The sequence below is a fragment of the Paraburkholderia ginsengisoli NBRC 100965 genome (assembly GCF_000739735.1).
In the GTDB taxonomy this organism is placed as follows: Bacteria; Pseudomonadota; Gammaproteobacteria; order Burkholderiales; family Burkholderiaceae; genus Paraburkholderia; species Paraburkholderia ginsengisoli.
This window is the reverse complement of sequence record NZ_BBJF01000004.1, coordinates 115,344-173,014: the sequence shown is the minus strand read 5'-3', so window position 1 is coordinate 173,014 and position 57,671 is coordinate 115,344. Positions and strand designations below refer to the sequence as shown.

The window sequence follows — 57,671 nt, the reverse complement described above, 5'->3', positions numbered from 1 at the left end:
CGGTACGTCGATCGCAGTCGGCACTTCGAGCGCCATCGACGGCTGAGACGGTTCGTTGACGACAACCGGCAACATCGCCTCTGGAACCGCATCATGCGTTAGCAGGCCTTGCGCATAGAGGCGGCGCCATGCCCACACCTGATTAGCATTGATGCCGTTCTCGCGAGCAACACGGGCGACCGACGCGCCGGGCTCGAATGTCAGCGCGACGATGGTCCGCTTCCATTCCGTGGGATGTCGGCGAGTTTGCCGTTTCGGCGGAATTTCAACTGTCTGAGTCACTCTGTCCACAACTCCTATCGTGGACACTACCGGTCATTCGTGTCCTTCGCCTGACATCATGGCACTCGTCATCGAGCGTTCACAGACGGTATTGGTCTCGTGCTTACAGGCAAGCAGTGTGACCGCGTGCTGAAAACCACCGGCCCCAGTGATGGGCCGAGCCACAGGCCTCCATTGCAATGCGACAGGGGGAAAGTCGTTCAGCCCACTTTATAAACGCATCGCGTCGCAACACGCGTCGCTCGATGACCGCACCCGTCACATCTAGAACACAGACCGCAAAGACATCCTTTGCCATGTCGATACCAACGGTAGTAAGCTGGTTCATGACTTCCCCTCCTGTTCAGATTGACGGCTGACATCTCAATCCTGGCACTCGATGCCGCGCGACTCAACGTCGCCTCGGGATGGGGACGTCCGTCACATTTGGAAAAGTCGCGTTTTGGTTTGGGTCCCTGGCTTTGGCAGTAAGTTTCGAGTTGGAGAGTTCCGCGAGGCGGCGGTCTTGCAACATGCGACACCCCCCGTTTCTCGTCATGTAGCTGCCTGGTTTGCCTGCTTACCTTCAGGCGTGAGCCACTTGGCCATTCTTCGCAGATTTTGCGCAGTTGCTGCCATCAGAAATTCATCATGAGCACCGCTTGGACCACGCAGTCGCAAGCGACCAAGTTTGAGGATGCGCTTGAGGTGAGCGAAGAGCGTTTCCACCTTCTTTCGCTGTCGGCGCGACTGTTTGTATCCGGAGGTTGCCGCGATGCGTCGAGCCTCATCGCGGGCGGCTTCATGGATGCTGCGCGTGATTTTGCGAAACGACATATTCGGGCAGCATTGATTCTTCATCGAACATCGACAGGTATGCATTGACGCCGCTCACAGCACGCCGCAGACGTGCCGGAGAGCACATAACCTACCATGAAGCGGACGGCATGATTCTCACCGTACTTGCCACTGGCGAATCTATCGACGCCTTCGACAATCTACTCACGACACAAATGCGTATCCGATCCGGCGATCCACTTGCATTCGATGATTGCATGGGAGTCATTCCTATTGATATTTATCGGATCTGAAATGGATGCCGGAGTATGTCCAGCGGATTGGTTAGTCCGTATTGGTAAATATAAAATCCCACAGCCAAAATAATTACCAGAACACCCAATAATTTCGATATCTTTTTGCTACGTCGATCTTTTCCAAAGGGATCGGATGAATAGCATTGAGGATTACCGCACGTTTTTGCAGTTGAGCTCAACGAATTTCCGCAATCTACACATTTCGGCATACCCATACTCCTTAGAATAAATTCGTCTAATAAACGCACGCCAGAATAGCGTGCCGTGTTTGGCAAAGCAAGAACCGTCAAAACCGGCCAAACCTACAAAGAATGGTCAGCGGGCGGGTCTCAGTTTTTAGCACTGCGGCTGCGCCGACTCCAATTGCCCAAAGTTGCCACGGGGACTCCGAGCCTACGCGCGGCTTCGTGCTGCCCAACTGATTCGGCAAGACTAATGGCCTCGACCTTAAACTCGTCCGTGTATTGCCGCTTGGGCACTAGCTTCTCTGACATTCAAACCTCCGTACAATCAGGAAATTAACAAATTCCTGCTGTACGTGAAATCTCAGATGTACGCGCAACTCGCGCAGCGGCCGATCTTCGTCCCTGCGATAGGTGCGTTTCGTCAGGGCATTCTGGTGACGGTGCCGCTGGAGTTGCGGCTGCTCGCACCCGATGTCAACGGCACTACGTTACACGCCTGCCTCGCGCGCCACTATGCTGAGGCGAGCCACGTACGGGTCTTGCCGCACAAAGAACCGAGCATCCTGACCTACCTGGATCCGCAAGTACTAAACGGTACCAATGACATGCATCTCAATGTTTTCCACAACGAGGAAAGCGGGCAAGTCCTGCTGTCCGCCGTTTTCGACAATCTTGGCAAAGGTGCATCCGGCGCTGCGATCCAGAACCTGGATCTGATGCTCACGCGGCAGTAGCGACTGATGGCTAGGTAACGTTAGGCGGGACGTGCGGCTAACGCAAGATCCTTACCCATCATTTTCCGCCGAGATACATAGAACGAGCTCAGAACGCTAGAGACCCGTTTGGCAACGGATCACTGCCGCCGCTCAAGAACGACTTCCCAAGCGGCCTTGGGTTTCTGGTATTTGTCGGTCTTGATGTGCTCTAAGGCGATCGTGTTCCAGCCATCCGCAAAGAGCAGGCGTACCGCGCTTTCGTCAAAGAATCGCCTCGCCTGTCCATTCACCAGAAAATAGTTCGGCTCGATTTCCTCGCATCCGGCCGCACCAAAACTTCAAATGACATGGTGGCCAAGTGTGAGGCATTTCGCGAAATGGCAGTTTCGATGAAAAATTCGTCCCCAGCGATAATAAGCGTTAGCGATGGGGACGCGCCGGAAATCGCACGCGAAATATGCTTCCCCTTCCGACAACCGATTCCAATTCGATTACGCCTCCGTTTAGCTCCACCGCCCACCGGACAATCGCGAGCCCCAAGCCTGCGCCACCGGTTTCCCGCGAGCGGTCTGCGTCAATGCGATAGAAACGATCAAAAATGCGTTGGTGGTGTTCAGCAGCAATGCCCGGGCCGTTGTCACGAACTTCGATCACAGCGTCATCGACAACCATATCAGTCCAGACTTCGATGTGTCCATCGCATTGGGTATAGCGAATCGCATTGGCGATGAGGTTGAATAGCGCCTGCCTGATCGTTGTTGGGTCTACCATCGCATCGACTCTCGCGATGTTCCTGCAGACCAAAGTTTGCCGTTTTTCCTCAGCCAGCACTTGCAGGTGCCCGGCAACACTAGTAGCCACTTCCGAGAGGTCGCATTCGGTGCGTTGCAAGGACAGTGCACCGGCCTCTGCACGGGCGAGCGTCATCAAGCCGTCGAGCAGTTGAACCAAGCGTTCGGTCTCCTCGAGAATGCTGCCTATCGCATCGCTCTGCTTAGCAGCGTCCAGCGGGTACTGCAATGCGTTTTCTCCGACGCTGCGAATGACCGTGAGCGGTGTGCGCAATTCGTGCGAGGCGTCGGATGTGAACCGTCGCATGCGGGCAAACGCATCTTCAAGCCGCTGCAGGGTGTCATTGAAAGCTGCCGCCAGGTGTCCGAATTCGTCGTTCGGGTCGCAGACAGGCAAACGCTGTGAAAGGTTGTCGGCGGTAATCTCACGGGCCATGCGCGCCATGGTGCCAACCGGCACGATGGCGCGACCAGCAAGCACGTAGCCCCCCGCCAGGCTGATCAGCAGGGCGAACGGAAACCCAACCCCCAGCATCAGAAGCAGCTTGCGTCCAATGGCGTAGGTCTGCTCGATGTCTTCCGCCACAGTCACCTTGTAGGTGACACCCGCCTGCTGGACAGTTGCGGTATGCAGATAGTAGTGCCGGCCGTTGGATGCTCGTTCGATCCAGTACGCACTCTTCGAGTCCGGGGGGACGTCCAGGGTACTCGCCTGCCAAGCCCGCGAGGCTTCTGTCGACTGTCCCTGCAGGGCAATACGCACGAGAATTGCGCTCTCGCGCAATCCAGCTATCGTGGGGGCCCCATTTTCGCGCACCACCTGCTCGACCTGCGCAATGTCACGGTCCATCTGTGCGCGCAACAGCAGCAGGCTGTTGGCACGCGTGAGTAGGAATACACAGCCCGAAAACACCAGGCAGATCAGCGTCAGCGAGATGGCGTACCACAGTGTGAGTCGTCGCCGGACACGCCCGGGCGAGCGTCGCCTCACCGGACGCTCCGCAAGATAAAACCCACGCCACGGATGGTGTGGACAAGCGGTTGCTCGAAACCTGCATCAACTTTCTTGCGCAACCGCGCCATATGCACGTCGATCACGTTGTCCAGTGGCGCTGCACGCGCTACCTCCTGCCAAATGTCGCTCACGATCATGGCGCGGGTGACCGTACTGCCACAATGGCGCAGCAGATATTCCAGTATCTCAAACTCCTTGAACGTCAAATCAATCGAGCAGCCGTCGCGTGTCACCTCGCGTGTTACCAGGTTCATTTCGAGGCCCGCGTATTCGAGCTTGAGCTTGGTCTCTGAAATACCACGCCGCAGCAGCGCACGTATCCGCGCAAGCAGTTCCGGCAATGCAAACGGCTTGACCAGATAATCATCGGCACCGGTGTCCAAACCATGTACGCGGTCTTCCACGGCATCTCGCGCCGTAATGATGATCACGGGCGTGGTCGCATTACGCGCACGCAGCGTGGAAAGGATCTCGATGCCATCACGCCCCGGCAGCATCAGATCGAGCACAACAAGATCGAAGGGCGTGGTGCTCATCAGGAAGAAGCCATCCTCGCCTGTCCCGGCTACACGCACCTCGTATCCTGCGCTCTCCAGGTGCTCCTGGATTGCATGGGCAAGCTTCTTTTCGTCTTCAACAAGAAGGATTCGCATATTCCTCTTCGTTCCTTTTCCGGCGTACCCCGCAACGAATCTATCGTGCCACGCAAGTGGTACTCCCTGAACTCTTCGTCAGGAAAGCTTCAGTTGCGTTCAACTGAAGCTGTCCTTACGATGCCTAGCAGAGTCGACTGGCGTACATGACTGATCGATCTAACTACAAGCTCTATTCTAGTTGCATCAAGCGGTTCGAGGACTCACTGCCATGTCGCTGAGCCTCCAGAGAACCGGCACCACAGTTTAGTGTGTCCCTGAAGTCAGTAGCAAACAATCACCCTAGGAGATCATATGAAGCTCACAAGAATGATGCCCTCTGCATTAGCAGCGCTGCTTTTCTCGATGACGGCCTTCGCGGGGACCACCGCTCCCTTTGATCAAAAAATGTTTGATGATCTTGCGCACACTGGTAAGCCTGTCATTATTTCGGTTCGGGCGCCGTGGTGTCCAATTTGTAAGGTGCAGGTTCCCGTAGAAGACTCAGTAATGAAAAGCGATGCATTTAAAGACGTGACGCTGATGACTGTTGATTTCGACAGTCAAAAGGACATCCTGAAAGAACTCAACGTATCCAAGCAAAGCGCCATTCTTGTCTACAAGAGCGGCCGGGAAGTGGGACGCTCAATCGGAGACAAAAACAAGGACAGCATCGAAACCCTCATGAAAAAGGCTATCTAAATCAGGCACTCGTACAGCCGAAAGGCTTTTCGTTGATAGATCCCGAAAATTTTTCATGGAGTGCGGCGTGCAATTTGGTGTGCTTACCTATTTCTTCGGCCTTCTGGCAGGCATGCTTTCCGTCTTGTCGCCTTGCGTTCTGCCCTTGGTTCCGATCCTGCTCACTACGGCGGTCGGCACTCACCGGTTCGGCCCGCTGGCTTTGGCCGGCGGTTTGATGATTTCGTTTGGGACTATCGGCACGACGCTGGCTGCGGCAGGCGCCCGAGTGCCGCTCGATCAAGAGGCAATACGCGTATTTGGAGCGATCCTGCTTGGCCTTTTCGGTGGTATTCAGTTGTCCAGGCCGCTGCAAGTGAAATTTGCGTTGGCCGTATCCGGAGTTTCTTCACTCGGGGAGAATCTCCTGTCCAGAGTGAACGGCGGCGGAATGTCCGGGCAATTCGTATTGGGACTGGTGCTCGGCTTGGTTTGGAGTCCATGCGTCGGTCCGACGCTAGGTGGCGCCATAGCGCTGGCAAGCCATGGCCATAGCTTGGCGCAGACCGCTATTTTGATGAGCCTGTTTGGGATCGGAGCCGGTATTCCCTTGATCGCCATCGGATTTCTGTCGCGCGAGTATTTTCAAAAACGACGCGGCGCAGCGCTCATTGTCGGAAATTACGGTAAAACACTAATGGGAGTCGGACTGCTAACTGTGTCCACACTCATACTGACAAAGACGGATACAGTCATTGAAACCATTTTAACAAACAATCTGCCGAACTGGTTGATCAATATAAGCTCACAGTATTAAAAAATTCACTTGGACTGGGACTGCCATCCTTCTTTTATCGTCGCACGAACCGTTGCGATGGGTATTTTTATCGAAATTCGATTCGTTAAAAATCCAGATCTTAAAGAAGTGAGTTCGGCGTTAGCTATACAAACGAAAGTGCTCTGCAAGCCGGTCTCGCGCGTGAAATATCTGCGCGAGGGACAGGATTGGACAAACGACAATCATTAATCAGACCCTTTGACAATGAACTCTCCCAGCATTACTCGCAATAGAACAAATGGGATGGAAAACCAGGCAAAGCTGAAAACGGCGGATAATCGGGATGACATCATTTTTCCGCTGTCAGAGCTTCAGCAGGCCTATTGGATCGGCGAAGAGGGCGGCCTCAAGCTGAGCACTCCGGCATTTGTATATCGGAGTTATTTCGCCCCGGAGCTAGACCTCGCGCGCCTGACGTATTCATTACGCGTCATTCTTGAGCGACATCCGATGTTGCGCAGCCAGATTACGCACGATGGCAGGCAGGTCATTGCCGAGAGCATGTCAGTCGTCGAATCCGAGACGTTTGTCACCTGTAACGACTGGGCGGAAGCCGGTGCGTTTGATCCAGGCCGAATGGCTACACTTGATCAGCTCGCTATTCCCCAATTGAGTGACCCGGTCAAGCTAATGTGCCGCGTGCACCGCGTGAACGGCGGATTTTATATCAATCTGATTTTTCGCTTGTTTTCCGTCGATGGTCTTTCCATCCGAATTGTGCTCTCCGAGCTGCTCAGTCTATATGCCGGCAAATCCCTGCCCAATCCGCCTCAGAGCAGCTATCGGGCGTATCTCGCGTTAAAAGAGACCGGGACAAGGTCACGCGACGCGCAAGCCTCTGTGGAATATTGGACCCGCCGCGGCGCCGAAATGCCGGCCGCACCTCAGTTGCCAACCATCAATCCATCTCGGTTTCCGCAACAAGCCGTGTTCACCAGGCGGCGCTTCGCCCTTTCCGTGGAGCAGTCGCAAGATCTCGCCCTCCAGGCAAGAAGATGCGGTGTCAGTCTCACGCAGTTCATCTGCGTGGCGTACATCGACATTCTGCGGATGTGGTCGGAAAACAAGACCTTCGTGCTCAATGTACTGACCTCGAAACGCCCTCTTGACGACAACTCGTTCCGGTACAGCGTCGGGAATTTCAGCGATACGCTACTGCTGGAGGCCGCGCCCTGTGACGGATCGTTTCGCAGCAGAGCCGGTGCCGTCCGCTCGCAGTTTCTCACCGCGATGGAGCATTCGGACATCGGCGGCGTTGCTATCCTGCGCCATCTGGGTATGACAAGCGGTGATTATCCCGTTTTACCCGTCGTGTTCGCGAGCACGCTGGGCAGCGAGTCACTACTACAGGAGTGCAGTCTGCCCGATCTAGGCTGGACAGATCAACTGGGCGCCTTGAACACCCCTCAGGTCTATCTCGACCATCAGGTGTCGATGGCCGACGGGCGTATCGTTCTGAACTGGGATTCCGTCGACGCTGTGTTCCACGCAGGCGTCATCGAGCAAATGTTCAGCGCGTACAAGTCTCATGTGTTTGCGTTGACGAGCACAAGCGACCTCGCCGAACAATCCTGCCTGCCGGCGTTGGACGAACAGCACGTCGAGCCAAGAACGCGGGCCAATGCGACCGAATGCATTTTTCCGAATGATCGGTTGGACGCGCTGTTCGATTCGGCTGCAACGAAATTTCCACACAATGCCGCAGTCGTGTGCGAAGAGCGCACGATTGACTACGCCACGCTCCATCGCGCGACGACCCGTGCCGCGCATCGACTGGTTCGGCACGGCGTTGCGCCAGGCACGCTGGTCGCCATTGTCTCGGAAAAGAGCTGGCAACAGGTGGCAGCCGCTGTTTCGATCGTTAAGTCGGGCGGCGCCTATCTGCCCCTCTCTGCCAACCTCCCGCGGCCTCGCCTAGCGCATTTGCTGGCGACCGAAGGGTTGAAAATCATTCTTGCGGACCGCGCGAGCATCGACAAAATCGAGGCTCCCGCAGGGGTGACCGTCTTTTCGATTGAAGAGTTCTTCGACTCACGCGAAAGCGAGCGCGTCGACACCGACAACGTACCGCGTGAGAAGCGGACCGACGATCTTGCCTACGTCATCTTCACCTCCGGATCGACCGGGCTCCCGAAGGGGGTAGCGATCACCCATAGGGCCGCTGCGAACACGATTCACGATTGCATCCGAAGGTTTCGGCTGACTGCTGACGATCGAGTCATCGGCGTATCAGCTTTGAATTTTGATCTGTCGGTGTTTGACATCTTCGCGACCCTCGCCAGCGGAGCCGCACTGGTTTTGCCGAGTCACGGCGAGCACCCATCGCCCGAGGCATGGGTGCGCTGCTTCAGGGACCATAAGGTTACGGTATGGAACACCGTTCCCGCCCTCTTCGCAATGTTGCTCGAATTCACCCAAGCCGGACATCGAGCGCTGTTAAATAGCCTCCGTCTGGTCATGTTGAGCGGCGACTGGATCCCGCTGCCACTTGTCAACGCAATCCAGTCGCTGGAACACACGCCGACGTTGATCGGCCTCGGCGGCGCCACAGAAGCGGCGATATGGTCGAACTTCTTCCCGATCCAAAATCTCGATCCGGCTTGGACTAGCGTTCCCTATGGATGGCCGCTGAGCAATCAGCAATACCATGTGCTGGACGAGAACCTGAACGATGTCCCCACCTGGGTTTCCGGTCAACTCCACATTAGCGGACTGGGGCTAGCGCGCGAGTACTATGGCGACATCGATCGAACCCATGCCAGTTTCATCACGCATCCGTCTGGTCTGCGCATGTACCGAACGGGCGACTACGGGCGGTATCTGCCGGACGGCAGCCTCGAATTTCTCGGCAGGCGCGACGCGCAGGTAAAAATTCGCGGCCACCGAATCGGGTTGGGCGAAATCGATGCTGTCTTGTCGAGTATTCCGGGTATCCAGCAGAGTCTGACGCTCGTTCAAGATCTGGCGAACTCGGACAGCCGGTTGGTATCTTTCTGCCAAGGCGCCTCGGAGTCGGAGCATCTGAATATCGACGGCCTGCGTGCTGAACTGGGTGATCGCCTGCCGCATTACATGGTTCCCAACCTGCTGCTGGAGATCCGGCAATTTCCGGTGACAGTCAACGGAAAAATCGACAAGCAGGCACTGCTCGCGTTAGCTCACAGCAGCCCCGCAGACATGGCAGCGAAGCTTCTGCCGTCCGATGAAACTGAACAGGAATTGCTTGATCTGTGGGAATCCGTTCTTCAGGTCGAAGTGACATACGTCAACCGCGATTTCTTCGATCTTGGTGGCAACTCCCTTTCTGCAGTGCGATTGCTTACGAAGATAAACGTTCACTTCAATGTGAACATGCAACTGTCCTCGCTGCTCCGGCTCGGCACTATTGCGGAGCAAGCCAAGGCCATACAGACGCTCCCGCTTGAACATAGCTCCGTCAACGATATCCCGGCGGTGATCAGGATGGCCCGGGGAGACGGACCGGTACTGCTTGCGATCCATCCTGTAGGGGGCAATGTTCTCTGCTACAGACCGCTGACGGCATTGCTTCCCGACGGCGTCGCGATGTTCGCATTTCAGTCTCCGGGCGACGGCCGGCCTCGTTCTGTCGAAAGCCTGGCGCGTACCTACGCGCGCGAGTTTTCGCGAACCCAGCTTGGCGCGCGCCCGGTGTACGTGATTGGCTGGTCGATGGGGGGGATCGTCGCGCTGGAAGTAGCGCGCGTCCTCGAAGAGGAAGGAACGGACGTCACCTCGGTCACACTTCTCGACTCATGGTCCGGCGGCAAACCGGGAGTGGACGCCACCGAGCTAAACGCACCGCAGTTCCTTCACGGCTTTTTCCGCGATCTTCTTGGTGGAGCAGATCCGGGCATCGATATGGAACTGATCGCGTCGCTTCCCGCATCGTTGCGGGTGCGTGAAATCAGCGATCTCGCTTCCCGAAAGCACCCAGCGCTGCACGGCATGTCGGCAGAAGACCTCGCGGACCTATTCGCGGAATACACCGCCAATTACGACGCACTGCTGCTGCACCGGCCACTGTTGCCGAGCGCGCCGATCATCAACTACGTCGCAACGCGCACCAGCGATTTCAAGATCCTGAAGCGCTGCGATCTGAACGATCTAGCGTCGCTACGAAACCTCCGCCTGCGCGCTACGACAATCCACGTCGATGAAGATCATCACTCGATCGTAGGCCCAGGTTCCATGCGGCACGTACTCGACACCATATTTAATCAATAGACCTTTCGCTGGATTGCGTTGTTGGTAGCTATAGCCGCCAGACAGCACCGGCCGAGAGCTCTTTCGCCACCATTCTGGATTTCACATGATCGAATCAACCCTGCTTCCGTGGAGTGACACGGAAATCGACGGTAGCATTCAATCCCGCTTTGAGAAAGTGGCGGAATCATTCGGTGACAAGCCGGCAATTTGCACGAGCAGCGGCCGCATCAGCTATCGCGAACTCAATATGCACGCGAATGCCGTCTCAGCATTCGTTGCGAACCGGATCGGGCACGTGGCACCGGGTAGTCCTGTACCCATCCTGATTCCGCAGGGGATCGATTTCATCGCCAGCATGCTGGGGATTCTCAAGGCAGGATTCGCTTTCGTTCCGCTTGATCCGAGCGCACCTGCCACGCGCAACGCGAAAATCATTCGGGATATAGGGTGCCCGATTGTCCTCACCGACTCCACATCGCTGGGCGGTATCGGCGACGAGTTTCCCGACGTCCGCGCGCTGGATGTTGCCGACATCGAACGAGATGCGGGATGGATCAAATCCAAGCCCCTTGCAGTGGGAAGCGACCTCGCCTACGTGCTTTACACGTCCGGCTCGACGGGAACCCCGAAGGGTGTTATGCAGACGCACGGGCATCTTCTGCATAACACGCGGACCCATGGCGCATCGTTCGGCATCACCGCTGCGGACCGGCAGTCCCTCCTCTACCCGTGCAACGTATACGGTGGCATTCGTGACACGTTCAATGCACTTCTCACGGGCGCTTCCCTACATGTGCTGTCGGTCAAGACAGAGGAGCTTTCGTTCTTGCCGGAATGGATTGAAGCGGAAGGCATTACGCTTTATTGCTCGATCGCGACGATTTTCCGCCGTTTGCTGGAGTGGGTCGACGCCGCTCACATCTTTAAAAGCATACGCATCGTCAAGCTCGGCGGCGAAGCGGTGTATGACAAGGACGTCGAGGGTTTCAGGCGACATTTCGCTGAGGAGTGCAAGCTTTCGTGCGGGCTGGCTTCGACCGAAACCGGTGCGATTACGCAGCATTTCATTGGCAAGCACAGCAACGGTTCTGTCGGCCTAGGATACCCGGTACCTGGCAAGAACATCTTGCTTCAAACAGAGGACGGAGCAACCGTTGGAGATGGCGAAATGGGTGAAATCGTCGTCCACAGCCGATATGTGACTCGCGGTTACTGGAATGCTCCCGACATGAGCGCTGCCAAAGTGCGCCGGGATCCGGAAGACACCTCATTCTATTTTTACCATACAGGCGATCTGGCTCGCCGTCAGCCTGATGGTTCATTGGTGCACGTGGGGCGCAAGGACCAACTCGTCAAGATTCGCGGCAATCGGATCGAAATCAGGGATGTCGAGCAGGCCATCTTGCGAATCGACTTGATCAAGGACGTTGTTGTGAGCGTAGCGCCCGGCAACCAGGGCGAGGACGCGCTGATCGCCTATGTCGAGACCGCTTCAGAGACTGCAAGCGTCGACCCGGTAGCGATCCGCGAGAGGCTTTCGGAAATCATTCCGAGCCAGATGATTCCAACCTATTTCGTCCATGTTCCGCGCATTCCGTTGTTGCCAAACGGGAAAAAGGACCGTAAAGCGCTGCCGGCCCTGCCTGCAGCAATGCCGTCAAACGATACTCCCAGGTACGCGCACGGCAACTGCTTGTCCGACGTATCGAGGATTTGCGGCGAGGCGCTGCGCATCGAACGCCCCGATCCCAGCAGGAATTTCTTCGAACTTGGTGCCGACTCTCTGAAGCTCGCGGCGATACATCGCAAGATATCGCTTAAGTTCGGCTTGAAGTTTCCTTTGATCGATCTATTCCGCCATCCTAGCATCGAGTCGTTGTCGCGCCACCTCGACGCCATGATCGTCGGCCGCCCTTCGGGCGACAGGGCCATGATTCACAGTGATGCGCCGGCCGGACGTGAGCCGACCGACACCGGCAAGCAAGTGAAGGTGGCCATCATCGGAATCGCGTGCAGATTCCCTCAGTGCGAGACGGTGAACGAATTCTGGTCCCATCTTATGGCAGGGGACTCCCTGTTGAGCGAAGTGCCTCACGCCGTGCTGAAGGATCGCGGCGTTCCCGAGCATCTGTTGGCGCACCCGGCGTACGTTCGCACTACCGCTGAGCTGAGCGGCATCGAGACGTTCGACTACGATTTCTTCGGTTTTACTAAAGGGGAAGCCGAGTTACTGGATCCACAGTTCCGCCTCCTGCTCGAATGTGCGCATGAAGCGCTCGAGGATGCAGGAGAAACCGCTCTGGACCCGGACGACACCGTGGGCGTTTTCACGTCAGTGGGCAAAACGAACTACCTGCATGACTATTCCCGCAAGGACCCTGGGTTTCTGGAAATGTTCGGCGAACGGCGGGCGCTGCTGTTCAACGACAGAACCTATTCCGCCGCGATGGTGGCCTACAAGCTCAATCTTGACGGCCCGGCGTTCAACATCGACTCGGCTTGTTCATCGTCGCTGGTGGCCATCCACAATGCGGTTCGCAATCTTCAGGCTGGGGATTGCACGCTTGCATTAACGGGGGGCTGCCGGGTTATCACGCCCCACGGAGTCGGTTATCTGCACGGCGAAGCCGGTATCGAATCCGCGGACGGCAAGGTCCGCCCCTTTGACCGTGACGCTAGCGGCACCATTTTCGGCAACGGCGCCGGGGTCATTCTGCTCAAACGACTTGACGACGCGATCCGGGATGGTAACCATATCTACGCCGTCATCGAGGGGTCGGCGGTAACCAACGATGGCTCGCACCGCGCCGGATTCAGTGCGCCATCGATTTTCGGACAGAGCCGCGCGATTCACCGTGCTCACCGTGACGCAGGAATTCGCGCTGCCGACATCGTCTATGTGGAGGCACATGGCACCGGCACCGCGATCGGAGACCCGATCGAAGTCGCCGCCCTGAACGAAGCATTCGCCGACGCCATCGCCGACGGGCATAACTGTCTGTTGGGCGCGCTCAAGAGCAACATCGGCCACGTCAGCACCGCTGCAGGGGTCGCCGGGCTCATCAAAACCGCTTTGGTCATGAAGACGGGGTTCGCGCCCCCTACACTGAATTTTAATGCTGCGAATCCCGATGTCCCGTTCTCGTCGGGCCCATTCCGGGTTAGCAATCGGGCCGAGCAATTGCCTTCTACCGCCGGCAGGCGCCTATACGCAGGCGTCAGCTCATTCGGCTTCGGCGGGACGAACGCGCACGTCGTGTTGTCCGCCCCCCCTGCGCCAATGCAGCGGCGTGGCCTTGCGGCAAACGAATCCGGACATGTCTACATCGTCCCGCTATCGGCGAAAACCCCGGATGCCCTGCGCGCCACCATTGCGCGCCTGCGAAGTTTCATCACACTCAATCGCGATGCCAACCTGGCAAGCATCAGCCGGACCTTGAGCGTCGGCCGTCGGCATTGGGCCTACCGTACGGCCATTGTCTGCAACTCGCTTGCGGAACTCGATGAAGAACTGTCGAAGCTCGCTTCGCAACACGATTACGGTACGGGGACGACGTCCCGCGTGACCTTCCTGTTCCCCGGGCTCGGCCCCCAGCACCTGAACATGATGGCGGGTCTCTATGCACGATTTGGCGTTTTCAGGGCAGCGCTCGACGAATGTTTCGCGATACTCCAACGATGGCTTGATGTGGATCTGAAGGCGCTCGTGTATTCATCCGACGTTGCCAATCCAGAAGCGACCTCGATCATACGAAGCTCGAAGTATGGGCAGCCGTGCATGTATGCGTTCGAATATGCGCTGGCAAAACTGTGGCTGTCCTTCGGGGTGACCCCGGACTCATATCTGGGCCACAGTCTTGGCGAGTATGTTGCGGCTACGCTAAGCGGCGTATTCAGCCTGGAAGACGCGTTGAAGGTCATCGTAGCGCGCGGCACGTTGATGCAGGAGGCGCCGGGCGGCTGCATGTACGCGGTGTCATCCTGCGATGAGCGGATCGAAGCGATCGTGAAAGCGTCTGGGGCAGCCGTCGCGGCAAAGAACAGTCCGAACCAGACCATCATTGCCGGAACGAGTCTCTCGGTCGCAGAGGCGGTCGAAGAACTGTCGCGGCTCGGCATGCCGACGCGCCTGTTCCAACCCTCGCACGCGTTCCATTCCTATCAGATGCGGCACGCAGCACCGCGATTGCTGCAAGTTCTGCTCAGTTCGCAATTCCATCGTCCGGAAACGCCCTTCACGTCCAACGTGACGGGTACCTGGATCAGCGCCGACGACGCGGTCGATTCGAACTATTGGGTCAGCCATATGTGCGAGACCGTCATGTTTGACAAGGGGCTGAGAACGATTGCGGCGGATCGGCAGCGCGTTTTTCTCGAGGTTGGCCCAGGACAAACGCTTACCACGCTCATCGAGACCGACAGTTCCGAGCCTATCACGGTGGTCCCATCGTGCAAGCATCACCGGAACACGGCGAACGATGTGCGCGTCCTCTACGAGGCAATGGCCGCCTGCTGGAGCCACGGTTGCGATATTGACTGGAATGCGGTGAACGCTGAGACAGATGCGCCGCTGATCCCGTTACCAACCTATCCGTTCGAACGAAAACGCGCATGGCTCGACGATGACCGGAAGGCGAGCCTCGATGCTGGCATGCCCGAAAACCTCGGAGTGCCACATCACGCGATACAGGGGGAAATCACGCTTCCCGAGGTAGTCGCGGTTATCAAGGGAATTTGGGAACGCTTGCTCGGATGCGGGGATATCGCCAACGATAGCAACTTCTTTGAACTGGGCGGCGACTCGATGCTAGCGGTTCAGGTTCAGCGCAACATCGTCAAAGCAATAGGGGTGAAGGTCGAGCTGAAGAAGCTTTACAGGCTGATTGAACTTCAAGCCCTGAGCGCGCACGTCCACGCGCTCGCCAGCTGCCGCATGGAAGCTGTCAAAGCGCCAGAGTTTCCGCTCTGACTAGTCTTCAGCCAAGGAGCAAGCATGTCATCGAGGCCGTTTCGAGTTCTCGGAATTCATCACATTGCGATAGGCGGGAATTCGAAAGACCGATTGCTGAATCTGTGGGCAGGCCTGCTCGGCTTGCACATGGTCGGTAGTTATCAGAGTTCTTCTGAAAATGTCGACGAAGACATATTGGTTGCGGGATCCGGCGCAGGTGCGGTCGAAATAGACCTGATGCAGCCGCTCGATTCGGCCCGGAAGCCGAGTGTGGCAACACCGGCGCTGAACCACATCGGGCTGTCGGTCGACGATCTTGAGGCCGCTGTTGCCTGGCTGAGCGCTCGAGGTGTGAGATTCACGCCCGGCGGCATCAGACGCGGCGCCAGCGGCACTGATATCGCATTCATCCATCCCTCCTCCAATGACACCTTTCCACTATCGGGCGAAGGCGTGCTCATAGAGTTGGTCCAAGCCGGGCAAAGCGACGGGGATATGTGAGGGAAAACGGCAACATGACGTTGGAGAAATGATTCCAGCAACCCTCTGCACTCTGGAACATTTATTCAACATGTCCGGCGTGCCGGTCACGGCTGGACGTGATCTCTATAGGAAAGTGACATGACTGATTGCTCTAAAACCGGCAACCCGGCGTTGTCCACAAAAAAAATTCTCGAGCGGGAAATAGACGAGGTCCCGCTCAAGCCGTTATACACGGCGGCCGACACAGCCGGACTCCCATTTCAAGACTCGCTGCCAGGCGCCGAGCCTTACCTCCGGGGTCCCTACGAGACGATGTACACCTCGCGCCCGTGGACCATACGTCAATATGCCGGTTTCTCGACGGCGAAGGAATCCAACGCATTTTACCGGGATGCACTGAGAGGTGGGGTCGACGGAATTTCTGTCGCATTCGATTTACCGACGCACCGCGGCTACGACTCCGATCATTCGCGTGCCGCTGCCGACGTTGGATTGGCCGGTGTCGCGATAGATTCCGTCGAGGACATGAAGACCCTGTTCGACGACATCCCGCTCGATAAGATATCCGTGTCGATGACGATGAACGGTGCCGTGCTGCCGATCATGGCGTGTTTCATCGTCGCCGCCGAGGAGCAAGGAGTCAGTCAAGACGCGTTGACGGGAACCATTCAGAACGACATTCTGAAGGAATTCATCGTTCGCAATACCTATATCTATCCGGTACAGCCTTCAATTCGCATCACGACAGATACGATGCGTTATTGCACCGAAAATCTACCGAAATTCAACACAATCTCGATCTCGGGCTATCACATGCAAGAGGCCGGCGCCTCTCCGCAACTGGAGCTTGCGTTGACGTTGGCGAACGCCAGGGAGTACGTTCGCGCCGCGGTAGGTTGCGGCCTGAACGTCGACGATTTTGCCGGCCGGCTGAGTTTTTTCTTTGCGATCGGTATGAACTTCTACCACGAGATCGCCAAGCTGCGGGCTGCCCGGCAGCTCTGGTTTGGATTGCTCGGTGAATTCAATCCGAAGAGCGAGCGCTCGCGGATCCTTCGAACTCATTGCCAGACCTCCGGCTGGTCGTTGACCGAGCAGGACCCATACAACAACGTCGTTCGCACAACGATCGAGGCGATGGCGGCCGTATTCGGTGGAACGCAATCCCTGCATACGAATTCCCTGGATGAAGCGATCGCGCTTCCCAGTGAATTTTCGGCGCGCATCGCACGCAATACGCAGTTGATCATCCGGGAGGAAACCCGCATCCCCGAGGTTGTGGATCCTTGGGCCGGTTCGTACATGATGGAATCCCTCACGCAACAGATGGCGTCGCAGGCATTGCAGATCATCGAAGAGATCGATCAACTGGGAGGCGTGATCGAAGCAATCAATTCTGGATGGGTGAAGCGAAAAATTTCCCACGACGCGGCAAAAAAACAGTCCCGCATCGACTCTGGTGCCGATATGATCGTTGGTGTAAATAAATACAAGCATGTCGGAAATGAAATCAAGAACGAAATACGTAAGATCGACAACAGCGAAGTATTGAACGAGCAACTGCAGAAACTGAGCCGACTGAAAAGGACACGCGATCAACGCGCGGTCGACAATGCGTTAAGCGCATTGGCGCACGCCGCACAATGCCAACACGATGCCGTTGGCCGGCCTAACCTTCTGTGGCTCGCGATTCGCGCAGCCCGCGTGCGCGCCACCGTCGGCGAGATTTCCTCGGCGCTCGAAGGGGCGTGGGGCCGGCACAACGTCAAAATGGAAGTCCTGCCTGGTGTCTACGAGCTTGAATTCCAGAACGATCAGCAATGGCTGGAGCTGAAACAGAACATAGCCGAGTTCAGCGACATAACTAGACACCCCCCTCGAATTCTGCTGTCCAAGCTTGGGCAGGACGGGCACGACCGGGGAATCGGCGTCGTCGCCGGCGCATTGTCCGACCTCGGTTTCGAGGTGATCACCGGGGCGTTGTTTGCAACGGTCGAGGACGTCACCCGCCTCGCTTTGTCGAGAGACGTTCATGCGGTGGGTATCTCGTCGCTTACGGCGGCCCACAGGGTATTGATTCCCGATCTGGTAGCCAATCTGAAGCAGCACTGTTCGCACTCCATTCCGGTGTTTGTCGGCGGCGTGATTCCGGTGGCCGACTACGACACACTGTATCGAAACGGGGTGTCCGGAATCTTTGGTCCTGGCACGCCAATCGTCGAATCGGCAACCGCGATTTTTAAAGCGATCAGGACTTCACTGGGCGTCCGCTCCAGCGACCCTGCACCGGTAACCAACGACATCGCCCAAGCATCCTTATAGAAAGCTTCAGCGCCGGCTCTGCCGACGGGGGCCTCCATGCTCGGAGCAACAGTTGCCAGGCGTTGACATGGTCAGCCTGACGCTCGCCTACGCAGACGAAATTATTGTTTCAAGAACCGAATTCAGATGTCTCAATAGGAACCAACGATGCAAAGAACGATTCTGTGCACGCTTTTTCTCCTGGTGCAAGCAGTGCACGTCTATGCGGACGAAACTGACGCAGCAATTGCGAATCTTCCAGAAGGTCCCGAGCGCAGTTCGATTGAGCTGGGCCGCCATATCGTGCTCGACACGCCGCGCTATGCACCGGGCCATGTGCCTGGTGGCATGTCCTGCGCAAGCTGCCATATCGACGGAGGAACTCGGCCAAACGCGTCACCGTGGTATGGCATTACCGGCGTGCTGCCGGCGTACAGCGCACGCAGCGGCACGGCCGTTACGCTGGAGCAGCGGATAAACGATTGCTTCAGACGATCCGAAAATGGCGTGCCACTTGCGCTTGATTCGATGGAGATGAAGGCGTTGGTCGCCTACATGTCGTTCTTGTCGCGCGGTATAGCGCCCCGTCAGTTCGGACCGGGTCGCGGCATGGGCCACCTTGCCTCGGCTCGCGACCCCGACACGGCTCATGGCCAGGCCATCTATATACAGAAGTGCGCAGCATGCCATAGTGCAAGTGGCAGCGGGATGCGAAGCGGCGCGACGTACGCGGTGCCGCCGTTGTGGGGCGATGCGTCGTACAACATCGGAGCAAGCATGGCGCGCGTAGGGCCGGCCGCCGCTTTCATCGCACACAATATGCCGCTTGGCCAAGGTGGCAGTTTGTCGGATCAGGATGCGATCGACATCGCGTCCTATGTGAATAGTCACCCGCGGCCCGACTATGCAGACAAAGCAGCTGATTGGCCCAATGGCGACAAACCCGAGGACGCCCGCTATTGAGCCTATCATCGGGCTGCTCTTAGGCGATCGCCCAGCGGATTGTCGACGGTGAGCGTGTTTCGCCAATTGACTGGCAAACGATGGCTTGCCACTGTCGCATTCCCGTGCTTGCTTCACTTTCCTCGGCGCGATCACCTGGTCGAACGCTTCGTTTGCTTCAGCGAGGACTTTCGTCGGGCTCCGCTCGTTACCACAGATCCGCTGATATCTACCAGGTGTCCGTGTCTCTGGCCTGTACGTTCAGGCCAGTAGAAAAAAGTTATGGACAGAGCCTAACATGGCCTACGCATTTGCTACTCGACCTACGATCAACCATTGTGTCGATGTTCCGCGCGCGCGTGCTGCGGGCGTGGAGCTGATGCGTGTCGATATCGATTTGGAAGCGCCAACGAATCACCCAGCGTTCTCCGTGCTTTCAGCCGAAGAGCGAGCGCATGCCAGCCGCTACATACGGAAAGACGACGCGCTACGTTTTGCGGCGACACGGCTAGCGCTTCGGGAGACGCTTGGCGAACGACTTGGCGTTCCCCCGCGCGCACTACGATTTGAGCGAGACAAAAATGGCAGGCCGAGGCTCACGAGTCAGGAAGGGACCGGTCTGAGCAAAACCCTTGATTTCAATATCGCGCATTCTGGACACTACGCGCTGCTCGTTCTGTCCGATAGACGCCGCGTGGGGGTAGATATTGAAGTCGTCAATCGAGTCGGCCACTGGCTCTCGCTCTCTCCAACTGTTTTTTCGCCGCACGAGCACGCGTATGTTATGTCGCTTCCGGAGCGATTTCGTGATGACGTCTTTTATAACGTCTGGACTGCCAAGGAAGCGTTTCTTAAAGCTCTCGGTACTGGCATTGCCACAGGAATGGCGCATTTTTCGGTACTCAGCGGAAACGACGATATACCAGTAGCGTCGCTTGCATCTCCGCTGTGGACCAGCGACCGTGAGGATTCGATATGTGTTACAGCGTTCGACGCCGCCAGGTGCCCTGCACCTTTGGATTACGCGGCATGCGTTGTATGGTCTCGAGAAATCACTACGTAGACGTTGCTAGCCAATATGACGTCGTCGACGCAAACGTTGGCCCTACGCTGGGAAACCAGCGTGGCTTAAGGGCTGCGGCAGGGCGGGGGCAGAAGCCAAGTCTGCAAATATGCCTGGAGCAAGCGTATATAGTCACCTCAGTGGGGTAGTCCCGGGCGACTATCTACTGACTCTGCCGCGATCCATACGTCCGCTTGATTGACCATAGGTGCTCACGCAGGCGGGACCAGACAACCAGCCCTACTCGTCACACACCACCTGAGCCAGCGGCAACCACTACACTGTCACCAGCGATCCGAATCGGAGATTCAACAAACGAAATCATTTCAGCAATCAAGGCGACTGAATCCAGCATCGCATTGGCATCAGCATTGTTGCCAATGCGAGAAGTCCGGCTGCACGGGATCGGGCGTTGCAGTTACTTGCCAAGCTTGCCGCCCAAAAAGGTAGATTTGAATAGCAGTTGCGACGAGCGAAGGAGCGCCAGGGTGGCACAAGATTGACGTTGTGACTTGTTACTTGCGAGCGCTGAACGCCCTGAAGCCTGTTCATCGCCTGCTATCATCATAGCGTGGAGCACCTCGCTTATGCGAAACGCATCATTCCACGACTTTCTTCATTGACCAAACGGCTCCGAGGGCTAAGTGGCAGAGACCGCAAACATCGGCGAGATCGCCGCAAAAATATCGAAGGATGTCTTCAGGCATTTCCTATGGGAGACGCATCAGAAACGCGACGACAATTTCGCGTGCACTAACGAGAAACATCTCGGGGAAGGTGGCAAGCCGAAGGACACGCATCCAGGAGATGTCGTATTTTTTTACGATGACCCATACCTTGGTAAACGCGTCTATTTGCACACTGACTTAAAAAGCTATGCCGCGGACTCGATTACGTCAACGAAACTCCGAGGCGCATTCAAATCATTGTGTATGACCATCGAATGCGCGAAGGAGTCGAGCGAATGGCGTAAGAAATATTCGGTCGATTTGTCGGAGCCGCACGAGGTGCGTGGGATGTTGTTCATTCACAACCATGACAACGGTTATGAAAAGCCGTTCTACGAGGCTGTTGACAAGATGGACTTGCAGGCGTTGCCGGTAGCGCCCGGGACATTGCTGCATTTTCTTGGTCCTCACGACATCCAACGGCTTTACAGCATTGGCAACGACATCATTCGCCTGCGAGCTGGCGACGAGCTGCCAAAGGATTATACTTTTTTCTATCCCGATCTGGTGATGTCTCGTCGTCAAGGGGATGTCTGGGGGCAAGCTGCCACCATTGAGTCACTCACCGGCCCCTACATCATCATCAAACACGGACCAGCGGATCAGCACGACGCGGGCTATGTTATCTACTATAACAGCCCCGGCGAGTCACCAGAAGAATTCGAGTACTTCCTAGATAGTCTTTCGAGGTATCAGATGTTGGAATCGAGCGAAAAAATTCGCATTAGGGTGACCAGCGGTGACGTTATCGATGACCTGAAGAGCGTCTTTCAGACGGCGAAGAAAAAGTATGCGAAGGCGTGGGGCTTTGACCCAGCACGTGAGGCCATCTTGGATCAGATAGAAATTGATAGGGTTACAAGCGTAACGAGCACTTACAACCCTGGCGACATGGGGTGGCGAGAATGAAAAAGCGGATTCACGGACCGTCGCTCTATTACGCAACCGACAAAAATATTTTTGACGCGCTGACTCAGCACAAGGTGGATACAGCGACCGTCATGAAGTTGTTTCAGCGTCGCAACATCATTGTTGGCAAGAAAACACCGCGCGAGGATTTGGCAAAATACTTTTCCAGACTGACCCATGACTACTACGACCACAAGGACGTTGCCGCGAGACTGGGAATCGCACCTCGCAGAGAGCGAATCACATCGATGGACGTGACAGGTCTTGGCGATATTGCCGAACTACAATCGGCCGTGGAGCAATTAAAGCAAGAACTCGAAGCGGCTGGCGACGTGATCCAAGTATCGCGGGATGGTAACAGTCTGACCATGCACGTCCAATACTCTACGGTCGACTACAAACGAAGCGAGTTCACTCAAGTTCAGGTGCGTGACGGCACAGTGGAGTTTTTGAAGGCGGCTGATGGCTATATCATTCGGAATACTCAGAATGAGTATTTGAATGACGTCCGGGAAACACTACTCGGAAAAATTGAGAAAGCTGCTGAGGCACCCCTGACCAAAGTGGTTGTATCTCTGTTCGATGTTCCGTCTCCCAAGCTACGCTCGAAGTTCTTTCACGAATTAATGACGAATCTGCCTGGTTACGTGCGCCGCGACGTAACGGACGTCTACGTCTACAAAGCCAAACCTGAGCCTAGTGACGAGGAATCGGACGACAACTCACCAAGCGACCCGGACACACATGTGGAACGTGTTTTCTTGCGCGGAAATGGCGTGACCCGGTCCCAACTCCTGAATGAGCTTCTCGACGAAGAAGATTACTACATTATCAAAATCGGCTGGACCGCAACTGAAACGATGGGCCTGGGAAATGTCTATGACATTGAGGCCGTGTTCGCTGACCACAAGGATTGCATCGGATTTTCCTTCATTCTGAATGGAGTATTCCCGGTCGAAGACGGGAAGGTTTCCTCCCGTCGTCGCCCTCCCTTCAAGAGCGAAATTGATACAGTCTCTCGTGTCATCGAAGCGAAGTCGCGAGAGCTTGTGTTAAAGCTTCGCGCAGAGTTCGCCAGCCCATCAGCCGGAGCTGCGTGATGTTTACTAGATACCGCTGGTACAGAATCCAGTTTCCAAGCAAAGACTTTAGCTTACTCTCCAGGATCGCCGACAAGCCGCTAACGCAAGACGCGAGTTTTGGATTCTCCAGCATCGAGGACGAGCTCGGCACCCTGAAGTTTCGCTTCCTGTGGCGAACAAAGGTCGTCGTGACGCGGTTGGACGACGACGGCGCACCGTCTTACGAGGAGATCGCGAGCGTCAGCTTCAAGGACTTCGCAATTATAGATGTCGATGAAGCGACCTTCCTCCGCGTGGAAAATCCTGGTCGAAACCTGCGTGACTTGTTGAACGCGTTGGAGTCACTCGCGGGCCTTGGCTTCCGCAGCAAGGCATTGACTTTCGAGAAAGCTAAGCCAACGACGGTCTTCGATAGCGTCGAATCAACAAAACTTGTCGGGCTGAAAGTGGTCGGCGCAGTCGTTGACGAAGATCTGGTCGCTCGTATGGAGTTTGCGTCTAAGCAGGGAATGATTGTTGAAAACATGAAATTGCTCAATGATCTGCGCTACAGCGTAGACTCTGCGGTATTCGAGCTGGTCCACGAAGGCGTGCGTGGACAGGTGGCATTCGCGTCAAGCGGTATCGTCAAAGTCAGCGGCCAGCTCGCACCTCGGTTAGTAGGCCTGATCGAGAGGGATTTGCCAAAGCTCATGTAGCAAACTATGTTGAGTCTATCCAGGAAGTTCGGAATAACCAGAAAACTTCTTTCCCCGGGAGGCCCATGGACTGTTCCAAGGTCCCCACAACGCTGCGCTGGCTCGGGTGGATTGGGCTAGGCACAATACTGGGCTTCGCTTTCGTTTTTTTGATGCTGGCGTGGGGTGATGGCCTAACTTCGCAACAACTCTCGGAAAGCTTGTTGACTTCGGTGTCACTGCTGTAGCGACCTTTGTCGCCGCATGGGCCGGAGGATGGGCAGCCTTCAGGGCTGAACGCCATACGCAAGCACTGGCCCAACGGGGCACACGGATTTCGGCATCTAACAGGGCAATACTCACGACCGCCACCGCATACACAGCCTACGAAAATTTGCGACAACACAGCATCGATGTGGATGGAGTTCGCAATGCGCCTGACCGCGCAATGAGGATGGATTCCCCACAACCCGGCATGATGAAAGAGATTCAGTTCAACACTGACGAACTAAGCTTTTTCCTTGATCAACCTGGAAAGGAAAGCTCGACGGTCTTGATGAAAATCATAATGAGAGATGGCCTCACCTGTTCGGACAGTCTTCTGAGATTTTTAAGTGGAACGTCCGGAGCAGTCATGCTGCCAATTTGATCGCAGGCAGCGTCGCGAAGTATGCCTCATCCGGCGTGCGGTCTTCCAGACTCGAATGAGGTCGTCTCTGGTTGTACAGATTGATGTAATCGCCGATTGAGCGCCGGGCGTGGCCGACCGATTCATAGGCTTTCAGATACACCTCTTCATATTTCACGCTTCGCCACACGCGCTCGACGAACACGTTGTCTCGCCAGGCACCTTTGCCGTCCATGGACAAGCGGATGCCCCGGCTGAGCACGGCGTCGGTGAACGCTGTCGCGGTGAACTGGCTGCCCTGATCGGTATTGACGATCTCAGGTTGCCCGTACTTTGCGAACGCTTCTTCCAACGCCTCGACAGCGTGCATCGCCTCCATCGTGATCGCTACGCGGTGGGCCAGTACCTTCCGGCTGGCCCAGTCCACCACGGCGCTCAGATATACGAAGCCGCGCGCCATCGGGATATAACTCGTATCCAGTGCCCAGACCTGGTTTGCCCGATCGATCGTCATGCCCCGCAGCAGATACGGCCAGACCTTGTGCTGCGCATTGCGTCGGCTCGTGTTCGGCTTGCAGTACAACGCCTCGATACCCATGCGCTTCATCAGCGTGCGCACGCGTCTACGGCCAATCTCGTGTGCCTCGCGACGCAGCAGGCGCGTCAGCATCCGCGCTCCGGCAAACGGAAACTCCATGTGCAGTTCATCGATCCGGCGCATCAGCAACTGGCCTGCCTCGCTCACCGGTTGCGGCCGGTAATACACGCTCGATCTTGCGATACCAACAAGTCGCGCCTGCTGCGAGACCGGCAATCTGTGCGTACGATCGATCATCGCTTTGCGCTCAGCAATCCCGCCTTGTTGAGCGCGCCGCTTAAGACATGATGGTTTTCGGAGAAACGCGGCGTAGGCGGTCGTCCGATAATCGGACGACCTTCACTGAACGGCGGAGACAGTCATGGACAAGGTCAAGTTTTATGTGGGGCTCGACGTACACAAGGATTCGATTGCTATCGCATCGGCGGCGGCCTATTCACGGGACGATCCTCACTTCGTCGGCACGACCCGCTATAGCGTCATTTCGCTAACCAAAGCGCTTTCGAGACTTGGCGCACCATCGGAGCTCAGTATTTGCCATGAGGCAGGCCCCTGCGGCTATGGACTAGTGCGTGCACTGCGCGAGCAGGGGAGAGCGGATCTCGAAGCCGTACTCGCCTTGCATGACCGCCAGCTCCATTGCATCTGCGCTCATCAATATCGAGCAGCGTGGGCCAGGTTGCAGAATTTTGTAAGCAGCGACGCACCGCCGCCGCTTCCCGCACGACAGCCCTTGTGACAATCGACTGCAACGACGCCGGCGACTCGCGTGTGCGCTTCACGCCTGGGATAGCCCGGTGTTGGCTTCAATTCGCCGCCTGACGTGAAAGCGCTCTAGAATTCGTTTCCAGCAATGCGATAGTCCTTCGCCACGACACCGCGTTCGCTACCCGCATTAACAACCGCAGGCCGGACCCACGTCACCCTGTTCTCCAGCCGACGGATATGACCACGGCGCAGATGCGTGCGCGGCGCCGAATGCGAGCCCGATCCTTTTTCGCCGGCGGCCACCTTTCCTGCTGCGAGCTGCAGGACCTTGTACGTGAAAAACGGCGGCCGGCGCATGGCCAGTCGTCGCGCGTTCATGGCGGGCTTCGGATGCACATCGACGGTCCCCACGTTGGCGCAGTTCAACACTGCGCAAGCCTGAATTGCCATGTGTACTTCGTCGTTGGCGTCATAGGTCAGACGGGCAAGCGCCGCATCGACATCACCCTGACTCTGCGCCACCGCCATCTCGAACAGCTCCTCGAGCAGCACAAAGGGCTCTGCGAAATATTGAAATGAATTGTGATGGAGCCGGCCCGCGTTTACTTTCACGTCCAGCATCATCTGCGTCATCCGTGTGGGCTTGTGTCCTTCGGGAATACGGAACTCCCTCGGCACGAATGTTCCGCCTACGCCGGGATTCCACGTTTTCAGTTCATCGGAGTAGTAGATGGGATAAATGAAAACGCCGCCTTCCCGATAGTGCTGGCGAAACACCGGGATTTCCTTGAGCCCCCGAACGGGCGTGTGGTCCTCGGTCATCTCCCAGCACAGCGCAATCCGGCGCGTCGACAGGCTTTCTTCAACACCGGCCACGGTCGCAGCCGGAACGAATTCCTCCTTGCGCCACGGGGCCTCGAACACTGTCACCGGATACGGCAGTCGCAGAAGCTCGAGGTGCGTTTCGCGAACGTTCTCTGTATCGATCAGCTCGCCGCAGTTTGGCAGCAGAAACTTGGGCGCTGTTGCAAGCATTTCGATCACGGTTTCCAGGTGCGCGGCCGTGACGGTGAGTCCGCGTGCGCGGGCTCCCTTCATCGTCTCTTTCAGGTCCTCGATGGCATGGGTGCAGTAGTTAACCGGCGTGATCGCGTCCGACATGATGAAGGGTGGTAGTGAAGAACGGATATATTGTGCCGCACGTTCGCCGGGACGCAAGCGAAGTGTCAGACTTTACCCATATTCACTTCACGAATGTCTTTCGTGTCCCGCAACGCGATCGCCGCCCACGGCACCTTTTACGAACCCAGGTCAGCCCCTAGCGCTTAACGAAACACATAGCCCCCCCAAGGTGAGTGCAGGCCATGCTCGGAGAGCGATGTTGCAGCCTCGCTGCCGACGACGATCTATCCAACGTGCGCACGTCCACCTGCGCCAGCGCTGAGCTGCTGGGTGAAGGAATCCTATCGGCACCCGCCCGGCCTGGCATCGCTGCTCGAATGGTTGCGCGGGAAGCTCACCGCTGCCGGGTTGAACTGTAGCGCCTCTTTACTACGTCCCCCGGATGCACCGGTGCGATTTCGTTGGTGCCGCGGAACATCCCGACGGACTCGATCAGCCAATGCTGCGAGTCCAGGAATAGCATCGATGATGTGAAGGTGTTCGCGACAACGATCTAACGGCAAACTGGAACTGGACGGGGGCGGCCCAGGAACCCCACGCCCCCACCGTCACCTCCCGACCGTGGAAGATGGCGGCTCGCCCTATCGACGCAGCCATCGCTGATCAACCAGGCCTGATCGGACCGAGTCAACGCAATGACCCCGCCCCTAACTGCCGGCTGAACGACGCACGCTGGTCAGAAAAATCGCGGTATGCTTGCCACCGGAACCCATAGAGGTCCAAGGCCGTTCACGATGTTGGGCACCTCGGATGCGATTTCTTTTTGCTAGTCAGTTGACCAGTCAGGGGGTCAAGTGCCCCAAAGAAAAACCCCGCAGAGCCTGGACTCTGCGGGGTTTAGCCACCAAATACTGGCGGAGACGGAGGGATTCGAACCCTCGATCCAGGTTTTGGCCCAGATGCTCCCTTAGCAGGGGAGTGCCTTCGACCTCTCGGCCACGTCTCCCAAACTTTCTGTCGCACAGGGAGTCAGTGCGACGAAGCCAAGATAATAGCGGGCCGAACCGAGAAGGTCAATGTCTGAAGAACAGTTTTTGTGCCAGCTTTGTCATTGCCGACGCAATCCGTTCACATTGGCCGTGCAAAACAAACGGGACGCTTCAAAGCGTCCCGCTGTTCATGCCATTTACGCCTGATCCAGATCAAACGCCTTATGCAGCGCGCGCACCGCGAGTTCCATGTACTTCTCATCGATCAACACCGAAATCTTGATTTCGGAGGTCGAGATCATCTGGATATTGATGCCCTCTTCCGACAGCGTGCGGAACATCGTGCTCGCGATACCGACATGCGAGCGCATGCCGACGCCGACCACTGACACCTTCGACACCTTCGGATCGCCCAGCACCTTCTCGGCCTGCACATGACCCTGCACCTGGCCGGTGAGGATCTCCATCGCGCGCTGATAGTCGCCGCGGCCGACCGTGAACGTGAACGCCGTCTTGCCGTCGACGCTCTGGTTCTGAATGATCATGTCGACGTCGATATTTGCGTCCGCCACCGGGCCGAGAATCTGATACGCGATACCCGGCTTGTCGGGCACACCCATCACGGCGATACGAGCTTCGTCGCGCTGAAACGCGATGCCCGAGATGACTGCTTTTTCCATGGTCTCGTCTTCTTCAAAAGTAATCAGGGTGCCCGACTTCATTTCAGCGTCGAGCGGCATCAGCGGATCGGTCAGGCTCGACAGCACGCGCGTCTTCACCTGATATTTGCCGGCGAATTCCACCGAGCGGATCTGCAGCACCTTCGAACCCAGGCTGGCCATTTCCAGCATTTCCTCGAACGTCACGCGGTCGAGCCGGCGCGCTTCTTCGACCACGCGCGGGTCGGTCGTGTACACGCCGTCGACGTCCGTGTAAATCAGGCACTCATCGGCTTTAAGTGCGGCCGCGACCGCGACCGCCGACGTGTCCGAACCGCCGCGGCCGAGCGTGGTGATGTGGCCGTCCGGGTCGATGCCCTGGAAGCCGGTGATCACCACCACCTTGCCGGCGTCGAGATCGCGCAGCACGCGCTCGCCGTCGATATCGCTGATACGCGCCTTCGTGAACGCGCTATCCGTTTTGATCGGCACTTGCCAGCCGGCATAGCTGACCGCGTCGACACCCGCGTCTTGCAATGCGATGGCCAGCAGGCCCGAGCTCGCCTGCTCGCCCGTGGCGGCGATCATGTCGAGTTCGCGCGGGCTCGGTTGAGTCGTGATTTCTTTCGCGAGACCGAGCAAACGGTTGGTTTCGCCGGACATCGCCGACGGCACGACGACCATCTTGTGGCCGGCCTTGTGCCATTTCGCGACGCGCTTGGCGACGTTCTTGATGCGCTCGACCGAGCCCATCGAAGTGCCGCCGTATTTATGTACGATGAGTGCCATTGTCGTTCTGAACTGGAAGAGAAACCGCGCTGGCGCGCTGGAGACGACCGCACAAAAGCACAGGAGCGCAACGTCTTGTGAACGACGGCAAAGTGTGTGGCGGCGTAAATGCAGCGCGCGTGCAACACGCGCGGGTTTGCCCGGGAATGATCGCTAGTGACTTAAGGGAAACGACGGATCGCGCTCGCAACCGGCTATAGCGACAAAAGCGACGGCGAAATCGGGTCGGGCAAGCGGGTTAACGTACCCGATTGGGCGTAAAAAGACAAGCCGAAGCGGCGATCGAAAAGCGCGGAATCGGTGCTGCAAAGGCTTGTTGCACGGGGATTTGCGCCCTATTTCGCGCTTCGGTGCAGCGCTTGCGATCGTCCGACCGGCCGGTCAGGCGATCAACAGATCTTCACGCCAGCTGATTCCGACGCGCGGACCGCCGTGATCCTCCGCCGCGGACAAGGCCGCGCGATTCACGCCGAGCAGCGGCACGAATAGCAGTTCGTCGCCGACGTAAAGCAGCGGCACGTCGCGCTTCCATGCGGGAATGCCGCGCTCCTGAAACAGGTTCTTCAGCGTTCGGTTCGGTGCGCCGGGCGCGTCGCTCGTGCGCATCCGCTCGCCGCCGCTGCGCGCGCGAGCGCTCAACAACGCGCGTTGCAGAACGCCGAGGGGGATCGTGTCGTTGGCGTCAGAGCTGGCCTCGCTATTGACGCCGTCATCCGCTGCATCTGGCTGCGTCACCGAGAACACGAATGTGCCCCGCCACTGGGGCAAACGCCAGATCGACTCACCCTGCCACGCGAGTTCGCTGATCTCGCGCGCGGCGAGCGCGGTTTCATCGGCGGCCTCGCTGCTGTCCCCCGCTTCCCAGTAAACGAGGCCGCGATAGCTGCGCAACGCATGCCCCGCATGATCGACACGCAGACGATGTCCGCCGCTCGCCGCCTCCCCTTCACGCACCTCGCGCACCTCGCGCAACTGACGCAGCGCATCGCTCAGCCGCGCGCTCGATGCCGCCACGAACCCCAGCGTGCGCATCCAGTAGCGCATCAGGTTGAGTGCGCGTTCATCGTCGAGTGCGAGCAGCGCATCGTGCGAAAGCGCGCGCCCTTCGTCCTCGGACACCGCATCCATATCGATGCGCGCGAGCGCGTCGAGCAAACGCTGCGCCGACGCCGCATGCGCGGCCGTGCGCGCAAGCGCGTCGCGAAAGCCGGGAAAGTGGACGGCCAGCGCCGGCGTCACCTCGCGACGCAACGCATTGCGCGCGTAACGCGTGTCCGCATTCGATTCGTCGTCGACCCAGCGTAGCGCGCGTCCGTTCGCGTATTGTTCGAGTTGCGCCCGCAGCAGATGCAGCAAGGGCCTCACACGCGCCGCGCACGCGCCCGCCGCGAGGAACTCGGGCGCCATCGCCGCGAGACCCGCGAGGCCCGCGCCGCGCAGCAATTGCAGCAGCACGGTTTCAGCCTGGTCGTCCGCATGTTGCGCGAGCCACAGCGTGTGAATGCCGCGCGCCGCGCACATTGCATCCAACGCGCGATAACGCGCATCGCGCGCCGCGGCCTCGATGCTCACGCCGCCCACGCGCGCCACCTCGACGCGCCGCGCATCGAACTCGACGCCGCGCGCGTGCGCAAACCCCTCGCAGTGCGTGAGCCACGCATCAGCATGAGGGCTCAGCCCGTGATGCACATGCAGCGCGACGCAACGCGACGCACCTGCAACGCGCGCTGCCGCATCGAGCAGCACAGTGGAATCGACTCCGCCGCTGAACGCCACCGCAATGCGCGCGCTAGGGGGAAGCGCGGACAACGCAAAGCCGACCGCCTCGATGACGAGGCGGTCGGCAGGTGTATCGGCGGTGGGAGTCACGTCGTTAGCGCGCGAGGCGCCAATTGACGAAAGAGAACGCGCGCGGGCTTACGCACCCGGCGTCGTTTCCTTGAACTTGCCGTACGACATCAACCGTTCGAAACGGCGTTGACGCAGGTCATTGATGCTCATGCCCTGGAACTGGCGCAGCGAATCGGCGAGCGCACGGCGCAGCATCGCAGCCATACCCTTTGGATCGCGATGCGCGCCGCCGAGCGGCTCGTTGACGATCTTGTCGATCAGCCCGAGCGCCTTCAGACGATGCGCAGTCAGGCCGAGCGCTTCCGCGGCCTCCGGCGCTTTCGCGGCGCTCTTCCACAGAATCGACGCACAGCCTTCCGGCGAGATCACCGAGTAGGTCGAGAACTGCAGCATCAGCACGCTGTCGCCCACGGCAATCGCGAGTGCACCGCCCGAACCGCCCTCGCCGATGATCGTCGCGATCAACGGCGTCTTCAGCTCGGCCATCACGTACAGATTGCGGCCGATCGCTTCCGACTGCCCGCGTTCTTCCGCGCCGATGCCAGGATAGGCCCCCGGCGTGTCGATGAACGTGAAGATCGGCAGATTGAATTTTTCGGCGAGACGCATCAGCCGTTCGGCCTTGCGATAGCCTTCCGGACGCGGCATGCCGAAGTTGCGCAACGCGCGCTCCTTCGTGTCACGGCCCTTCTGATGGCCGATCACCATGCAAGCCTGGCCGTTGAAACGCGCGAGGCCACCGACGATCGACAGGTCGTCCGCATAGTTGCGGTCACCATGCAGTTCGTGGAAATCGGTGAACAGCTCGCTCACGTAGTCGAACGTGTACGGGCGCTGCGGATGACGGGCGATTTGCGAAACCTGCCACGGCGTGAGGTTCGCGTACAGATCTTTGGTCAGCTGTTGACTCTTCTTGGACAGCCGCTCGATCTCTTCCGAAATATCGACGGCCGAATCGTCCTGCACGAAGCGCAATTCTTCGATCTTCGCTTCGAGTTCAGCGATCGGCTGTTCGAAATCCAGAAAGGTGGTCTTCATTGGTTGTAATCCTTGGACTTACCGGCAGCGCGTATTCTAACCGCGCGCGCCGATGTCAAAACCATTTCGCAACTATCGAATTCTAACAGCCAATAGTTTTTGAAACGGCCTCGTTTTTTGTTCTTCAGTAGTCGACCGGCAGCGGATCGAGACTACGCCACATATACCAGGTGGCGACGGTGCGCCACGGCTCCCAGTTCGCCGCGACCTCGCGCGCTTCGCTGCGCGTCACCGGTTCGCCGCTGAAATAGTTGACGCTGATCGCGCGGATCAGGCCGAGGTCGTCGAGCGGCAGCACATCGGGACGCGACAGATTGAAGATCAGGAACATCTCCGCGGTCCAGCGGCCGATGCCGCGAATCTGCGTGAGTTCGGCGATCACCGCCTCGTCTTCCATCGACGTCCACTTGCCGACGTGCAACGCACCCGACACGAAATGCTGCGCGAGATCGAGCACATACTCGGCCTTGCGTTTGGACAACCCGCACGCGGTCAGCTTCTCCTGACCGAGCTTGATGAATTGCTGCGGCACGAGCTTCGGACACGCGGCTTCGACTTTCGCCCACACCGCCTGCGCGGACGCGACCGAAATCTGCTGCCCGACCACCGAACGCGCAAGCGTGACGAACGGGTCGCCACGGCTTAACAGATGCACCGGGCCAAATTTCGGAATCAGCTTCTTCAGGATACGGTCGCGCTTGACGAGATCCGCACACGCCTTGTCCCAATACGCGGGCCGCGTGACCTCAGGCGTGAGGCCGCCGATCTGCACCGGCACCGCAACTTCACTAGCATTCGCCGCTTCGCCGCCGGCGCTTGCCGACGCGCGCGTCTTGCGCACGACTTCGCCCGCGTTCGTGTCGCGCGCGAGCTCCTGCACGTCACCAGCCAGCTCGGCCGGCAATGCGCCATTGCTTTTCGCACGCGACACCTTGGCGCGCTTCGTGGCAGGCGCATGCGCGGACGCGCCGTTGAGCGCGCGTTTGACCGTGGCCTTTTTCGCCGCCCCCGCCGCTACGCCCGCTGCGCTCTTCGCCGCCACCGCAGTGGCCTTCGACGATGCTTTCTGTACCGCGCCGCCCGCGCGAGCCGACGTGCGTGTCGACTTTACCGCGGCTGCCGCGTTTGTTTGAGACGTGGCTCGTTTAGCCGGCGTCTTCGTGGCCGTTGCCATCCTGCCTCCTGCCTGGCGAGTCGATCAGAGGGAAGTACGAGGTGCGCTCACACGCGCCGCCACTCGGTCAACCCGCCGGGTTTGTCTTCAAGTGCAACGCCGGCCTCGAGCAATTCGGCCCGGATCCGGTCTGCTGCCGCGTAGTCTTTCGCCTGCTTGGCGGCCACGCGCGCGGCGATCTTCTCTTCGATCGCGGCGGGCTCGAGCGCGCCAACGGCAGCACCCGCGGCCTGCTGCAGATACGCACGTGGGTCGCGGCCGAGCAGTCCGATCACCGCGCCCAGCGAGCGCAGTTGACGGGCCAGCGCGGGGTCGCGCGTGCGGTTCACTTCAGTTGCCAACTCGAACAACACCGACACTGCCACCGGTGTGTTGAAGTCGTCGTTCATCGCCGCCTGGAAACGCTGCGCATGCGCTTCGTTCCAGTCGAGTTCCGCGGCGTCCGGCGTGACATCCTTCAACGCGGTGTACAGACGAGCAAGCGCGTTGCGGGCGTCGTCGATATGCACGTCGCTGTAGTTCAACGGCGAGCGGTAATGCGCGCGTGCGATGAAAAAACGCACGACCTCTGCATCGTACTGCGCCAGCACTTCACGAATCGTAAAAAAATTGTTCAACGACTTCGACATCTTCTCATTGTCGATCTGTACGTAGCCGTTGTGCATCCAGTAATTGACGAAGGTTTGACCGGTAGCAGCTTCACTTTGGGCAATTTCGTTTTCGTGGTGCGGAAACTGCAAGTCCTGGCCGCCGCCATGAATGTCGAATTGCGAGCCGAGCAATGTGCAGCCCATCGCGGAGCACTCGATATGCCAGCCGGGACGGCCGCGCCCGTACTTCGAATCCCAGCCAGTGTCGGCGGGCTCGCCGGGCTTCGCCTGTTTCCAAAGCACGAAGTCGAGCGGATCCTCTTTCGCGTCGTTGGCCGCGACGCGTTCGCCCGCGCGCAGGTCTTCGAGCGACTTGCCCGACAGCTTGCCGTAGCCCGCGAATTTGCGCACCGCGTAGTTGACGTCGCCGTCGCTTGCCTGGTATGCGTAGCCGTTTGCTTCGAGCGTCTCGATCATGCCGAGCATCTGAGGAATGAAGTCGGTGGCGCGCGGTTCGAGGTCGGGCCGCTGGATGCCGAGCGCGTCCGCGTCTTCATGCAACGCGTCGATGAAGCGGTCGGTCAGCGACTTGATCGTCTCTCCGTTCTCGACGGCGCGACGGATGATCTTGTCGTCGATATCCGTGATGTTGCGCACGTAGGTCACGTCGTAGCCGAGCGTGCGCAGCCAGCGCTGCACGATGTCGAACACGACCATCACCCGCGCATGACCGACGTGACAATAGTCGTACACGGTCATCCCGCAGACGTACATCCGCACGACGCCTGCTTGCAGCGGCACGAAAGTTTGCTTGTCACGCGCGAGCGTGTTGTAGATGCGCAGTGATTCCATAGAGAACGGTGCGTGGGCCGAAAGAAATCCGCATTGTGTTTCAGACGCGCCGCGCCCCGCGAAGAAGACGGCGGGTGCGTCGCATACAGCAAAACCGGTGCACCTGGTGCGGCGGTCAAGCTGCGATCAAGGCGGAGACGACCACGAGTGGCGAAAAGACAGTTTGCGGTTCGACGGAACGCGCAGACCTTTTGTTAGAATGGGTCGGAGTATAACATCCAGACCCAAGCCTATGAAACCTTCCAGCGGCCGCGCGCGCAGCGCTGCGACCCTCGCCGCGACGGCCTGCCATGGCCCTGCACGTGAGTCCATGCGTGCCCTCGCCCTGCGCGTCACCGTGGCTGTCGCCCTCGCGGCCCTGCCGGTTGCGGCGGCCTATGCACAGAAGGCCCCCGTGATGCCGCAAGGTCCCGCGGTGCGCGACAACACGCCGGAAATCGACGCGTCGATCGCGCAGAAAAACTGGGAGGCGTCCTTGACCCAGCTCGACGCGCGCATCGCGTCGAATCCGCGCGACGCGCAGGCGAAGTTCAAGCGCGCCACGGTGCTCGCCCAGATGAAGCGCGACGACGAAGCAATCGCCGCGTTCACGGAACTCACGCAGATGTATCCCGAGTTGCCCGAACCGTATAACAACCTTGCCGCGCTCTACGCGAAGCAGGGCAATCTTACCGAAGCACGCGCCGCGCTCGAAACGGCGATCAAGGTCAATCCGAACTACGGCCTCGCATACGAGAATCTCGGCGACCTGTATCTGCGCATGGCCAACGAATCCTATCGGCGCGCGCAAGGCCTCGGCAAGGCAAGCGCCACGACCTCGCAGCGTCTCGCCGACATCCAGAAGATCGTCGCGCCGCCGAAGGCCCGCCCGCCGGCGCGAGCAGCCGCCGTCACGCCCTCGGACGACAACACCGCCCGCGCCACGTCGAACATGACCATGCCGCAGACACCGAGCTTCCAGTATGGCGGCGCGAACGGCTCGCTCGCCATGCCGCCGTACATGGCGCCGTCGAAGTAACGCCGGCACGCGCCGGCACGCGTGTCGGCACGTTTCGGCAGCCCGTTTTTTCCACCCCCGAGGATCTTCATGAAATGGTTGATGTTGGCGCTCGGCAGCGCCGCCCTGATCGCAAACGCACCCGCATTTGCCCAGTCCGGTTCGCAAGCCGCGCATCCGTCCGTCCTGCTCAAGACATCGGAAGGCGACATCCGCGTCGAGTTGTATCCTGAGAAAGCGCCGAAGTCGGTCGCGAATTTTCTCGACTACGTGAAGTCCGGCCAGTACAGCGGCACGATCTTCCATCGCGTGATTCCGGGCTTCATGATTCAGGGTGGCGGCTACACGCAGAGCTTCGCCGAAAAGCCGACGCGCGCGCCCATACCTCTGGAAAGCCGCAACGGTCTGAAGAACCTGACCGGCACGCTCGCAATGGCGCGCACCAGTGATCCGAATTCAGCCACCGCACAGTTCTTCATCAACACGGTGGACAATGCCGGCCTCGACTACCCGAATCCGGACGGCAACGGCTACGCGGTGTTCGGCAAGGTCACGAGCGGCATGGACGTCGTGAAGAAGATCGAAGGGACGCCCACCACTTCGCGCGGCCCGATGACCGACGTGCCGAAGACGCCGATCGTGATTCAATCGGCCACGGTGGTCAGCAAGTAACGCAGTAGATACGACAAGCAGACAAGAGAGCAACAGGCGCACGTAGCAACGCGAGCACACACTCGCAGACGCGCTGCAACGCGCGCACGTCGACGCGTTGATGCACAATCCACGCCCCGGCGCGGCCCGCCGTCGATGCACCACGAAACGCATGACGACTCGCCGCGCCCTTTTACCCACCCGTTCATCAAAGGATTCCATCATGGTTGAACTGCATACGAACCACGGCGTCATCAAACTCGAACTGGATGCCGAGAAGGCGCCGAAGTCGGTTGAGAACTTCCTCAACTACGTGAAGGCCGGCCACTACGACAACACGGTGTTCCACCGCGTGATCGACGGCTTCATGATTCAGGGCGGCGGTTTCGAACCTGGCATGAAGCAGAAGCCGACGGCCGAGCCGATCAACAACGAAGCGAACAACGGTCTGAAGAACGTCAACGGTTCGATCGCGATGGCGCGCACCAACGACCCGCACTCGGCAACCGCTCAATTCTTCATCAACGTGAACGACAACGACTTCCTGAACCACTCGTCGCCGACGCCGCAGGGCTGGGGCTACGCGGTGTTCGGCAAAGTGGTGGAAGGCATGGACATCGTCGAGAAGATCAAGAAGGTCAAGACGGGTTCGAAGGGCTTCCATCAGGACGTGCCGGCCGACGACGTCGTGATCGAAAAGGCTGTGATCGTCGACTAAGGCGAACCGGACGACGATTCGTTCGAACTGATATCAGGCACCTTCAATGCTGCAAGAGACGCCGCTGCGAAGCGTCGCCGCGGGCGTGCCTGGCGAGGGCCAACGCCCGCGCGCCGCACGCCCGTTTTTTTTCCTCTCCGACATTCATTTGAGCGAGGCGATTCCGCACACGGTCGCCGCGTTCGAACATTTCATTCGCGTCACCGCCGAAGAGGCGGATTCGGTGTTCATTCTCGGCGACCTGTTCGAATACTGGGTCGGCGACGACATGCTGATCGAGCCGTTCGTCGCGCGTATCGCGGCGCTGCTGCATACGCTGTCGGAGCGCGGCATCGCGCTCTACATCATGCATGGCAATCGCGATTTTCTGCTGGGCAAGCGCTTCATGAAAACGGCCGGCGCGATCTGGCTGCCCGACCCGTTCGTGATCACCGCGTTCGGCATTCGCGTCGCGCTCGCGCATGGCGATGCGCTATGCACTGCGGATCATGGCTATCAATTTTTCCGGCGGTTCGCGCGCAACCGTTTCGCGCAAACGCTGTTTCTGGCCTCGCCGTTCCGCTGGCGTCAGAAGCTTGCCGAGAACATGCGCGCGAAGAGCGAGCATGGCCGCATGCGGCCGGTGTCGATGAAGTATGACGTGACGTCGAAAGCCGTTGCCGCGTTATTCCGGAAGTCAAAAGCGGCGACCATCATCCACGGGCACACGCATCTGCCCGCGCGGCATCGCGAGCCGGGCGGCACGCGCTGGGTACTGCCGGACTGGGATCTCGATCACGGCGCACACCGCGGCGGGTATTTGCGCATCGATGCGGATGGAGTGCGGGCGTTGCCGTTGGGATAACGGCGGGTCGAGAGTAAAAACCTGCCGGCGCAGAGCCGCTCAACGCTCCGCCAACGCCCCTTCCACTTTCCCCGCGATCGCGGCCGACAAACGCCGCAGATCGAGCAACGCAGCATCGGCCCCTTGCAGACCTTCGAGGCTCGTGCCCAAGCGCTCCAACGCGTCGACGATCTCATCGATACGTTTGGACTGCGTCGCGGCATGATCGATCAAACCGTGAATCGCCAGCGACACCGGATCGTCCGCATTCGGCGTGATGCCGTACGCGCAGAACGCGCTGCGTTCGCTTGTGCGCTCGCTTGTCTGCCTGGCATCGCGCGACGCGTCATTGGCAGCCGCGTTGGCACCGCTCGCCGCCGTGGCGGCCGCCGCCGGCACGATGATCCGCGCCGGATTGCCCACCGCCGTGCCGCGTGCGGGCACCGGCTTCGTGACCACCGCGTTCGAGCCGATCTTCGCGTCCGCGCCGATGGTGAAACCGCCAAGTACCTTCGCGCCCGCCCCGACGATCACTCCGCGCTCGAGCGTCGGATGCCGCTTCGCGCCGCGCGTGAGCGACGTGCCGCCGAGCGTCACACCCTGATAGATCGTGCAATCGTCGCCGATCTGCGCGGTTTCGCCGATCACCACACCCATGCCGTGATCGATGAACACGCGCCGTCCGAGCGTCGCGCCCGGATGGATTTCGATGCCGGTCATGAAGCGCGCCATCTGCGAGACGAAACGCGCGAGCCAGCGGCGTTTTGCCTGCCAGCACGCGTGCGCGAGCCGGTGCAGCACGAGCGCGTGCAGACCCGGATAACACGTGAGCACTTCCCATGCGCTGCGGGCGGCGGGGTCGCGCTCGCGGATCGTGGCGATGTCTTCGCGAAGTCTCGTGAACATGGCAGGCAATGAGTGTTGTGGGAGAAAGACCGCCTGCGTGTTGCGTCACACATGGCGGCGGCGCGGCCGCTTAGCACGGCGGCAGCTTTAGTTAGAACGTTTCGGGGATTGTAGGTCGATTGCGCGAAACCTGCCGGAAGTCCACGCTACCGGCAAGGTCGTCGGAGGAATGCGGCGATCGGCGCATCCTGAACACTCAGGACGCGCTGCCGTCCGTGCGCTTCGTCTTCAGCAGGATGTGCTTGGCGATGCCGCGCACGATGTTGACTTCCTCGCGCTCCAGCCCCGAACGCGCGAAGAGACGCCGCAAGCGGGACATCAGCTTCTTCGGATTGGCCGGATCGAGAAACTCGAGCGCGACCAGCGCGCTTTCGAGATGCGTGAACATGCTTTCGATTTCATCGCTCGCGGCACGCGGGCCGGCCGGCTCGCCCTGCGCCGCCGCGCCGGCCTGAGCCGCGACGAGCGCGCGGGCCGCCGTGTCATCCTCCGACAGATACTCGGTGCGCAACTCGTAGGCGAGCACCTGCACGGCCTGCGCGAGATTCAGCGAGCTGTAGGCGGGATTGGCCGGAATATGCGCGAGCGCGCTGCAGCGTTCGACGTCCTCGTTCGACAGGCCCGTGCGCTCGTTGCCGAACACCAGCGCGATTTCGCCGTGCACCGCCTGCTCATGCGCAACGGCGGCCGCCGCACGCGGCGTCCATTGGGGCGGGCCGTATTCGCGCAACCGTGCGGTCAGCGCGATCGACCAGTGCACGCCGACCAGCGCGTCGGCGAGGGTCGGCACGACGTGCGCGGACGCGAGCACGTCGTCGGCGCCGCTCGCCATCGCGATCGCTTCCGGATCGGTCTGCACGTGCAGCACACGCGGCGACACCAGCACGAGCCGTGAGAAGCCCATAGTCTTCAGCGCGCGCGCGGCCGCGCCGACGTTGCCCGGATGGCTAGGTTCGACGAGCACGAAGCGCGTCGAGGTGAAGCCGCCGCGCAGATCGGCCACGGCGGGATCGGAGGAATGGTGGGTATGGTCCACGATGGAATTCTGCAAGCTAAAGACGCGTATGGTAGCGCCAACCTCGGGTCGACTCCGAAATAGCGGCAGCGACACCGCTGCCCCGCCCCGCATTGCCCTCGGATCGCGCCCGCCACGCGAACGCTGCCGCGTCGCCCGGACTCAGGTAAAATACCGCCATTCGCGCCCGGTTCGGCCCTTTGCCGACCCGGGCGCCTCGTTCTTATTCAATTCGTCTCCGTCGGCGGAATGCGCGCCGGTCCTGTGCCGGGCGGGCGTTCCGTGCTGTTTTCGCGCTCTTCGGGCGCCCGTCAGCGCAGATTTTGCGCTCATTTACCGGCCAGCAGCCGTGCTGCCCCGGCACAAGGATCCAGTCTCATGCATCCCATGCTCAATATCGCTGTGAAGGCCGCACGCCGCGCAGCCCAGATCATCAACCGCGCATCGCTCGACCTCGATCTGATTCAGGTCAGCAAGAAGCAGCACAACGATTTCGTCACGGAGGTCGACAAAGCGTCTGAAGCGGCGATCATCGACACGCTGAAGACCGCCTACCCCGATCACGCGATCCTCGCCGAAGAATCCGGCAAGTCGGATAACGAATCCGAGTACCAGTGGATCATCGATCCGCTCGACGGCACCACCAACTTCATCCACGGCTTCCCGTACTACTGCGTGTCGATCGCGCTCGCGCACAAGGGCACCGTGACGCAGGCCGTGGTCTACGACCCGACCCGTAACGACCTGTACACCGCGTCGCGCGGCCGTGGCGCATTCCTGAACGATCGCCGCATCCGTGTCGCGAAGCGCGACCGTCTGGCCGACGGCCTGATCGGCACCGGCTTCCCGTTCCGCGAAAACGACGGCCTCGAAGCCTACGGCCGCCAGTTCGCCGAAATGACCGAAGCCTGCGCGGGCCTGCGCCGCCCGGGCGCCGCCGCGCTCGATCTGGCGAACGTCGCCGCCGGCCGCATGGACGGCTTCTTCGAGCAAGGCCTCAATGCATGGGACGTCGCCGCGGGCAGCCTGCTGATCACGGAAGCCGGCGGCCTGGTCGGCAACTACACGGGCGACTCGGAGTTCCTGCACGTCGGCGAAATCGTCGCGGGTAACCCGAAGATCTACGCGCAGATGATTCCGGTCCTGTCGCGCTACAGCCGCACACGCCAGCAATCGGCTTGAAGCCGGCTGCGGGCGAGCCGGCCTGAACCGGCAGCGCGAATGCGAAAAAAGCGGCTTCGGCCGCTTTTTTGTTGGCGGCTCTGCACCGCATGAGCGTTCGTGCTACAAAGCGGGATGCCGCGCCGGCACGCTGATTTGCCGGCTGCGTTTCGCGCGTTTTTCGCTGCGCCCGCCTTGCGCCCCGCCTTGCAGCGGACCACCGCGCAGCCCTCACTCAGCTTCATGAAAAAAGGCTTCTACACAATCATCGCGGCGCAGTTCGTTTCGTCGCTCGCGGACAATGCCCTGCTGATCGCCGCCATCGCGCTGCTCTCCGTGATCCGCTCGGCCGCCTGGGTCACCCCACTGCTACAGATTTTCTTCACGGTCTCGTACGTGCTGCTCGCACCGTTCGTCGGCGCGTTCGCCGACGCGATGCAAAAGCGCCACGTGATGTTCGTCTCGAACGCGCTGAAAGCGAGCGGCTGCCTGATGATGATCGCCGGCGTTCATCCGATGATCGCCTACGGTGTGGTCGGCTTCGGCGCGGCCGCGTATTCGCCGGCGAAGTACGGCATCCTCACCGAACTGCTGCCCGCGGAAAAGCTCGTCAAGGCGAACGCGTGGCTCGAATCGGCAACGGTGCTGTCGACCATCGTCGGCACGATGGTGGGCGGCGCACTGATCAGCACCTTCGCCGATAAATTCGTCGCGCATGCGCATCTGCCGCTGATCCGCTCGTCGGCCGATCTGGCGATGTTCGCGGTGATGCTCACCTACGCGATCGCCGCGACGATCAACATCTTCATTCCGGATACGGGCGCGCGTTATCCGAACCGTCTGTCGGAACCGAAGAAACTGGTCGGCGATTTCTACCATTGCTTCAACGTGCTGTGGGCCGACAAACTCGCGCAGATCGCGCTGTGGGTCACCACGCTGATGTGGGGCGGCGCGGTGACGCTGCAATTGCTGGTGCTCAAGTGGGCCAACGTGAACCTCGGGCTGACGTTGTCGAAGGCGGCGGTGATGCAAGGCGTGACGGGGCTCGGCATTGCGGTCGGCGCGGCGGCCGCGGCCGCGCTGATTCCATTGCGCAAGTCGCTGCGGGTGCTGCCGGTCGGCATTCTGACCGGCGCGGTGGCGATCGCCATGGCCTTCTACAACAAGGACCTGTTCCCGGCGGGCGCGGGCATCCGCATCGGCTCGTACGTGTTGCCGATCTACATCCTGCTCGCCTATCCGCTGATGATCCTGCTCGGCGCGCTATCGGGCTTTTTCATCGTGCCGATGAACGCGATTCTCCAGCATCGCGGCGCGACGCTGCTGTCCGCCGGCCATTCGATCGCCGTGCAGAATTTCAACCAGAACCTCGCGGTGCTGCTGATGCTCGGCGTGTACGCGTTGCTGCTTACCGCGAAGATGCCGGCGCAATGGATCATCGTCGTGTTCGGCAGTTTCATCACGTTCATGATGTGGCTCGCGAAACGGCGCAGCGCGGTCAACGAGCGCACCGTCGACATGCGCGCGATGGTCGAGGAATGACGCCCTGGCGACGGCGGGCCGCGCGCGTTTGAGCGAATGCAAGCTCCTTCATTGCACGCGACGAAGCGCTGTGCGGATTGGCCATCCGGCCAGGGTCCGCTCGCCGCGCCGGCGGGTTAAACTCACGCCCTGAACAGCTAACGCAAGAAGACACCGAGGATGGGCATTCAAACCGCAGCGGCCAACGACGTCGCACAACACACGCCGATGATGCAGCAGTACCTGCGCATCAAAGGGGAGCATCCGGGCACGCTGGTGTTCTACCGGATGGGCGACTTCTACGAACTCTTTTTCGACGACGCGGAAAAAGCCGCGCGCCTGCTCGATCTGACGCTCACGCAGCGCGGCGCGTCGGGCGGCAATCCGATCAAGATGGCGGGCGTCCCGCATCACGCGGTCGAACAGTACCTCGCCAAGCTGGTGAAGCTTGGCGAATCCGTCGCGATTTGCGAGCAGATCGGCGACCCGGCCACGTCGAAAGGCCCGGTCGAGCGCAAGGTGGTGCGCGTGGTCACGCCGGGCACGCTGACGGACGCCGCACTGCTGTCCGACAAGAACGACGTCTATCTGCTGGCCATGTGCGTGGCGCACAACCGGCGCGGCGTCGCGACCAGCGTCGGTCTCGCGTGGCTGAATCTGGCGAGCGGCGCGCTGCGTCTCGCGGAGGTCGCACCGGACCAGGTGGCGGCCGCGCTCGAACGCATCCGTCCCGCCGAAATTCTGGCCGCCGACACACCGTCGGATTCGGCAAGCTGGACGCCGCCCGTCAACGCCGGCGCGCTCACACGCGTGCCGGGCTGGCATTTCGATATCGCGTCGGGCACGCAGCGCCTGTGCGACCAGCTGGAAGTGGCGGGCCTCGACGGCTTCGGCGCGCATTCGCTGACCTGCGCGTGCGGCGCGGCCGGGGCGCTGCTGCTGTATGCGGCGTCCACGCAAGGCCAGCAGTTGCGTCACGTGCGTAGCCTGAAGGTCGAGTACGAGTCGGAATATATCGGCCTCGACCCTGCCACGCGCCGCAACCTCGAACTCACCGAAACGCTGCGCGGTACCGAATCGCCCACGCTGTGCTCGCTGCTCGACACCTGCTGCACGACCATGGGCAGCCGCCTGCTGCGTCACTGGCTGCATCACCCGCCGCGCGAGTCCGCCGTGGCGCAGGCGCGTCAGCAGGCAATCGGCGCATTGCTCGACGCGCCGCCGGGTGCGGACGTCGACACGCTGCGCGGCGCGTTGCGCAAGATTTCGGATATCGAACGGATCACCGGGCGTCTCGCGCTGCTGTCGGCGCGACCGCGCGATCTGTCGAGCCTGCGCGACACGTTCATCGCGCTGCCCGAGTTGCGTGCGCAACTCGCGGCTGTGTCGCCGAATGCGGATTCGCTTGCGCGCATCGATGCGTCGCTCGAACCGCCGCAGGCCTGCGTCGAGCTGCTGCAACGCGCGGTCGCGCAGGAGCCGGCGGCGATGGTGCGCGACGGCGGCGCGATCGCGCGAGGCTACGATGCGGAACTCGATGAACTCCGCGATATTTCGGAGAACTGCGGACAGTTCCTGATCGACCTCGAAACGCGTGAACGCGCACGTACGGGCATCGGCAATCTGCGCGTCGAATACAACAAGGTGCATGGCTTCTACATCGAAGTCACGCGCGGGCAGACCGACAAGGTGCCCGACGACTATCGCCGCCGTCAGACGCTGAAGAACGCCGAGCGTTACATCACGCCGGAACTGAAGACGTTTGAAGACAACGCGCTGTCCGCGCAGGAACGCGCGCTCGCGCGCGAACGGTCGCTGTACGACGCGCTGCTGCAAGCGCTGCTGCCCTTCATTCCGGATTGCCAGCGGGTCGCGTCGGCGCTCGCCGAACTCGATCTGCTCGCCGCCTTTGCCGAGCGCGCCCGCGCGCTCGATTGGGTGGCGCCCTCGTTCTCGCCGGACACCGGCATTGAAATCGAACAGGGACGGCATCCAGTTGTCGAGGCACAGGTCGAGCAGTTCATCGCCAACGACTGCACGCTCACACCCGAGCGCAAACTGTTGCTGATCACCGGCCCGAACATGGGCGGTAAATCGACCTTCATGCGGCAGACCGCGCTGATCGCGCTGCTCGCGTACGTGGGCAGCTATGTGCCGGCGCGGCGCGCAGCATTCGGGCCGATCGACCGCATCTTCACGCGCATCGGCGCGGCCGACGATCTGGCCGGCGGCCGCTCGACCTTCATGGTCGAGATGACCGAAGCCGCCGCGATCCTGAACGACGCGACGCCGCAAAGTCTCGTGCTGATGGACGAAATCGGCCGCGGCACGTCGACCTTCGACGGGCTAGCGCTGGCGTGGGCCATCGCGCGGCATCTGCTCGCGCACAATGGCTGCCACACGCTGTTCGCCACGCACTACTTCGAGCTCACGCAACTGCCGGCGGAATTTCCGCAGGCCGCCAACGTGCACCTGTCGGCGGTCGAGCATGGGCACGGCATCGTGTTCCTGCACGCGGTCAGCGAAGGGCCGGCGAATCAGAGCTACGGCTTGCAGGTCGCGCAACTCGCCGGCGTGCCGAATGCGGTGATTCGCGCGGCACGCAAGCATCTCGCGCATCTCGAACAGCAATCGGCGGCGCAGCCTGCGCCGCAACTCGATCTGTTCGCCGCACCCCTGCCGATGCTGCTGGAAGACGCAGACGACGACGAGCACGACGGCGGGTCGCAAGCGGCGGCATCGCCCGCGATGCAGGCGCTCGTCGAGCGTTTGCGCGGCATCGATCCCAACGATCTGCGACCGCGCGAAGCACTCGACCTGCTGTACGAATTGCACGAACTGGCCGCCGCGCCGGATGCGGATCATTGACGCACACACGCCCCCGCAGCGTCCGCGCGGACTTCGCGCGGCGCTGACGTTTGCCTTTGCGTTCATCGGTGGAATCGGCGCTCTCGTGCCGCTCGCGGCGGTCCTCGCACTCGCCACACCGGCCCATGCCGCGCCGCCGCGCTTCACCTTCGCGGTCATCGCCAACACGCTGCACAGCCCCGCCGATGAAGCCGCCACGCAGCGACTGATCGAAGCGATCAACCGTGAGCGCGACGTGTCGTTCATCGTCTACAACGGCAATCTGAAGGGACCGAAAGAAGCCTGCCGCGATGCGCTCTACGAGCGCCGCCATGCGGTGCTGGAAACCTCGCGCATCCCGCTCTTCTTCATTCCGGGCCAGCACGACTGGGTCGATTGCGGCACGGCAGAAGCCGGCGGCTTCGATCCGATCGAACGGCTCGACCTGTTGCGTCAGACGCTGTTCGCCGACGCCACGTCGATGGGTCAGAATCCGCTCGCGCTGACACGGGAAAGCGAGGTCTCGCGCTTCCGGCCGTTTCGCGAAAACGTGCGCTGGCTGTCGGGGGACAAGGGCGAGAAAGGTGACAAAGCGGGCGACATCGTGTTCCTCGGTCTGAATGCGCCGGGCCCGAACAACCACTATCTGACCGCGGGCGGCCGCAATGGCGAATTCGAAGACCGGGTCGTCGCCAACGCCTTCTGGCTCGAGCACGCGGGCGAATATGCGAAACGCCGCGACGCGCGCGCGATCGTCGTGTTCCTGCAGGGCGACTTCGATCCGGAACGATACGAACGGCCCGACCGTTTCGCGTGGCTGCGCTTTGCGCACAGTCCGCGCCGCGACGGTTTTCTGGAATTCAAACGCAGCCTCGTCAAGCTCGCGCAGATTTTCCACGGGCCGGTGTTGGTGATTCATGGCGACGACGAACACGCCAACGGCGGCTTCGTGATCGATCAGCCGTTACGCAATGACAAAGGGATGCTGGTCACGAATCTCACGCGGGTCGCGCTTGCACCGCATGATCGTCTTAACCAGTGGATTCAGATTGAAGCGGATCCAGGCAGGAAACCGCCGTTCCGTGTAAGTGTGCGCGATGTGCCAAAGCACATGCCGATGCCTACGACGCCACCGGTATCGCCACGCGAGGAACCGGCTGCGTCGATGCCGGCAGTACCGGCACTCGGACCGGCGTCAGAATTGCCGCCGTTGTTGCAAACGCCCGGCGAGCCGCAACCGGATCAGCTACCACACATACCGGCCGATCAGGGCGGCGGCGGATACGGGCCGGCAATGTCGGCTCCGCCCGCCCCGGCCTTGGCCCCGCACACACCCGGCGCCTCGTCAGGCTCGGGCGTGTCCGGCGGCGTGCCGCCGAGTTCAGTGCAGAGTAGGCCCTGACTTGTCTTCGTCTTCCTCGTCGTCTTCGCCGAGGATCTCGAGGCCGTCCGCGCCATGCGCGTGCTCGTGCTGGATTTCGTCTTCGGTAGCCGGACGCACGTCCTTCACCGTTAGCGCAAAACGCAGCGCCATGCCAGCGAGCGGATGGTTGCCATCAAGCACGACCTTGTCTTCCGCGACGTCGGTGACCACGTAGACCAGCGAGTCGAGATCCTCGTCGCCCTCTTCAGGCGTACCTTCGAATTGCATGCCGACTTCGAGCGGTTCCGGGAAACGATCGCGCGGCTCGATCTTCACGAGATCGGGGTCGTACTCGCCGAACGCATCTTGCGGTTCGAGCTGGATCTGAGTCTCGAAGCCGGCCTCGTGGCCGTCGAGCTCTTCCTCGATCTTGGGGAACGTGCCATCATAGCCGCCGTGCAGATAGACCATCGGCTCGTCGCTTTCTTCAATCAGATTGCCCTGCGCATCCGATAGCTTGTAAGCGACCGACACGACGGTGTTCTTTGCGATTTTCATTCGATTCTCCAGAATACAACTCACATTATACGATGCCCAAGCGGCCCACTGACCACCCGGCCGATGCAGCTTCGGCACGGAATTCGTCGCCGGCTTCAAAGCCGGTGCCTCCCGCTGCGCTTCCCGTTCTGCCGCCCTCGCCCGATACGCCGACTGCGTTGCTCGGCAATCTGAGCCCCTCGCAATTCATGCGCCGGTACTGGCAAAAGAAGCCGCTGCTGATCCGCCAGGCGATTCCGAATGTCGAGGCACCGCTCACGCGCGACGAGTTCTTCGAGTTGGCCGATCAGGACGAAGTCGAAGCGCGCCTGATCACTCACTTCCTCAACAAGTGGCAGCTCGAGCACGGACCGTTTGCGGCCGACGAACTGCCGTCGCTGAAGCAGCGCGCATGGACCCTGCTCGTGCAAGGCGTGGACCTCCACGACGATCGCGCGCGCGCATTGCTCGACCGCTTCCGCTTCGTGCCCGACGCGCGTCTCGACGACCTGATGATCTCGTACGCAACCGACGGCGGCGGCGTAGGCCCGCACTTCGATTCCTACGATGTGTTTCTTTTGCAAGTAAAAGGCACACGGCGCTGGCGCATTAGCTCGCAGAAAGATCTGACACTGCAACCCGGTTTGCCTTTGAAAGTTTTACAGAACTTCGAGGCCGAAGAGGAGTGGCTGCTCGAGGCGGGCGACATGCTTTATCTGCCGCCGCACATCGCGCATGACGGCATTGCCGAAGGCGAGTGTATGACGTGCTCGATCGGTTTTCGCGCGCCCTCCGCGAGCGAACTGACCGCGCAGTTCCTCTACCATCTGGCCGAGCGCGGCGAATCCGCGGGCAAGAGCGGCGCGCTGTACCGCGACCCGCAGCAACCCGCGGTCGACCGGCCGGCCGAGTTGCCGGCGGCGCTCGTCGAGCGGGTTGGCGCAATCCTTGCTGGCATCAAATGGAAAGAGGAGGATATTGCGACGTTCCTTGGCACCTATCTCAGCGAACCGAAGCCGAGTGTCGTGTTTGATCCGCCGCAAAGGCCGCTCAATGAAGCCCGTTTTATCAGTCAGGCATCGAAGTCGGGCTTGCGCCTCGATCGCAAGACCAATCTGTTGTACAACCGCCGTTTTTTCTTCGTAAATGGAGAAGAAATGTCATTCGATGGCGCAAAAAAATGGCTGTTTGATCTCGCCGATCACCGGTGCCTGAGTGCGAAACGCTTTGTAACACTCTCACACGATTCGTCGGTGACAGCACTGCTACACGAGTGGTATTGTGCGGGCTGGATACAGGTGGGCGAGCTTGCGTAACTTTGCCCGTCTGCTATTTACCGTACAGTGAAATTTTGTATGAGAAAGACAACGTATTGACCCCGGATTTATCGACTGTCAGTACGAAAGTGCATATAATTTCCGCCCAAGCCGTAGGGAAGATTCCAGCTCGTCGAAAGAGCGTCTCCACCAGCGGCCCAGGTCGGTGTTGGAGCACATTACCGGTTTTATTTTGCGCTGTTGCTTACCTTTAAACCATAAAAGGACGTGATCATGAAGAAATCCCTCCTCGTAGCATCCCTGTTGGCAGCTGTGGCACTGGCTGCATGCAACAAGAGCAACGATCAGGCCGCTGCCCCGGCTAGCGATGCAGCTGCTGCTTCGGCACCGGCTGCTGCTGCAGCTTCGGATTCGGCTGCTGCTGCGAGCGACGCTGCTGCTTCGGCTACGGCTGCTGCTTCGGATGCAGGCGCTGCTGCTTCGGACGCAGGCGCTGCAGCTTCGGCTGCTGCTCCGGCTTCGGGCGCAAGCCAGTAAGCTGTAGGTTAGGGCTCGCCTCTGGGCGAAAACCGCACGGCGAAATCCTCGCGATTTCGCCGGCGGTAAAGCAAAACGCCACGGATTCGCATCCGTGGCGTTTTGCCATTTAAAGCCGCTTTTTCGACGGCTTTTCAATGCGCATCCGGTCTATTGAACCGGCGCCCCATTCTCTTCGAAGAATTCGCGCACCACTTCGATCTCGCGGGTCCGCTTGAACGGCGGCAGGCTCTGCCAGATCCGGCGTCCGTACGGTTTGTCGACGAGACGCGTGTCGCAGATCATCAGCACGCCGCGATCGGTCTCCGCGCGAATCAGACGACCGGCGCCCTGCTTCAACGTGATCACGGCCTGCGGCAGTTGATGCACGGCGAACGGACTCAAGCCTTTCCGGGTCAACGCGTCGAGCCGCGCCGACAGCACCGGGTCGTCCGGCGGCGCAAACGGCAACTTGTCGATCACTACCAGCGACAACGCATCACCCCGCACGTCCACGCCTTCCCAGAAGCTCTGACTACCCACCAGGATCGCATTGCCGTACGTGCGGAATCGATCGAGCAACTCGGTGCGGCTCGCATCGCCCTGCACCAGCAGCGGATAGTTCCAGCCGCGCGCTTCGATCGTGTCGCGCAATTTCGCCGAGATGCGATCCACCGCGCGCAATGTCGTGCACAACATGAAGACGCCGCCGCCCGATGCTTCGATCGCGGGCAACGCAGCGTCGAACACGGCGTCGGTGAACATCGGCGACGACGGCTGCGGCAAATTGCGAGGCACGTAAAGGAGTCCTTGCGTCGGATAGTCGAAGGGACTGGGCAGCGTCATAGAACGCTTCGCGTTCAGGCCCATCTGCGCGGCGTAGTGCGTGAAGTCGCCGCGCACCGACAACGTGGCCGACGTGAAGATCCACGCACGCGGCACGCCGGCGCGCTGCTTCGCGAAGATCGGCGCGACCGACAGCGGCGTCTCATGCAACTGCACGGTATGGGAGAAGACTTCGATCCAGCGCACCTTCTCGTTCGGATCGGCGCGTTCGGCGCCGCCGTCGTTCGACGCGGCCTGCGACGTGTCAGCGGCATTGCGCTCGGTCTCAGTGGGCGGTGTGGTCCAGCCGGCCAGCACGCCTTGCAACTCACGCGCGCGACGCAGACACGCGCCGATCGATTCGGCGCGCTCGGCCTGACCCGCGAGCGCGGACGCCAATGCGTCGAGCTCGGTTTCGAGCGTTTCGAGCGCGGGGAAAAGCGGATGATCGTCGGGCAACTGGCCGATCGACAAACGCACCGAGTCTTCCTTGAACGCGAGCCGCACATCGCGCGCCGCACGTTCGAGCGTCGAGCCGAGCTTGACCCAGTCGACTGATTCACGCGCATGACCCAGCCCTTCGGCGACCGAATCGCGCGCGAGCTCAAGGAACTGCGTGGTCGACAACGTCTCGCCGAAAAACAGCGTCGCGGTTTCGGGCAGCTGATGTGCTTCGTCGAAGATGACGGTGTTCGCGGTGGGCAGCAACTCGGCCATGCCCGTATCGCGCAGCATGATGTCGGCGAAAAACAGGTGATGGTTGACCACCACGATATCGGCCTGCTGCGCTTCGCGGCGCGCCTGCATGACGAAGCAGTCCTTGTAGTGCGGACACTCCTGGCCGAGACAGTTCTCGCGCGTCGACGTGACCATCGACCACACCGCCGCCGTTTCGGGCACGCTCGCGAGTTCGGCTTTGTCCCCGGTGCGCGTGATCTTCGCGAAGCGCACGATGTCCTGCAGATACGAGGTTTCCTGGCGCGACGGCAGACGGCCGTTATCGGCGGTGCGCTGAAGGTAGTAGTGGCACAGGTAGTTCGCGCGCCCCTTGAGCATCGCGACCGATACCGGCACCGCGAGTGCGTCGCGCACGGTTGGAATGTCGCGCTGGAAGAGCTGGTCCTGCAAGTGCTTCGTGCCGGTGGAGACGATCACCTTGCCGCCCCACAGCATGGCCGGCACGAGGTACGCATAGGTCTTACCGGTGCCCGTGCCCGCTTCGACGATCAGCGTGTTTTCGCTGCCGTCGAGCCCGTTCGATTCGGCGTTGCCGGCGGCGTCGGCCGCGCCCTCGGCGCCGGCTGCTCCTGCCGATTGCAGGCGCCGCGCGGGACGCTTCTGCGCCTCGAACATCGCGGGCTCTGGCATCGCGCGACCCGACGCTTCCATCGCCGCGGCGACCGCGCGCGACATCTCGATCTGCGACGCCCGCGACCGATAGCCGTCGATCTGCCGGGCCAGCAGGCCGTCGTCGGCGAAGATCTGATCCAGTTCGGCGACGCGCCGCGGATTCAACGACGCGCTCAGCGCGGACGCGCCAGCGCGCGGCGCTGGCGTGCCGGTGGCTGCGTTATCGCCCGACGCGGGTCGGGATGAAGTTTCAAGCGGTGAATTCAAGGCAAGCGTTCCTGCAAAGTCCGGCTCGCGCGGCGCGCGCCCGGCGCCTGCCAGGCCGCGAACTCAGGCGCGTGCGTCCGGTTCGAGCTGCAATTGCAGCAAGATGATGGTGTCCTTGACTTTGAGTTTGCGCTTTTTCAGGCGCTGCAACTCGAAGTCGTCGATGCCGGGTTCATCCGACATTCGGTCGATCAAACGATCGAGCCCACTGTGCTCCGATTCCAGTTGCAGAATGCGGTCGCGAAGTGTGTCCGCGTTGATGACGTGGTGATGATCGCGCATGCTCGCCTCCTCCCGTCTGCGGCGCGGTCCGCGCGCGCAGACCGACGCCTGAGGTTGCTGTCCGGCTCAAAACGCGTTACGGCGACTGCGGTCCTGGCTAGAACCGCCAGGACCTACTACAGCACATTTACTGTTGCTGCTGTTGCTGTTTTTGCTGCTCTTCGAGTTGCTGCTGCTTCAGCTGGTCTTGCCGCTTCTGCTCGGCTTTCTCGGCCGCCTGCTTCTGACGCGCTTCCACGTCGGCTTTGTGCTGCACGGCGTCGGCCTGCTTCTTCTCGAAACTCTGCTGCTTCTCGACGCGCTCCTGCGCCTTCTGCGCGCCCTGCTGACGCGCTTCGTCGAGCTTGCGCTGGAAGTCGCCCTGCTTCTGGTCGTAGGCCTGCTGGTTGGCCGCTGCCTGCGACGGGCTGATACCGCGCTGCGCTTGATCCAGCGCATGCTGGCGCTGCTTTTCCTCGAAGGCTTGCGCGTTCGCGGCGCGTTGCGGCGCTTCGGCGTTGCGCTGCGCCTGATCGAGTTGGTGTTGACGCTGCTTTTCCAGATAAGCCTGCTCGTTGCGCGCGTCTTCGGCGGCACGCTGCGGCGCGTCCGCTTCGTTGCGGGCGCGGCGCAATGCGGCCCGTTCGTCGCGTGCGCGCGCACGCTGGGCGCGCTGCTCGCCGTCGAGCGCGAGCTGTTCCTTGCGGATCTCCGCCTGCACCGCGCGCATGCTGTCGCGCGCCCGGTTCAGACAGTGATTGACGAAGAACCGGCTGTAGCAGTTGTGCTGCGCGACGCCGTACGTGTAGTTGTTCTCGTCGCTGCGCTGATCCAGCGCGCGTTGGCGCGCTTCGAACGAATTGGCCGGCGCGGCCGCGTCGCTCGCGCTAGCGGCGCTGCCCGCGTTGTCCGCGCTCGTGCCGCCAGCAGGCTGCTCGCCCTGCTCGTCCGTTGTCGTGGCGGGTGCAAGCGTCGCTGCAGGCATCTGCGAGCTGTTGCCGCCTGCCGCCGGCGTTTGCGCCGCGACTGGTACGGACACGGCCAGCGCGGCAGCCATCACACCGGACGCGCACGACGCGGCAACCATCCGCCGCGAGGTCAATGCAAACCGCGGCACGGAACACGCCGCCGACACCAGCGAAGCGAGCGGCGAACGCGACGAAAACAGCGGCGATTCTGGCAGTGCGGGCGACAAACCCGGCGACAGGCGAGCGACCAAGCGGGAGCCCAGGCGGTTGAGGGACAAGGAGATTGGCAACGTCGTAGAGGGTCAGCGGAACATGCCCGAAATTCTATCACCCTGCGGTTGAGCCCTTTGGCATTTATGGCAAAATGCCCCGCTCCAGCAACCTGGCCGCAGCGCGCACGCCCGCCGTGTCTCGACGTGCCGTCAGCGCGCGGCCCCTGACTGAGTCCGCAGGAACACCTAGACCTTATGACGGAAAACGTAGCACTCAAGATCGTACAGCGCATCGCCGCCGAACTGTCCGTCCAGCCGCGCCAGGTCGCGGCCGCGGTGCAACTTCTCGACGAAGGAGCGACTGTTCCGTTCATCGCCCGCTACCGTAAGGAAGTGACCGACAATCTCGACGACACGCAACTGCGCAATCTCGAGGAACGCCTGCTGTATCTGCGCGAACTGGAAGACCGGCGCGCCACGATCATCGCGAGCATCGACGAACAGGGCAAGCTCACCGACGAGCTGCGCGGCGCGATCGAAGGCGCCGACAGCAAGCAGGTGCTGGAAGATCTGTATCTCCCGTATAAGCCGAAGCGCCGTACGCGCGCGCAGATCGCCCGCGAAGCCGGTCTGCAGCCGCTCGCCGACGCGCTGCTCGGCAACCCGCTGCTCGACCCGCAAACGGAAGCGGCGGCGTACGTCGACGCCGATAAAGGCGTCGCCGACATCAAGACCGCGCTCGACGGCGCGCGCGACATCCTCTCCGAACAGTTCGGCGAGACGGCCGATCTGCTGGGCAAGTTGCGCGACTACCTGTTCAACCAGGGGGTGGTGTCGTCGAAGGTGGTCGAAGGCAAGGAGAACGCGGAAGAAGAGAAATTCCGCGACTACTACGACTACGCGGAGACCATCCGTACGGTGCCGTCGCATCGCGCACTGGCGCTGTTCCGCGGCCGCAATGCGGGCGTGCTGATGGTCAAGCTGGGCCTCGGCGATGAGCTCGACGCGCAGCTGCCGCATCCGGGCGAAGCGCTGATCGCGCGCCACTTCGGCATCGCCAATCAGAACCGTCCGGCCGACAAGTGGCTCTCCGACGTGTGCCGCTGGTGCTGGCGCGTGAAGGTGCAGCCGCACATCGAAAACGAACTGCTGACCAATCTGCGCGATGAAGCCGAACACGAAGCGATTCGCGTGTTCGCGCGCAATCTGAAGGATTTGCTGCTGGCCGCGCCGGCAGGTCCGAAGGCCGTGATCGGTCTCGATCCGGGCATGCGTACCGGCGTGAAAGTCGCGGTGGTCGATCGGACCGGCAAGGTGCTGGCCACCGACGTTATCTACCCGCACGAGCCGCGCCGCGACTGGGACGGTTCGATCGCGAAGCTCGCGCGCATCTGTGCGCAGACGCAGGCCGAGCTGATCAGTATCGGCAACGGCACGGCGTCGCGTGAAACGGACAAGCTCGCGAGCGAGCTGATCGCGCGTCATCCGGAATTCAAGCTGCAGAAGATCGTCGTGTCCGAAGCGGGCGCGTCGGTGTACTCGGCCTCCGAACTCGCGGCGAAGGAATTCCCCGACATGGACGTGTCGCTGCGCGGCGCGGTGTCGATTGCGCGCCGTCTGCAGGACCCGCTCGCGGAACTCGTGAAGATCGAGCCGAAGGCGATCGGCGTCGGCCAGTATCAGCACGACGTCAATCAGCGCGAACTGGCGCGCTCGCTCGACGCGGTGGTCGAAGACTGCGTGAACGCGGTCGGCGTCGATGCGAACACCGCGTCGGTCGCATTGCTCGCGCGCGTGTCGGGTCTGAATGCGACGCTCGCGCGCAATATCGTCGACTATCGCGATGCGAACGGTCCGTTCCCGTCGCGCGAGCATCTGCGTAAAGTGCCGCGTCTCGGCGACAAGACCTTCGAGCAGGCGGCCGGCTTCCTGCGCATCAACAACGGCGAAAATCCGCTCGACCGCTCGTCGGTGCACCCGGAAGCGTATCCGGTTGTCGAACGGATGCTGGCGAAGATCAGCAAGCACGTCGGCGAAGTGCTCGGCAATCGTGACGCGCTGCGCGGGCTGTCGCCGGCGGAATTCGTCGACGAACGTTTCGGTCTGCCGACCGTGCGCGACATTCTGCTCGAACTCGAAAAGCCGGGCCGCGATCCGCGCCCCGAGTTCAAGACCGCGACGTTCCGCGAAGGCGTCGAGAAGGTCAGCGATCTGACGCCGGGCATGGTGCTGGAAGGCGTGGTGACGAACGTGGCGGCATTCGGCGCATTCATCGACGTGGGCGTGCATCAGGATGGTCTGGTGCACGTGTCGGCGATGTCGACGAAGTTCATCAAGGACCCGCACGAAGTCGTCAAGGCCGGCCAGATCGTCAAGGTCAAGGTGCTCGAAGTCGACGTGAAGCGCCAGCGTATCGCGCTGACCATGCGTATGGACGACGAAGTCGGCGCGGCTGGTGCGCGTAGCGGTGGCGGCGCACCGCAGGATCGCGGTGGCGCGGGACGCTCGGGTGGTGCGGGACGCGGCGCATCGCAACAGCGTTCGCGCGAGCCGGAAGCAGGCGGCGCGATGGCGGCTGCGTTCGCGAAGCTCAAGCAGAAGTAAGGGCGCGGGGGTGGGTGCGTGATGTGTTCACGCGCTGGCCTTTGCACTTACATGCTTCGTATGCAACTGTGTTTGCGCAGTTTCAGCGCTTTAACGCTTCCGCGGCAATGCAGCTACGAATGGGGCGAATGAGGTGGTCAAGCCTTGGAGCCCAAACAAAAAGCCCACGCAATCGCGTGGGCTTTTTGTTTTTGCGCGCCCCGCGAGGCGAAGCGCGCCGCAACTCATCGCGAAGCTGCTCAAATCTCGATCTTCGTCCCCAACTCCACCACCCGGTTAGCCGGAATGCTGAAGAAGTCCGTCGGCTTCGCGGCGTTCTGGTGCATCCATGCAAACACGCGTTCGCGCCATACGGACATGCCCGGCAATTGCGTCGGCACGACCGTTTCGCGAGCCAGGAAGAACGACGTGTCCATCAGTTCGAAGGTCATGTCGTGCGTGCGGCCGACCTCGAGCAGCACCGCCTTCACGTCGGGCGTTTCGTTGAAGCCGTAGGCCGCCTTCACCAGATACAGGCCGCCCTCCACGTCCTTGACCGTCACGCGCTCCGCGTCGTTCACGTACGGGATGTCGCGCGTCACGAAGGTCAGGAAGATCGTGCGTTCATGCAGCACCTTGTTGTGCTTCAGATTGTGCAGCAGGCTCACCGGCACCAGCGAGTCGCTGCCGGTCAGATAGATCGCCGTGCCCGACACGCGATGCGGCGGATGCGCGAGCAGCCCCTGCAGGAACGGCATCAGCGGAATACCGTCGGCGGCCGTGCGCTCCTTGACGATCATCCTGCCCTTGAACCACGTCATCAGCAGGAAGAACAGCAGCGCGCCGATGCCGAGCGGCAGCCAGCCGCCCTCTTCCACCTTCAGCAGATTGGCGCCGAAAAAGCCGAGGTCGATCGTCATGAACGTGCCGATGATCAACGCCACCAGCAGCTTGTTCCAGTTCCACACCTTCACCATCACGACGCAGGCGAGAATCGTGGTGATCACCATCGTGGCCGTCACCGCGATACCGTACGCGGCGGCGAGATTATCCGAACTCTTGAAGGCGATCACGATGCACAGGATGATGAACAGCAGCATCCAGTTCACGACCGGCACATAGATCTGGCCGATCGCCAGCTCCGACGTGTGCAGGATCTTCATGCGCGGCACGTAGCCGAGTTGGATCGCCTGGCTCGTCAACGAATACGCGCCGGAAATCACGGCCTGCGACGCGATGACGGTCGCCACCGTCGACAGCACGACGAGCGGCAGCAACGCCCAGTCAGGCGCGAGCAGGAAGAACGGATTTTCGATGGCCTTCGGGTCGTGCATCAGCAGCGCGCCCTGGCCGAAGTAGTTCAGCACCAGCGACGGCATCACCAGCAGATACCACGCCATCCGGATCGGCTTCGCGCCGAAGTGGCCCATGTCGGCGTACAGCGCCTCGGCGCCGGTCAGCACCAGCACCACCGAGCCGAGCACTACATACGCCTGCAGCACGTGCGCGGCCATGAAGGTGTACGCATAGTACGGGTTCATCGCGCGGATCACGTTCGGCGACTGCATGATGTGCCACAGACCGAGCGCGGCGAGCACCACGAACCACACCACCATGATCGGGCCGAACAGGCGGCCGACCATCGCCGTGCCGTGCCGCTGAATCCAGAACAGCAGGATCAGGATCACGATGGTCAGCGGCATCACGAGGTGAGACAGATGGGGCGCGGCGATCTCCAGCCCTTCGACCGCCGAGATCACCGAGATGGCGGGCGTAATCACCGCATCGCCATAGAACATGCAGGCACCGAAGATGCCGAGCATCATCAGCAGGCCGGCCATTTTCGATTTCTCGTCGAGCGAGCGCAGCGCCAGCGCCATCAGCGCGAGCACGCCGCCTTCGCCGTTATTGTCCGCGCGCATCACGAACAGCACGTACTTGACGCCGACCACGATCATGATCGCCCAGAACAGCAGCGAGATCACGCCGAGGATCGATTGTTCGGTCAGCGGAATGCCGTGCGACGGGCTGAATGCTTCTTTCAGCGAATACAACGGGCTCGTGCCGATATCGCCGAACACCACTCCGATCGCGGCAATCGCGAGGGAAGGCAGAGGCTGTTTGTGCACGTGATTGTTATCTGTCATAGACGCGAGGAAATCCGTTCCCTGAGCGGAAAAAACGACCGCTATTCTAAACTGCCCGCCTGACGCCACCCGGCTTGTTGTGGATACACCACGTGGATAGTCCGCGCAGTGTAGCACTGCGATTTGCACGCGTCTGCGGGGTTGGCCGGGGC

The 57,671-nt window shown here is 60.5% G+C and carries 40 protein-coding genes, 1 tRNA gene and 5 pseudogenes (1 of these 46 only partly in view); 25 read left to right on the top strand and 21 right to left on the bottom strand.

Going from position 1 to position 57,671, the window contains the following annotated elements:
* From tnpA to BGI01S_RS29315, 3 genes and pseudogenes are all read right to left on the bottom strand, one after another.
* Positions 1 to 309, bottom strand: the 5' portion of a protein-coding gene (gene tnpA / locus BGI01S_RS04875; RefSeq protein ID WP_084585266.1) for an IS66-like element accessory protein TnpA. 102 nt of this gene lie to the left of the window's left edge; the window shows 309 of its 411 coding nt (coding positions 1-309); its start codon is at positions 307 to 309; its stop codon lies beyond the left edge, outside the window.
* A gap of 79 nt (positions 310 to 388) precedes the next feature.
* Positions 389 to 610, bottom strand: a pseudogene (locus tag BGI01S_RS30065) (IS110 family transposase); the annotation flags it as partial.
* 206 nt (positions 611 to 816) lie between these two features.
* Positions 817 to 1,128 (bottom strand): annotated as a pseudogene (locus BGI01S_RS29315) (transposase); the annotation flags it as partial.
* An 80-nt stretch (positions 1,129 to 1,208) separates the two neighbouring features.
* On the opposite strand from BGI01S_RS29315, the gene BGI01S_RS30745 reads away from it, so the two are divergent.
* Positions 1,209 to 1,352, top strand: a complete 144-nt coding sequence (locus BGI01S_RS30745; RefSeq protein ID WP_174447382.1) for a hypothetical protein — start codon at positions 1,209 to 1,211, stop codon at positions 1,350 to 1,352.
* A gap of 347 nt (positions 1,353 to 1,699) precedes the next feature.
* Here the strand turns inward: BGI01S_RS30745 and BGI01S_RS29305 are convergent.
* Positions 1,700 to 1,849, bottom strand: a pseudogene (locus BGI01S_RS29305) (transposase); the annotation flags it as partial.
* Between the two features lie 53 nt (positions 1,850 to 1,902).
* Between BGI01S_RS29305 and BGI01S_RS04870 the strand changes: the two are divergent.
* A pseudogene (locus BGI01S_RS04870) lies at positions 1,903 to 2,274 on the top strand (N-acetyl-gamma-glutamyl-phosphate reductase); the annotation flags it as partial.
* A 402-nt stretch (positions 2,275 to 2,676) separates the two neighbouring features.
* Here BGI01S_RS04870 and BGI01S_RS04865 read toward each other — a convergent pair.
* Together BGI01S_RS04865 and BGI01S_RS04860 are read right to left on the bottom strand one after the other, a co-directional pair.
* The gene (locus BGI01S_RS04865; protein ID WP_042322900.1) at positions 2,677 to 4,038 is read right to left on the bottom strand and encodes a sensor histidine kinase; all 1,362 of its coding nucleotides are present in this window, start codon (positions 4,036 to 4,038) and stop codon (positions 2,677 to 2,679) included.
* Positions 4,035 to 4,715 carry a response regulator transcription factor gene (locus tag BGI01S_RS04860; protein WP_042322897.1) on the bottom strand — a complete coding sequence of 227 codons (681 nt, stop codon included), beginning with the start codon at positions 4,713 to 4,715 and terminating at the stop codon, positions 4,035 to 4,037. Before BGI01S_RS04860 ends, BGI01S_RS04865 begins: the two co-directional genes overlap by 4 nt.
* 294 nt (positions 4,716 to 5,009) lie before the next feature.
* Here BGI01S_RS04860 and BGI01S_RS04855 point away from each other — a divergent pair, with 294 nt between their 5' ends.
* The 11 genes from BGI01S_RS04855 to BGI01S_RS04810 all read left to right on the top strand — a co-directional run bounded on the left by BGI01S_RS04855 (position 5,010) and on the right by BGI01S_RS04810 (position 23,597).
* Positions 5,010 to 5,396: a thioredoxin family protein gene (locus BGI01S_RS04855; RefSeq protein WP_042322895.1), complete on the top strand. Its 387-nt coding sequence runs from the start codon at positions 5,010 to 5,012 to the stop codon at positions 5,394 to 5,396.
* Between the two features lie 67 nt (positions 5,397 to 5,463).
* Positions 5,464 to 6,192 carry a cytochrome c biogenesis CcdA family protein gene (locus tag BGI01S_RS04850; RefSeq protein WP_157004118.1) on the top strand — a complete coding sequence of 243 codons (729 nt, stop codon included), beginning with the start codon at positions 5,464 to 5,466 and terminating at the stop codon, positions 6,190 to 6,192.
* Positions 6,193 to 6,456: 264 nt separating this feature from the next.
* On the top strand, positions 6,457 to 10,458 hold the full coding sequence (locus BGI01S_RS28920; protein ID WP_052400413.1) for a non-ribosomal peptide synthetase: 4,002 nt from the start codon (positions 6,457 to 6,459) through the stop codon (positions 10,456 to 10,458).
* 85 nt (positions 10,459 to 10,543) lie between these two features.
* Positions 10,544 to 15,409: a type I polyketide synthase gene (locus BGI01S_RS04840; protein WP_042322889.1), complete on the top strand. Its 4,866-nt coding sequence runs from the start codon at positions 10,544 to 10,546 to the stop codon at positions 15,407 to 15,409.
* Between the two features lie 24 nt (positions 15,410 to 15,433).
* Positions 15,434 to 15,892, top strand: coding sequence for a VOC family protein (locus BGI01S_RS04835; RefSeq protein ID WP_042322887.1), 459 nt, complete (start codon positions 15,434 to 15,436; stop codon positions 15,890 to 15,892).
* 120 nt (positions 15,893 to 16,012) lie between these two features.
* A complete protein-coding gene (scpA, locus tag BGI01S_RS04830; protein WP_042322885.1) occupies positions 16,013 to 18,196 on the top strand; it encodes a methylmalonyl-CoA mutase in 2,184 nt (727 codons plus the stop codon).
* Between the two features lie 147 nt (positions 18,197 to 18,343).
* Positions 18,344 to 19,138 (top strand): c-type cytochrome, encoded by a 795-nt coding sequence (locus BGI01S_RS29300; protein ID WP_042322883.1) that lies wholly within the window; start codon positions 18,344 to 18,346, stop codon positions 19,136 to 19,138.
* A gap of 277 nt (positions 19,139 to 19,415) precedes the next feature.
* On the top strand, positions 19,416 to 20,180 hold the full coding sequence (locus tag BGI01S_RS29295; RefSeq protein ID WP_084585264.1) for a 4'-phosphopantetheinyl transferase family protein: 765 nt from the start codon (positions 19,416 to 19,418) through the stop codon (positions 20,178 to 20,180).
* A gap of 644 nt (positions 20,181 to 20,824) precedes the next feature.
* Positions 20,825 to 21,817 carry a hypothetical protein gene (locus BGI01S_RS04820; protein ID WP_042322881.1) on the top strand — a complete coding sequence of 331 codons (993 nt, stop codon included), beginning with the start codon at positions 20,825 to 20,827 and terminating at the stop codon, positions 21,815 to 21,817.
* Positions 21,814 to 22,917 carry a hypothetical protein gene (locus BGI01S_RS04815; RefSeq protein ID WP_042322880.1) on the top strand — a complete coding sequence of 368 codons (1,104 nt, stop codon included), beginning with the start codon at positions 21,814 to 21,816 and terminating at the stop codon, positions 22,915 to 22,917. The genes BGI01S_RS04820 and BGI01S_RS04815 overlap by 4 nt, the downstream gene beginning before the upstream one ends.
* The gene (locus BGI01S_RS04810; RefSeq protein ID WP_042322878.1) at positions 22,917 to 23,597 is read left to right on the top strand and encodes a hypothetical protein; all 681 of its coding nucleotides are present in this window, start codon (positions 22,917 to 22,919) and stop codon (positions 23,595 to 23,597) included. The genes BGI01S_RS04815 and BGI01S_RS04810 overlap by 1 nt, the downstream gene beginning before the upstream one ends.
* A 611-nt stretch (positions 23,598 to 24,208) precedes the next feature.
* On the opposite strand, the pseudogene BGI01S_RS30060 reads toward BGI01S_RS04810, so the two are convergent.
* A pseudogene (locus BGI01S_RS30060) lies at positions 24,209 to 25,093 on the bottom strand (IS3 family transposase); the annotation flags it as partial.
* Positions 25,094 to 25,163: 70 nt separating this feature from the next.
* Here BGI01S_RS30060 and BGI01S_RS30740 point away from each other — a divergent pair.
* Entirely contained in the window at positions 25,164 to 25,541 is a 378-nt protein-coding gene (locus tag BGI01S_RS30740; protein ID WP_174447381.1) for a hypothetical protein, read from the top strand.
* A 95-nt stretch (positions 25,542 to 25,636) separates the two neighbouring features.
* Here BGI01S_RS30740 and BGI01S_RS04800 read toward each other — a convergent pair whose 3' ends face one another.
* The 7 genes from BGI01S_RS04800 to cysS all read right to left on the bottom strand — a co-directional run bounded on the left by BGI01S_RS04800 (position 25,637) and on the right by cysS (position 34,574).
* On the bottom strand, positions 25,637 to 26,671 hold the full coding sequence (locus BGI01S_RS04800) for a hypothetical protein (RefSeq protein WP_042322875.1): 1,035 nt from the start codon (positions 26,669 to 26,671) through the stop codon (positions 25,637 to 25,639).
* Positions 26,672 to 27,544: 873 nt separating this feature from the next.
* Positions 27,545 to 27,638: transfer RNA gene (locus BGI01S_RS04795), tRNA-Ser, on the bottom strand.
* Between the two features lie 180 nt (positions 27,639 to 27,818).
* Positions 27,819 to 29,069, bottom strand: coding sequence for an aspartate kinase (locus BGI01S_RS04790; RefSeq protein WP_042322873.1), 1,251 nt, complete (start codon positions 29,067 to 29,069; stop codon positions 27,819 to 27,821).
* Positions 29,070 to 29,450: 381 nt separating this feature from the next.
* Positions 29,451 to 30,938 (bottom strand): tRNA lysidine(34) synthetase TilS, encoded by a 1,488-nt coding sequence (gene tilS / locus BGI01S_RS04785; protein ID WP_042322872.1) that lies wholly within the window; start codon positions 30,936 to 30,938, stop codon positions 29,451 to 29,453.
* 48 nt (positions 30,939 to 30,986) lie between these two features.
* Positions 30,987 to 31,958, bottom strand: coding sequence for an acetyl-CoA carboxylase carboxyltransferase subunit alpha (locus BGI01S_RS04780; RefSeq protein WP_042322870.1), 972 nt, complete (start codon positions 31,956 to 31,958; stop codon positions 30,987 to 30,989).
* Between the two features lie 124 nt (positions 31,959 to 32,082).
* On the bottom strand, positions 32,083 to 33,132 hold the full coding sequence (locus BGI01S_RS04775) for a DNA-3-methyladenine glycosylase family protein (protein ID WP_042322868.1): 1,050 nt from the start codon (positions 33,130 to 33,132) through the stop codon (positions 32,083 to 32,085).
* Between the two features lie 47 nt (positions 33,133 to 33,179).
* Positions 33,180 to 34,574: a cysteine--tRNA ligase gene (gene cysS, locus BGI01S_RS04770; RefSeq protein WP_042322867.1), complete on the bottom strand. Its 1,395-nt coding sequence runs from the start codon at positions 34,572 to 34,574 to the stop codon at positions 33,180 to 33,182.
* A gap of 232 nt (positions 34,575 to 34,806) precedes the next feature.
* Between cysS and BGI01S_RS04765 the strand changes: the two genes are divergently transcribed.
* The 4 genes from BGI01S_RS04765 to BGI01S_RS04750 all read left to right on the top strand — a co-directional run bounded on the left by BGI01S_RS04765 (position 34,807) and on the right by BGI01S_RS04750 (position 37,784).
* Entirely contained in the window at positions 34,807 to 35,592 is a 786-nt protein-coding gene (locus BGI01S_RS04765) for a tetratricopeptide repeat protein (protein ID WP_042322865.1), read from the top strand.
* A 69-nt stretch (positions 35,593 to 35,661) separates the two neighbouring features.
* Positions 35,662 to 36,243, top strand: a complete 582-nt coding sequence (locus BGI01S_RS04760; RefSeq protein WP_042322863.1) for a peptidylprolyl isomerase — start codon at positions 35,662 to 35,664, stop codon at positions 36,241 to 36,243.
* A gap of 202 nt (positions 36,244 to 36,445) precedes the next feature.
* On the top strand, positions 36,446 to 36,940 hold the full coding sequence (locus BGI01S_RS04755) for a peptidylprolyl isomerase (RefSeq protein WP_042322861.1): 495 nt from the start codon (positions 36,446 to 36,448) through the stop codon (positions 36,938 to 36,940).
* Positions 36,941 to 36,986: 46 nt separating this feature from the next.
* Positions 36,987 to 37,784 carry a UDP-2,3-diacylglucosamine diphosphatase gene (locus BGI01S_RS04750; protein WP_042322858.1) on the top strand — a complete coding sequence of 266 codons (798 nt, stop codon included), beginning with the start codon at positions 36,987 to 36,989 and terminating at the stop codon, positions 37,782 to 37,784.
* Between the two features lie 39 nt (positions 37,785 to 37,823).
* Here BGI01S_RS04750 and cysE read toward each other — a convergent pair whose 3' ends face one another.
* Together cysE and BGI01S_RS04740 are read right to left on the bottom strand one after the other, a co-directional pair.
* Entirely contained in the window at positions 37,824 to 38,669 is an 846-nt protein-coding gene (cysE, locus tag BGI01S_RS04745; protein ID WP_042322856.1) for a serine O-acetyltransferase, read from the bottom strand.
* A gap of 196 nt (positions 38,670 to 38,865) precedes the next feature.
* Positions 38,866 to 39,705, bottom strand: coding sequence for an RNA methyltransferase (locus BGI01S_RS04740; RefSeq protein ID WP_042324384.1), 840 nt, complete (start codon positions 39,703 to 39,705; stop codon positions 38,866 to 38,868).
* A 357-nt stretch (positions 39,706 to 40,062) separates the two neighbouring features.
* Here BGI01S_RS04740 and BGI01S_RS04735 point away from each other — a divergent pair, with 357 nt between their 5' ends.
* The 4 genes from BGI01S_RS04735 to BGI01S_RS04720 all read left to right on the top strand — a co-directional run bounded on the left by BGI01S_RS04735 (position 40,063) and on the right by BGI01S_RS04720 (position 46,615).
* Positions 40,063 to 40,866, top strand: a complete 804-nt coding sequence (locus BGI01S_RS04735) for an inositol monophosphatase family protein (protein ID WP_042322854.1) — start codon at positions 40,063 to 40,065, stop codon at positions 40,864 to 40,866.
* A gap of 222 nt (positions 40,867 to 41,088) precedes the next feature.
* Positions 41,089 to 42,387 carry a lysophospholipid transporter LplT gene (gene lplT, locus BGI01S_RS04730; RefSeq protein WP_042324381.1) on the top strand — a complete coding sequence of 433 codons (1,299 nt, stop codon included), beginning with the start codon at positions 41,089 to 41,091 and terminating at the stop codon, positions 42,385 to 42,387.
* Between the two features lie 159 nt (positions 42,388 to 42,546).
* Positions 42,547 to 45,234, top strand: coding sequence for a DNA mismatch repair protein MutS (gene mutS / locus BGI01S_RS04725; protein ID WP_042322853.1), 2,688 nt, complete (start codon positions 42,547 to 42,549; stop codon positions 45,232 to 45,234).
* Complete coding sequence (locus tag BGI01S_RS04720; RefSeq protein ID WP_042322851.1) at positions 45,221 to 46,615, top strand: metallophosphoesterase family protein; 1,395 nt, start codon at positions 45,221 to 45,223, stop codon at positions 46,613 to 46,615. Before mutS ends, BGI01S_RS04720 begins: the two co-directional genes overlap by 14 nt.
* Here BGI01S_RS04720 and BGI01S_RS04715 read toward each other — a convergent pair.
* A complete protein-coding gene (locus tag BGI01S_RS04715) occupies positions 46,595 to 47,134 on the bottom strand; it encodes an FKBP-type peptidyl-prolyl cis-trans isomerase (protein ID WP_042322849.1) in 540 nt (179 codons plus the stop codon). The two genes, BGI01S_RS04720 and BGI01S_RS04715, sit on opposite strands and share 21 nt — an antisense overlap.
* A gap of 32 nt (positions 47,135 to 47,166) precedes the next feature.
* Here BGI01S_RS04715 and BGI01S_RS04710 point away from each other — a divergent pair, with 32 nt between their 5' ends.
* A complete protein-coding gene (locus tag BGI01S_RS04710) occupies positions 47,167 to 48,429 on the top strand; it encodes a cupin domain-containing protein (RefSeq protein WP_042322846.1) in 1,263 nt (420 codons plus the stop codon).
* Positions 48,430 to 48,663: 234 nt separating this feature from the next.
* Positions 48,664 to 48,927 carry a hypothetical protein gene (locus BGI01S_RS30935; RefSeq protein WP_084585263.1) on the top strand — a complete coding sequence of 88 codons (264 nt, stop codon included), beginning with the start codon at positions 48,664 to 48,666 and terminating at the stop codon, positions 48,925 to 48,927.
* A 150-nt stretch (positions 48,928 to 49,077) separates the two neighbouring features.
* Here BGI01S_RS30935 and BGI01S_RS04705 read toward each other — a convergent pair whose 3' ends face one another.
* The 3 genes from BGI01S_RS04705 to BGI01S_RS04695 all read right to left on the bottom strand — a co-directional run bounded on the left by BGI01S_RS04705 (position 49,078) and on the right by BGI01S_RS04695 (position 52,696).
* Positions 49,078 to 51,348, bottom strand: a complete 2,271-nt coding sequence (locus BGI01S_RS04705; RefSeq protein ID WP_042322845.1) for an ATP-dependent DNA helicase — start codon at positions 51,346 to 51,348, stop codon at positions 49,078 to 49,080.
* A 63-nt stretch (positions 51,349 to 51,411) separates the two neighbouring features.
* On the bottom strand, positions 51,412 to 51,630 hold the full coding sequence (locus tag BGI01S_RS04700; RefSeq protein ID WP_042322843.1) for a DUF465 domain-containing protein: 219 nt from the start codon (positions 51,628 to 51,630) through the stop codon (positions 51,412 to 51,414).
* Between the two features lie 127 nt (positions 51,631 to 51,757).
* Positions 51,758 to 52,696 carry a hypothetical protein gene (locus tag BGI01S_RS04695; protein ID WP_042324379.1) on the bottom strand — a complete coding sequence of 313 codons (939 nt, stop codon included), beginning with the start codon at positions 52,694 to 52,696 and terminating at the stop codon, positions 51,758 to 51,760.
* 348 nt (positions 52,697 to 53,044) lie between these two features.
* Here BGI01S_RS04695 and BGI01S_RS04690 point away from each other — a divergent pair, with 348 nt between their 5' ends.
* A complete protein-coding gene (locus BGI01S_RS04690; protein WP_042322841.1) occupies positions 53,045 to 55,393 on the top strand; it encodes a Tex family protein in 2,349 nt (782 codons plus the stop codon).
* A 239-nt stretch (positions 55,394 to 55,632) separates the two neighbouring features.
* On the opposite strand, the gene BGI01S_RS04685 is transcribed toward BGI01S_RS04690, so the two are convergent.
* Complete coding sequence (locus BGI01S_RS04685; RefSeq protein WP_042322838.1) at positions 55,633 to 57,519, bottom strand: potassium transporter Kup; 1,887 nt, start codon at positions 57,517 to 57,519, stop codon at positions 55,633 to 55,635.
* Positions 57,520 to 57,671: the final 152 nt, after the last annotated feature.

Bases quoted from the DNA above. Each gene is read 5' to 3' on its own strand.
- BGI01S_RS30745 (WP_174447382.1), top strand. From the start codon at position 1,209: ATGATTCTCACCGTACTTGCCACTGGCGAATCTATCGACGCCTTCGAC.
- BGI01S_RS29300 (WP_042322883.1), top strand. From the start codon at position 18,344: ATGCAAAGAACGATTCTGTGCACGCTTTTTCTCCTGGTGCAAGCAGTG.
- BGI01S_RS04685 (WP_042322838.1), bottom strand. From the start codon at position 57,519: ATGACAGATAACAATCACGTGCACAAACAGCCTCTGCCTTCCCTCGCG.
- scpA (WP_042322885.1), top strand. From the start codon at position 16,013: ATGACTGATTGCTCTAAAACCGGCAACCCGGCGTTGTCCACAAAAAAA.
- BGI01S_RS04760 (WP_042322863.1), top strand. From the start codon at position 35,662: ATGAAATGGTTGATGTTGGCGCTCGGCAGCGCCGCCCTGATCGCAAAC.
- BGI01S_RS04815 (WP_042322880.1), top strand. From the start codon at position 21,814: ATGAAAAAGCGGATTCACGGACCGTCGCTCTATTACGCAACCGACAAA.
- mutS (WP_042322853.1), top strand. From the start codon at position 42,547: ATGGGCATTCAAACCGCAGCGGCCAACGACGTCGCACAACACACGCCG.
- BGI01S_RS04800 (WP_042322875.1), bottom strand. From the start codon at position 26,671: ATGTCGGACGCGATCACGCCGGTTAACTACTGCACCCATGCCATCGAG.
- BGI01S_RS28920 (WP_052400413.1), top strand. From the start codon at position 6,457: ATGGAAAACCAGGCAAAGCTGAAAACGGCGGATAATCGGGATGACATC.
- lplT (WP_042324381.1), top strand. From the start codon at position 41,089: ATGAAAAAAGGCTTCTACACAATCATCGCGGCGCAGTTCGTTTCGTCG.
- BGI01S_RS04690 (WP_042322841.1), top strand. From the start codon at position 53,045: ATGACGGAAAACGTAGCACTCAAGATCGTACAGCGCATCGCCGCCGAA.
- BGI01S_RS04840 (WP_042322889.1), top strand. From the start codon at position 10,544: ATGATCGAATCAACCCTGCTTCCGTGGAGTGACACGGAAATCGACGGT.
- cysE (WP_042322856.1), bottom strand. From the start codon at position 38,669: ATGTTCACGAGACTTCGCGAAGACATCGCCACGATCCGCGAGCGCGAC.
- cysS (WP_042322867.1), bottom strand. From the start codon at position 34,574: ATGGAATCACTGCGCATCTACAACACGCTCGCGCGTGACAAGCAAACT.
- BGI01S_RS04860 (WP_042322897.1), bottom strand. From the start codon at position 4,715: ATGCGAATCCTTCTTGTTGAAGACGAAAAGAAGCTTGCCCATGCAATC.
- BGI01S_RS04720 (WP_042322851.1), top strand. From the start codon at position 45,221: ATGCGGATCATTGACGCACACACGCCCCCGCAGCGTCCGCGCGGACTT.
- BGI01S_RS04835 (WP_042322887.1), top strand. From the start codon at position 15,434: ATGTCATCGAGGCCGTTTCGAGTTCTCGGAATTCATCACATTGCGATA.
- BGI01S_RS04790 (WP_042322873.1), bottom strand. From the start codon at position 29,069: ATGGCACTCATCGTACATAAATACGGCGGCACTTCGATGGGCTCGGTC.
- BGI01S_RS04775 (WP_042322868.1), bottom strand. From the start codon at position 33,132: ATGGCAACGGCCACGAAGACGCCGGCTAAACGAGCCACGTCTCAAACA.
- BGI01S_RS04780 (WP_042322870.1), bottom strand. From the start codon at position 31,958: ATGAAGACCACCTTTCTGGATTTCGAACAGCCGATCGCTGAACTCGAA.
- BGI01S_RS30935 (WP_084585263.1), top strand. From the start codon at position 48,664: ATGAAGAAATCCCTCCTCGTAGCATCCCTGTTGGCAGCTGTGGCACTG.
- BGI01S_RS04700 (WP_042322843.1), bottom strand. From the start codon at position 51,630: ATGCGCGATCATCACCACGTCATCAACGCGGACACACTTCGCGACCGC.
- BGI01S_RS04765 (WP_042322865.1), top strand. From the start codon at position 34,807: ATGAAACCTTCCAGCGGCCGCGCGCGCAGCGCTGCGACCCTCGCCGCG.
- BGI01S_RS30740 (WP_174447381.1), top strand. From the start codon at position 25,164: ATGGACAAGGTCAAGTTTTATGTGGGGCTCGACGTACACAAGGATTCG.
- BGI01S_RS29295 (WP_084585264.1), top strand. From the start codon at position 19,416: ATGGCCTACGCATTTGCTACTCGACCTACGATCAACCATTGTGTCGAT.
- BGI01S_RS04710 (WP_042322846.1), top strand. From the start codon at position 47,167: ATGCCCAAGCGGCCCACTGACCACCCGGCCGATGCAGCTTCGGCACGG.
- BGI01S_RS04750 (WP_042322858.1), top strand. From the start codon at position 36,987: ATGCTGCAAGAGACGCCGCTGCGAAGCGTCGCCGCGGGCGTGCCTGGC.
- BGI01S_RS04855 (WP_042322895.1), top strand. From the start codon at position 5,010: ATGAAGCTCACAAGAATGATGCCCTCTGCATTAGCAGCGCTGCTTTTC.
- BGI01S_RS04735 (WP_042322854.1), top strand. From the start codon at position 40,063: ATGCATCCCATGCTCAATATCGCTGTGAAGGCCGCACGCCGCGCAGCC.
- BGI01S_RS04810 (WP_042322878.1), top strand. From the start codon at position 22,917: ATGTTTACTAGATACCGCTGGTACAGAATCCAGTTTCCAAGCAAAGAC.
- BGI01S_RS04755 (WP_042322861.1), top strand. From the start codon at position 36,446: ATGGTTGAACTGCATACGAACCACGGCGTCATCAAACTCGAACTGGAT.
- BGI01S_RS04695 (WP_042324379.1), bottom strand. From the start codon at position 52,696: ATGGTTGCCGCGTCGTGCGCGTCCGGTGTGATGGCTGCCGCGCTGGCC.
- BGI01S_RS04715 (WP_042322849.1), bottom strand. From the start codon at position 47,134: ATGAAAATCGCAAAGAACACCGTCGTGTCGGTCGCTTACAAGCTATCG.